50 protein-coding genes, 1 tRNA gene and 1 pseudogene (1 of these 52 cut by a window edge) are annotated in these 56,832 nt (G+C 70.4%); 33 read left to right on the forward strand and 19 right to left on the reverse strand.

Annotated features, from left to right (window positions below; translation table 11 throughout):
• Positions 1-195: 195 nt before the first annotated feature.
• From ABXJ52_RS20110 to ABXJ52_RS20140, 7 genes are all read left to right on the forward strand, one after another.
• Complete coding sequence (locus tag ABXJ52_RS20110) at positions 196-1,401, forward strand: DNA polymerase III subunit delta' (protein WP_367043989.1); 1,206 nt, start codon at positions 196-198, stop codon at positions 1,399-1,401.
• A gap of 117 nt (positions 1,402-1,518) precedes the next feature.
• Entirely contained in the window at positions 1,519-3,066 is a 1,548-nt protein-coding gene (locus ABXJ52_RS20115; RefSeq protein WP_367043990.1) for an alpha/beta hydrolase, read from the forward strand.
• Positions 3,067-3,167: 101 nt separating this feature from the next.
• Positions 3,168-3,241, forward strand: a tRNA-Thr gene (locus tag ABXJ52_RS20120).
• Positions 3,242-3,441: 200 nt separating this feature from the next.
• Positions 3,442-4,035 carry a TetR/AcrR family transcriptional regulator gene (locus ABXJ52_RS20125; RefSeq protein WP_367043991.1) on the forward strand — a complete coding sequence of 198 codons (594 nt, stop codon included), beginning with the start codon at positions 3,442-3,444 and terminating at the stop codon, positions 4,033-4,035.
• Between the two features lie 176 nt (positions 4,036-4,211).
• Positions 4,212-4,994: a response regulator transcription factor gene (locus ABXJ52_RS20130; RefSeq protein ID WP_367043992.1), complete on the forward strand. Its 783-nt coding sequence runs from the start codon at positions 4,212-4,214 to the stop codon at positions 4,992-4,994.
• Positions 4,987-7,185, forward strand: a complete 2,199-nt coding sequence (locus ABXJ52_RS20135; protein WP_367043993.1) for a HAMP domain-containing sensor histidine kinase — start codon at positions 4,987-4,989, stop codon at positions 7,183-7,185. Before ABXJ52_RS20130 ends, ABXJ52_RS20135 begins: the two co-directional genes overlap by 8 nt.
• Positions 7,186-7,788: 603 nt before the next feature.
• Positions 7,789-11,256, forward strand: coding sequence for a BTAD domain-containing putative transcriptional regulator (locus ABXJ52_RS20140; protein WP_367049138.1), 3,468 nt, complete (start codon positions 7,789-7,791; stop codon positions 11,254-11,256).
• A gap of 124 nt (positions 11,257-11,380) precedes the next feature.
• On the opposite strand, the gene ABXJ52_RS20145 is transcribed toward ABXJ52_RS20140, so the two are convergent.
• Complete coding sequence (locus tag ABXJ52_RS20145; protein ID WP_367043994.1) at positions 11,381-13,096, reverse strand: bifunctional 3'-5' exonuclease/DNA polymerase; 1,716 nt, start codon at positions 13,094-13,096, stop codon at positions 11,381-11,383.
• 141 nt (positions 13,097-13,237) lie between these two features.
• On the opposite strand from ABXJ52_RS20145, the gene ABXJ52_RS20150 reads away from it, so the two are divergent.
• A complete protein-coding gene (locus ABXJ52_RS20150) occupies positions 13,238-14,077 on the forward strand; it encodes a nitrilase-related carbon-nitrogen hydrolase (protein ID WP_367043995.1) in 840 nt (279 codons plus the stop codon).
• Between the two features lie 228 nt (positions 14,078-14,305).
• On the opposite strand, the gene ABXJ52_RS20155 is transcribed toward ABXJ52_RS20150, so the two are convergent.
• Positions 14,306-16,864: an ABC transporter permease gene (locus ABXJ52_RS20155; protein WP_367043996.1), complete on the reverse strand. Its 2,559-nt coding sequence runs from the start codon at positions 16,862-16,864 to the stop codon at positions 14,306-14,308.
• A complete protein-coding gene (locus ABXJ52_RS20160; RefSeq protein ID WP_367043998.1) occupies positions 16,861-17,697 on the reverse strand; it encodes an ABC transporter ATP-binding protein in 837 nt (278 codons plus the stop codon). Before ABXJ52_RS20160 ends, ABXJ52_RS20155 begins: the two co-directional genes overlap by 4 nt.
• Before the next feature lie 83 nt (positions 17,698-17,780).
• Here ABXJ52_RS20160 and ABXJ52_RS20165 point away from each other — a divergent pair, with 83 nt between their 5' ends.
• Both ABXJ52_RS20165 and ABXJ52_RS20170 read left to right on the forward strand, forming a co-directional pair.
• Positions 17,781-19,016: a DUF2786 domain-containing protein gene (locus ABXJ52_RS20165; RefSeq protein WP_367043999.1), complete on the forward strand. Its 1,236-nt coding sequence runs from the start codon at positions 17,781-17,783 to the stop codon at positions 19,014-19,016.
• A 338-nt stretch (positions 19,017-19,354) separates the two neighbouring features.
• Positions 19,355-21,670, forward strand: a complete 2,316-nt coding sequence (locus ABXJ52_RS20170; RefSeq protein WP_367044000.1) for an FUSC family protein — start codon at positions 19,355-19,357, stop codon at positions 21,668-21,670.
• 70 nt (positions 21,671-21,740) lie between these two features.
• Here ABXJ52_RS20170 and ABXJ52_RS20175 read toward each other — a convergent pair whose 3' ends face one another.
• From ABXJ52_RS20175 to rpmB, 3 genes are all read right to left on the reverse strand, one after another.
• A complete protein-coding gene (locus ABXJ52_RS20175) occupies positions 21,741-22,259 on the reverse strand; it encodes a hypothetical protein (protein ID WP_367044001.1) in 519 nt (172 codons plus the stop codon).
• Positions 22,260-22,330: 71 nt separating this feature from the next.
• Positions 22,331-22,636 carry a 30S ribosomal protein S14 gene (gene rpsN / locus ABXJ52_RS20180; protein WP_367044002.1) on the reverse strand — a complete coding sequence of 102 codons (306 nt, stop codon included), beginning with the start codon at positions 22,634-22,636 and terminating at the stop codon, positions 22,331-22,333.
• Positions 22,636-22,872, reverse strand: a complete 237-nt coding sequence (gene rpmB, locus ABXJ52_RS20185; protein ID WP_367044003.1) for a 50S ribosomal protein L28 — start codon at positions 22,870-22,872, stop codon at positions 22,636-22,638. Before rpmB ends, rpsN begins: the two co-directional genes overlap by 1 nt.
• Positions 22,873-22,966: 94 nt before the next feature.
• Between rpmB and rpmG the strand changes: the two genes are divergently transcribed.
• From rpmG to ABXJ52_RS20205, 4 genes are all read left to right on the forward strand, one after another.
• Positions 22,967-23,131, forward strand: a complete 165-nt coding sequence (gene rpmG / locus ABXJ52_RS20190; protein ID WP_003999141.1) for a 50S ribosomal protein L33 — start codon at positions 22,967-22,969, stop codon at positions 23,129-23,131.
• A gap of 6 nt (positions 23,132-23,137) precedes the next feature.
• On the forward strand, positions 23,138-23,383 hold the full coding sequence (locus tag ABXJ52_RS20195) for a type B 50S ribosomal protein L31 (RefSeq protein ID WP_367044004.1): 246 nt from the start codon (positions 23,138-23,140) through the stop codon (positions 23,381-23,383).
• 92 nt (positions 23,384-23,475) lie between these two features.
• Positions 23,476-24,609 (forward strand): GTP-binding protein, encoded by a 1,134-nt coding sequence (locus ABXJ52_RS20200; protein ID WP_367044005.1) that lies wholly within the window; start codon positions 23,476-23,478, stop codon positions 24,607-24,609.
• Between the two features lie 346 nt (positions 24,610-24,955).
• Positions 24,956-25,195 (forward strand): DUF397 domain-containing protein, encoded by a 240-nt coding sequence (locus ABXJ52_RS20205; protein ID WP_367044006.1) that lies wholly within the window; start codon positions 24,956-24,958, stop codon positions 25,193-25,195.
• A gap of 15 nt (positions 25,196-25,210) precedes the next feature.
• Here ABXJ52_RS20205 and ABXJ52_RS20210 read toward each other — a convergent pair whose 3' ends face one another.
• Complete coding sequence (locus ABXJ52_RS20210; protein WP_367044008.1) at positions 25,211-25,696, reverse strand: ATP-binding protein; 486 nt, start codon at positions 25,694-25,696, stop codon at positions 25,211-25,213.
• A 322-nt stretch (positions 25,697-26,018) separates the two neighbouring features.
• Here ABXJ52_RS20210 and ABXJ52_RS20215 point away from each other — a divergent pair, with 322 nt between their 5' ends.
• Positions 26,019-26,882 carry a helix-turn-helix transcriptional regulator gene (locus tag ABXJ52_RS20215; protein ID WP_367044009.1) on the forward strand — a complete coding sequence of 288 codons (864 nt, stop codon included), beginning with the start codon at positions 26,019-26,021 and terminating at the stop codon, positions 26,880-26,882.
• 75 nt (positions 26,883-26,957) lie between these two features.
• Positions 26,958-28,415, forward strand: a complete 1,458-nt coding sequence (locus tag ABXJ52_RS20220; RefSeq protein ID WP_367044010.1) for an aldehyde dehydrogenase family protein — start codon at positions 26,958-26,960, stop codon at positions 28,413-28,415.
• Positions 28,416-28,453: 38 nt separating this feature from the next.
• Here the strand turns inward: ABXJ52_RS20220 and ABXJ52_RS20225 are convergent, their stop codons facing one another.
• Entirely contained in the window at positions 28,454-29,158 is a 705-nt protein-coding gene (locus ABXJ52_RS20225) for a VOC family protein (RefSeq protein WP_367044011.1), read from the reverse strand.
• A 42-nt stretch (positions 29,159-29,200) separates the two neighbouring features.
• Here ABXJ52_RS20225 and ABXJ52_RS20230 point away from each other — a divergent pair, with 42 nt between their 5' ends.
• The 3 genes from ABXJ52_RS20230 to ABXJ52_RS20240 all read left to right on the forward strand — a co-directional run bounded on the left by ABXJ52_RS20230 (position 29,201) and on the right by ABXJ52_RS20240 (position 31,843).
• Positions 29,201-29,842: a PadR family transcriptional regulator gene (locus ABXJ52_RS20230; RefSeq protein WP_367044012.1), complete on the forward strand. Its 642-nt coding sequence runs from the start codon at positions 29,201-29,203 to the stop codon at positions 29,840-29,842.
• A gap of 142 nt (positions 29,843-29,984) precedes the next feature.
• A complete protein-coding gene (locus ABXJ52_RS20235; protein WP_367044013.1) occupies positions 29,985-31,001 on the forward strand; it encodes an ATP-binding cassette domain-containing protein in 1,017 nt (338 codons plus the stop codon).
• 8 nt (positions 31,002-31,009) lie between these two features.
• A complete protein-coding gene (locus tag ABXJ52_RS20240) occupies positions 31,010-31,843 on the forward strand; it encodes an ABC transporter permease (RefSeq protein WP_367049140.1) in 834 nt (277 codons plus the stop codon).
• Positions 31,844-31,886: 43 nt separating this feature from the next.
• Here ABXJ52_RS20240 and ABXJ52_RS20245 read toward each other — a convergent pair whose 3' ends face one another.
• Positions 31,887-33,314, reverse strand: a complete 1,428-nt coding sequence (locus ABXJ52_RS20245; protein ID WP_367044014.1) for a glutamate decarboxylase — start codon at positions 33,312-33,314, stop codon at positions 31,887-31,889.
• Between the two features lie 132 nt (positions 33,315-33,446).
• On the opposite strand from ABXJ52_RS20245, the gene ABXJ52_RS20250 reads away from it, so the two are divergent.
• Complete coding sequence (locus ABXJ52_RS20250) at positions 33,447-34,205, forward strand: MerR family transcriptional regulator (protein WP_367044015.1); 759 nt, start codon at positions 33,447-33,449, stop codon at positions 34,203-34,205.
• A 49-nt stretch (positions 34,206-34,254) separates the two neighbouring features.
• Here the strand turns inward: ABXJ52_RS20250 and ABXJ52_RS20255 are convergent, their stop codons facing one another.
• On the reverse strand, positions 34,255-34,623 hold the full coding sequence (locus ABXJ52_RS20255) for a YbjQ family protein (RefSeq protein ID WP_367044016.1): 369 nt from the start codon (positions 34,621-34,623) through the stop codon (positions 34,255-34,257).
• Between the two features lie 138 nt (positions 34,624-34,761).
• Between ABXJ52_RS20255 and ABXJ52_RS20260 the strand changes: the two are divergent.
• Positions 34,762-35,385, forward strand: a pseudogene (locus tag ABXJ52_RS20260) (VTT domain-containing protein); the annotation flags it as partial.
• Between the two features lie 92 nt (positions 35,386-35,477).
• Here the strand turns inward: ABXJ52_RS20260 and ABXJ52_RS20265 are convergent.
• Positions 35,478-37,073 carry a threonine/serine exporter family protein gene (locus ABXJ52_RS20265; protein ID WP_367044017.1) on the reverse strand — a complete coding sequence of 532 codons (1,596 nt, stop codon included), beginning with the start codon at positions 37,071-37,073 and terminating at the stop codon, positions 35,478-35,480.
• Between the two features lie 207 nt (positions 37,074-37,280).
• Positions 37,281-37,769 carry an inorganic diphosphatase gene (locus ABXJ52_RS20270; protein WP_135330561.1) on the reverse strand — a complete coding sequence of 163 codons (489 nt, stop codon included), beginning with the start codon at positions 37,767-37,769 and terminating at the stop codon, positions 37,281-37,283.
• A gap of 169 nt (positions 37,770-37,938) precedes the next feature.
• On the opposite strand from ABXJ52_RS20270, the gene dacB reads away from it, so the two are divergent.
• The 7 genes from dacB (at position 37,939) to ABXJ52_RS20305 (ending at position 46,649) form a co-directional block, all read left to right on the forward strand.
• The gene (dacB, locus tag ABXJ52_RS20275; RefSeq protein ID WP_367049142.1) at positions 37,939-39,435 is read left to right on the forward strand and encodes a D-alanyl-D-alanine carboxypeptidase/D-alanyl-D-alanine-endopeptidase; all 1,497 of its coding nucleotides are present in this window, start codon (positions 37,939-37,941) and stop codon (positions 39,433-39,435) included.
• Between the two features lie 109 nt (positions 39,436-39,544).
• Entirely contained in the window at positions 39,545-40,666 is a 1,122-nt protein-coding gene (locus tag ABXJ52_RS20280) for a zinc-dependent metalloprotease (protein ID WP_367044018.1), read from the forward strand.
• Positions 40,667-40,902: 236 nt separating this feature from the next.
• Complete coding sequence (tilS, locus tag ABXJ52_RS20285) at positions 40,903-42,015, forward strand: tRNA lysidine(34) synthetase TilS (protein ID WP_367044019.1); 1,113 nt, start codon at positions 40,903-40,905, stop codon at positions 42,013-42,015.
• 51 nt (positions 42,016-42,066) lie between these two features.
• The gene (hpt, locus tag ABXJ52_RS20290) at positions 42,067-42,627 is read left to right on the forward strand and encodes a hypoxanthine phosphoribosyltransferase (RefSeq protein WP_135330538.1); all 561 of its coding nucleotides are present in this window, start codon (positions 42,067-42,069) and stop codon (positions 42,625-42,627) included.
• Positions 42,628-42,831: 204 nt separating this feature from the next.
• Entirely contained in the window at positions 42,832-44,865 is a 2,034-nt protein-coding gene (ftsH, locus tag ABXJ52_RS20295) for an ATP-dependent zinc metalloprotease FtsH (protein WP_367044020.1), read from the forward strand.
• Positions 44,866-44,985: 120 nt separating this feature from the next.
• On the forward strand, positions 44,986-45,591 hold the full coding sequence (folE, locus tag ABXJ52_RS20300; RefSeq protein ID WP_367044021.1) for a GTP cyclohydrolase I FolE: 606 nt from the start codon (positions 44,986-44,988) through the stop codon (positions 45,589-45,591).
• A gap of 98 nt (positions 45,592-45,689) precedes the next feature.
• Entirely contained in the window at positions 45,690-46,649 is a 960-nt protein-coding gene (locus ABXJ52_RS20305; RefSeq protein ID WP_367044022.1) for a hypothetical protein, read from the forward strand.
• 8 nt (positions 46,650-46,657) lie between these two features.
• On the opposite strand, the gene ABXJ52_RS20310 is transcribed toward ABXJ52_RS20305, so the two are convergent.
• From ABXJ52_RS20310 to ABXJ52_RS20335, 6 genes are all read right to left on the reverse strand, one after another.
• On the reverse strand, positions 46,658-47,143 hold the full coding sequence (locus ABXJ52_RS20310) for a DUF3180 domain-containing protein (RefSeq protein ID WP_367044023.1): 486 nt from the start codon (positions 47,141-47,143) through the stop codon (positions 46,658-46,660).
• Between the two features lie 85 nt (positions 47,144-47,228).
• Positions 47,229-47,840, reverse strand: coding sequence for a 2-amino-4-hydroxy-6-hydroxymethyldihydropteridine diphosphokinase (gene folK / locus ABXJ52_RS20315; RefSeq protein WP_367044024.1), 612 nt, complete (start codon positions 47,838-47,840; stop codon positions 47,229-47,231).
• On the reverse strand, positions 47,837-48,196 hold the full coding sequence (folB, locus tag ABXJ52_RS20320) for a dihydroneopterin aldolase (RefSeq protein ID WP_160506392.1): 360 nt from the start codon (positions 48,194-48,196) through the stop codon (positions 47,837-47,839). Before folB ends, folK begins: the two co-directional genes overlap by 4 nt.
• A 133-nt stretch (positions 48,197-48,329) precedes the next feature.
• On the reverse strand, positions 48,330-48,860 hold the full coding sequence (locus ABXJ52_RS20325) for a nuclear transport factor 2 family protein (RefSeq protein ID WP_367044025.1): 531 nt from the start codon (positions 48,858-48,860) through the stop codon (positions 48,330-48,332).
• On the reverse strand, positions 48,857-49,729 hold the full coding sequence (folP, locus tag ABXJ52_RS20330; RefSeq protein WP_367044027.1) for a dihydropteroate synthase: 873 nt from the start codon (positions 49,727-49,729) through the stop codon (positions 48,857-48,859). The genes ABXJ52_RS20325 and folP overlap by 4 nt, the downstream gene beginning before the upstream one ends.
• A gap of 30 nt (positions 49,730-49,759) precedes the next feature.
• On the reverse strand, positions 49,760-51,643 hold the full coding sequence (locus ABXJ52_RS20335; RefSeq protein WP_367044028.1) for a phosphatidylglycerol lysyltransferase domain-containing protein: 1,884 nt from the start codon (positions 51,641-51,643) through the stop codon (positions 49,760-49,762).
• A gap of 163 nt (positions 51,644-51,806) precedes the next feature.
• Here ABXJ52_RS20335 and ABXJ52_RS20340 point away from each other — a divergent pair, with 163 nt between their 5' ends.
• Positions 51,807-52,925 carry an alpha/beta hydrolase-fold protein gene (locus ABXJ52_RS20340; protein ID WP_367044030.1) on the forward strand — a complete coding sequence of 373 codons (1,119 nt, stop codon included), beginning with the start codon at positions 51,807-51,809 and terminating at the stop codon, positions 52,923-52,925.
• 4 nt (positions 52,926-52,929) lie between these two features.
• Here ABXJ52_RS20340 and ABXJ52_RS20345 read toward each other — a convergent pair whose 3' ends face one another.
• A complete protein-coding gene (locus ABXJ52_RS20345; protein WP_367044031.1) occupies positions 52,930-54,087 on the reverse strand; it encodes a betaine/proline/choline family ABC transporter ATP-binding protein in 1,158 nt (385 codons plus the stop codon).
• Positions 54,088-54,219: 132 nt separating this feature from the next.
• Here ABXJ52_RS20345 and ABXJ52_RS20350 point away from each other — a divergent pair, with 132 nt between their 5' ends.
• The 4 genes from ABXJ52_RS20350 to ABXJ52_RS20365 all read left to right on the forward strand — a co-directional run.
• Positions 54,220-54,948: an ABC transporter permease gene (locus ABXJ52_RS20350; RefSeq protein WP_367044032.1), complete on the forward strand. Its 729-nt coding sequence runs from the start codon at positions 54,220-54,222 to the stop codon at positions 54,946-54,948.
• A complete protein-coding gene (locus ABXJ52_RS20355; RefSeq protein ID WP_367044033.1) occupies positions 54,945-55,625 on the forward strand; it encodes an ABC transporter permease in 681 nt (226 codons plus the stop codon). Before ABXJ52_RS20350 ends, ABXJ52_RS20355 begins: the two co-directional genes overlap by 4 nt.
• 71 nt (positions 55,626-55,696) lie before the next feature.
• Entirely contained in the window at positions 55,697-56,671 is a 975-nt protein-coding gene (locus ABXJ52_RS20360) for an ABC transporter substrate-binding protein (protein ID WP_367044034.1), read from the forward strand.
• A 153-nt stretch (positions 56,672-56,824) separates the two neighbouring features.
• Positions 56,825-56,832 carry the start of a hypothetical protein gene (locus ABXJ52_RS20365; protein ID WP_367044035.1) on the forward strand. It continues 991 nt past the right edge of the window, so only the first 8 of its 999 coding nucleotides appear in the window; it begins with the start codon at positions 56,825-56,827; its stop codon lies off the right edge, out of view.

Consider the following 56,832-nt stretch of genomic DNA (forward strand, 5'->3'; position numbering starts at 1 on the left):
GTGCTGAGGCGCTGAAGCGCTGAGCCTCTGCTGAGTCCGCGTTGTCAGTGGCGTGCTCCACAATGAATTCCGAAGGCGCGCGACATGCGGCGCGGAGAAGTCGCCACGTGCCGCGCGAGGAAGCCGCGACGTGCGACGCGAGGAAATCGCGACGTGCGACGTGGGAAGTACAGAGCAGGGCGGAGGCGGTGAGCGATGACCGTATGGGACGACCTGGTGGGCCAGGAGCGGGTGAGTGAGCAGCTCGGTGCCGCCGCCCGGGACGCCGACACCCTGGTCACCGCCGTGGCCGCAGGCACCCCCGTGCCCGAGGCGTCGAAGATGACGCACGCCTGGCTGTTCACCGGACCGCCCGGCTCCGGGCGGTCCACCGCCGCCCGCGCCTTCGGGGCGGCGCTCCAGTGCACCAGCCCGGACCGCGCGCTCGGGGGCGCCCCCGGCTGCGGCTTCTGCGACGGTTGCCACACGAGCCTGGTCGGCACGCACGCCGACGTCGAAGTAGTGCGTACGGACCTGCTGTCCATCGGCGTCAAGGAGACCCGTGAGCTGGTCAGGCGGGCCCAGATGTCGCCCGCCGGTGGCCGCTGGCAGGTCATCGTCCTGGAGGACGCCGACCGTCTCACCGAGGGCGCGGGCAACGTCCTCCTGAAGGCCGTGGAAGAGCCCGCCCCCCGCACCGTATGGCTGCTCTGCGCGCCCTCCCTGGAGGACGTGCTGCCCACCATCCGCTCGCGCTGCCGCCATCTGACGCTGCGTACGCCTCCGGTGGAGGCCGTGGCGGACGTGCTCATCCGGCGTGACGGCATCGAGCCCGATGTCGCCGCCGCCGCCGCGCGTGCCACCCAGGGACACATCGGCCGCGCCCGCCGGCTCGCGACCGACCCGCGGGCACGCGAGCGCCGTGCCGCCGTGCTCAAGCTGCCCCTGCGGGTGGAGGACATCGGCGGCTGCCTCAGGGCGGCGCAGGAGCTGATCGACACCGCGGGCGACGACGCGAAGCAGGTCGCCGAGGAGGTCGACGTCAAGGAGACCGACGACCTGAGGGCGGCGCTCGGCGCGGAGAAGGGCGGCCGGATGCCGCGCGGCACGGCGGGCGTCATGAAGGAACTCGAGGACCGGCAGAAGCGCCGCAAGACCCGCACCCAGCGCGACAGTCTCGACCTCGCGCTCATCGAGCTGACCGGTGTCTACCGAGACGTGCTCACCCTCCAGCTCGGCTCGCGCGTGGCGCTCGCCAACACGGAGGTGCTCGACATGTTGGAGCGCCTCGCGCGCGGCACATCGCCCGAGTCCACCCTGCGCCGCATCGAGGCGATCGGTGCCTGCCGCACGGCACTGGACCGCAATGTGGCGCCGCTGCTCGCGGTGGAGGCCATGACGGTGGCGTTGCGGGCGGGTTAGCGGGGGCCACGTCGGCGGCCGAGTGAGCCGGGTGGTTGACCGTGCCGACCGGTTGACGGTGTCACCCGTACGGGCACTTTGCGTCACCGATCCAATGCATGGCGTTACGCTCACGTGATGCGCATCAGAGGACTCCGCACCCCCGCGACCGCGTTCCTGGCCGCCGGACTGCTCATCTCCGGCTGCTCGGCCGGGAGCACGACGGCGGACGTGTCCATGGCCGCGCTGCCCCGCGCCACCCCGCAGGAGCTGTCCCCGTACTACGAGCAGAAGCTGAACTGGCGCGAGTGCGGCGTCGCCGGCTTCGAGTGCTCCACGATGCGGGCGCCGCTGGACTACGCGAAGCCGGACGGCCCGGCGATCAAGCTCGCCGTCTCCCGGAAGAAGGCCACGGGGCCCGGTAAGCGCCTCGGCTCGCTCCTGGTCAACCCGGGCGGCCCCGGCGGCTCGGCGATCGGCTACCTCCAGTCGTACGCGGCCCTCGGCTACCCCGAAGCGGTCCGCGCCCAGTACGACATGGCGGCGGTCGACCCGCGCGGCGTGGCCCGCAGCGAGCCCGTCACCTGCCTCGACGGCAAGCAGATGGACGCGTACACGCAGACGGACGTCACCCCGGACGACGAGCGCGAGGCCGGCCAACTGTCGCTCTCGTTCAGGAAGTTCGCGGCAGGCTGCGAGAAGCGGTCCGGCGAGGTGCTGCCGCATGTCTCCACGGTGGAGACGGCCCGCGACATGGACATCCTGCGCGCGGCGCTCGGCGACGAGAAGCTGAGCTACGTGGGTGCTTCGTACGGCACGTTCCTGGGTGCGACCTACGCGGGGCTCTACCCCGACCGCGTCGGGCGCCTCGTCCTGGACGGCGCGATGGACCCGTCGCTGCCGGCGCGCCGCATGAACCGTGACCAGACGGCGGGCTTCGAGACGGCGTTCCGGTCGTTCGCGAAGGACTGCGTGGGCCGGCCGGACTGCCCGCTCGGCACGGGGAGCGAGTCGGACGCGGGCAAGCGACTCAAGTCCTTCTTCGACGAACTGGACCGCGCGCCGATCCCGACCGGTGACTCCGACGGCCGCAAGCTCGGCGAGGCGCTCGCCACGACGGGCGTGATCGCCGCGATGTACGACGAAGGGGCCTGGCCCCAGCTGCGCACGGCGCTGGCCACCGCGATGAGGGACAAGGACGGCGCGGGCCTCCTCTCCCTCTCGGACAGCTACTACGAGCGTGACGGCGACGGGACGTACGCGAACCTGATGTTCGCCAACGCCGCCGTGAACTGCCTTGACCTGCCCCCCGCCTTCGACTCGGCCGCCGACGTGAGGAAATCCCTCCCGGACTTCGAGAAGGCCTCCCCGGTCTTCGGCGAGGGCCTGGCCTGGGCCTCGCTGAACTGCGCGTACTGGCCGGTGAAGGCGACGGGCGAGCCGCAGCGCATCAAGGCGGACGGCGCGGCCCCGATCGTCGTGGTCGGCACCACGCGCGACCCGGCGACCCCCTACCGCTGGGCCGAGTCCCTGGCCGACCAGCTCTCCTCCGGCAAGCTGCTCACCTACGAGGGTGACGGCCACACGGCGTACGGACGCGGCAGCAAGTGCGTGGACTCCGCGATCAACGCGTACTTGCTGAAGGGCAAGGCCCCGGACGACGGAAAGCGCTGCTCGCAGGGGTGACGCGGGCCGGGGAGTCCCGCCTGCCGGGGGTGGACGGAGCACCCCCGGAAACTGTGTAGACTTGGCGTCGCTGCTGATCGCACCATAGGTGCGGGACGCGTGCCGCCTTAGCTCAGATGGCCAGAGCAACGCACTCGTAATGCGTAGGTCTCGGGTTCGAATCCCGAAGGCGGCTCCGTAGAAGCCCCAGGACTCACTCGCCGTGACCTGGGGCTTTTGCTTTGCCTGGGGTTGTCGCGGCAGATGGGCAGTTGGGTAGTTGGCAGTGCGGCGGGTGGGTGTGCGGTGCGGTTTCCCGGGAGCTCTATTGGAAGAGTTTTCTAGAAATGAGTTTCAGGAATGAGGGCCTCCAGGTTGCTCTAGGCTGGGCGGACCATGAGCCCCAAGCAGCAGCGCGGTGAAGAGACCGCCGGTCGACTCCTGGATGCCGCGCTCCGGGTGTACGCCGAATCCGGCGAGCAGGGCGTGACCGTCGGTGCGCTCACCAAGGCGAGTGGTGTCAGTCTTGGTAGCCTCTACCACCACTTCGGCAGCGTCGACGGCCTCATGAACGCGTTGTTGCTGCGTTGGCTCGGGCGGCTCCTTGCCGAGCTCGCCGCTTCCGTGGAGCGGTCCCGTACGGCCCGTACCGGTGTCCGTTCTCTCGTGCGGGCCTACCTGGATTTCATCCAGGCGAACCCTGACGCCGCCCGCCTCTTGCACTCTTCGTACGCCGACCGGCTCGGGATGGCTCAGGCCAGGCAGCTCCGTGACGCGCAGGAGGCCAGGCTCTCTCCGTTGACCGCCTGGATGCAGCAGCACGTCGACTCGGGTGAGGTCGCTCCGCTTCCCATGCCCTTGATCGAGGGGCTGGTCCTGGGGCCTGTCGTCGCCACCGCGCGGCGTTGGTTGGCCGGTTTCGATGATGTCGATCTCGATGAGGCTGCCGGGGTGCTGCCGGAGCGGATCTTTCGGTCGATCGTGGCCTGAGGTTCGCTCGCCCGGCGCCGTTGCCTGGTTCAAGGTCACCGCCACTCATCTCATCCAGCGCGTACCCGGTTACAAGGCATACGAGGTGTAGGCAGCCTGCCGGGAGTTATGAGGATCCTGTCAGGCCGCTGTCCGTACCCGGTCAGGCCCCTACCGCCCCGCCTATGCTCGACGCCATGTGCGCTTTTGTCCTGGTCGCGGAGGATGACGAGAAACAGGCCGAGCTGGTCCGCCGCTATCTGGAGCGTGAGGGCCACACGGTCGCCGTCGTCCACGACGGGCGCGCCGCGATCGACGAGGTGCGGCGCAGGCCGCCGGATCTGCTCGTGCTCGATGTGATGATGCCGCGGGTCGACGGACTCGGCGTCACGCGCGTCCTGCGGGGCGGGAACGCTGGCGGGCCCGTTTCCGGCATTCCGATTCTGATGCTGACCGCCCGCACGACCGAGGACGATCTGCTGCTCGGGCTCGATCTCGGGGCCGACGACTATCTGACGAAGCCCTACAGCCCGCGCGAGCTGATGGCCCGCGTCCGTACGCTGCTGCGGCGCTCCCGGGGCACGCACCACCCCGTCGTCGACGGTGCCGAGGCCGTGCCGCGTGTGCTGCGGGTGGGCGGGCTCTCCGTGGACCCGGTGCGGCACGAGGTGACCGTGGACGGGCGGCTCGTCGAATGCACTCCGGGGGAGTTCGAGCTGCTCGCGGCGCTTGCGGCGGAGCCTGAGCGGGTGTTCACGCGGCCCCAGTTGCTTGATCGTATTCATGGGTCGTCCGGGTACATATCGGCGCGCACGGTCGACGTACACGTACTGAATCTGCGCAAGAAGATCGAGATCGATCCGCGCAGGCCGCGGTATCTGGTGACGGTCTTCGGCGTCGGCTACAAGCTCACGGGTGCGGGGGGCCTCGACGCTGCCCTCGACGCCGCCCTCGGGGCGGCGGCGCGACGTGGTGCGTGACATACCGTTCCGGAAGAGTCTGCTGCCCCGGCTGCTCGCCGTCTCCGTGCTCGTCTCCCTGGTCTCGATCGCGGCCACCGCCTGGCTCGCCGCGCAGACCACGTCCGGCGCGATCCGGCAGGAGCAGGGGCAGGTACTTGCCGACGACGCCCGTGTCTACGACGAGTTGCTCGGTCTCGCGGCCGGTGCGCCGGGGTGGCGGGACGCCGAGAAGTCGGTACGGGAGCTGGCCCGGAAGACCGGTCGGCGTATCGCCCTGACCACGCAAAACCGTGTGGTCATCGCCGACTCGCGGGTCGGTAGCGGCGGTAGCGGCGACAGCGGCAGCAAGGGGGCCGGGGCCGGCGAGGACGGCAAGGGGGCCGCCGGGGTCGGGTTGCCGTCCAAGGCGTCCGCCGTCGTCGATCCGCTCGCCGTCGACGGGGCGTTGACCGCCGGTGCGGGGCGTGCGGACGCGGCGGCCGGGGGCGGGGGACACGGGGGGCAGGACCGCATCGATCCGCGCGCGGTCGGGCCCTTCCGACTGCCGGAGGCGGAGCGCGAAGAGCTGGCGAAGGTGGCCGCCGGCGTCGTCGGCTGCATGCGTGACCTCGGGGTTTCCGCCCATGCCGTGCAAGGGCCGAGCGGGCGTCCACGCGTCGAGGCCCCCAACGACCCGTCCGACCTCCTCGACTCCAGTTGCCGCGATTACCGGCTCGACATGCCCACCCGTACCGAGAGCAAGGCGCTCGACCGGCTCAACGAACTCACCAACGCGTGCCTGCGGCGCGGGGACGCCCCGCCCGTCAAGGTCGGGCTCGATCTGACGTGGTGGCAGTCGGTGGGGGAGTTCGACCGGCGAACCGAGGGCTACATCTCTCCGAGCGAACCGCCTACGGATACGGGCTCGCCTACGGGAACAGTCCCGCCTGCCGACGCGAACCCGCCCACCGGCACGGACCCGCCCACCGGTACGGACCCGCCCACCGACACGGACCCGCCCGCCAAGCCGGGTGACCGGGCCGAGCAGGGTGCCTCCCCGGTGCCGAGCGCTCCGCGCGCAGGGCGGGGCACGCCCACGAGCACCCCCGCGGAATCGTCGTACCCCGTCGGGCCGTCGGGCGGTGTCAGTCGCGTCGACAGCGAGTTCGACACCAAGACCGCCGCCTGCGTCGGCAGCGCCCGGCGCGAGCAGCTCGGTCCGTATGTCTCCGCGCCCGCGCTCCTGTTCGTCACCGCCTCCGACGGTTCGCGTGCCGCGGCGGCCCGCGCGGGAGAGAACGCCGGGTTCAGTCTCTCCGGCGCCAACACCGCACGCCTCGCTGGCCTTTCGGCGGGCATCCTCGCGGTGACCGTCGCCGTCACCGCCTTCGCCGCGTCCCGGCTGACGCGCCCGCTGCGGGCGCTGACCGCCGCGACGCAGCGGATGAAGACGGGCGAGGCGGCCGAACCCGTCACGGCGCGCTCGGCGGGGTCGGCGGGCGAGATCCGCCAACTCGCCGACGCCTTCAACGACATGGCTGCTCATCGCAAGGCTCTGGAGGATCAGCGTCAGGCCATGGTGAGCGACGTCGCGCACGAGTTGCGAACGCCGCTTTCGAACATCCGTGGCTGGCTGGAGGCGGCCGAGGACGGCGTGGTCGCCACCGATCCGGAACTGGTCTCCTCGCTCCTCGAAGAGGCCGTGCTCCTCCAGCACATCGTCAACGACCTGCAGGATCTCGCCGCGGCCGACGCCGGTACGCTCCGGCTGCACCGCGAGCCCGTACACGCGTCCGACGTCGTGGACCAGGTCGCGGCGGCGCACCAGGCGGGTGCCGAAACGGCGGGTGTGCGGCTGAGCGCGACGACGCTCGGCGATCCGTGTTTCACGGCCGATCCGCTCCGGCTCCGCCAGGCCATCGGCAACCTGGTCTCCAACGCGATCCGGCACACCCCCGACGGCGGCAGCGTGACGATCAGCTGCCGGGCCACGCTCGACGAGGTGGTGGTGGAAGTCGCCGACACCGGGAGCGGTATCGACCCCGATGACCTGCCGTACGTCTTCGACCGCTTCTGGCGCGCGGACAAGTCGCGTACGCGGGCGACGGGCGGCAGCGGGCTCGGCCTCGCGATCGTCCGGCAGTTGGTGGAGGGGCACGGCGGGACGGTGACGGCACGGAGCGCGCCGGGGGAGGGGGCGGTGTTCACGGTGCGGGTGCCGGCGGAGTGATGGGTGCGGGGGTTTGCGGGAGGGGCGGGGCGGGCGAGGGGAGAGGGGTGCTGGGACGGCCGCTGTGATGGGTGATGAGACGGCCGCTGTGATGGCCGCTGCGGTGGGGGTTGAGACGGCCGCTGCGAGGGGGGGGCTGAGAATGCCACTGCGAGGGGGGGCTGAGATGGCTGACGCCGGGGGTAGGCGGGTGTTACCGGGGGATACTGTGCCGAGGGCTGGCGCGGTGGCCCGCCCACGTACGCGCGTGGTGGGCGAATGGTGGGAAATCCGTGAGCACTTGGTGCCGGAATCCGGAGGCCGCAGCGTGGGCCCGAGGTGCGTGAGGGCGGCGCTTCCGGCGTGGATACGGCGCCGCCCGCGCGGGTGAAGTTCCGGGCGCGGGACTGCTATGGCTTTGCGTGCGCCGCAACGCCCCAACCCCGCAAGGAAGTTGCGGGGGCGTCGTAGTGACTGAGCGGGCCCGGCCACAACGGTGACACTCCCCCGAGTTACGCGCTTGGCGCGAGTACCGGCGGGGCCGGGCCCGATGTTCTGATCCCATCAGGGCCTGCCAACCGATCGCTAACATGAGGCCAACGGTTGGCGGGAGATGGCGTGGACGTGCGGTGCGACGGGTTGCGGTTCGGGCTCCTGGGCGCGCCGGCCGTGTACGACGCCGAGGGCGAGCCGCAGCCCGTGCAGAGCGCCAAGGGGCGTGCGCTGCTTGGCGCCTTGCTGCTCGAACCGGACAGGGTGGTCTCCGTCGAGGCCCTCAAGGACGCACTGTGGGGCGGCGCTCCGCCCGCTTCCGCGCACGCCTCGCTGCAGAACCACGTGACGCGGCTACGCCGGCTCCTGGACGACCCGGACCGGCTGCGGGCGGTGCCTCCGGGGTACCGGTTGCGGGTGGCCGACGGCGAGTTGGACGTACGGGTCTTCGAGCAGCTGGTCGCGCAGGCCAGGGCCGCGCACGCCGGGCGTGACTGGGAGGGCTGTGTGTCGGCCGCGTCCGGCGCGCTCGCCCTGTGGCGGGGCGCCCCGCTGGACGGACTGCCCGCGGACGCGGCGGGCCACGCGCTCGTACCGCGCCTGGAGGAGGCGCGGCTCCTCGCCCTCGAACTGCGGTACGACGCTGAGATCGCGGCCGGGACCGGTGGCGGGGGCCTCGTGCCGGAGCTTGCGGAGCTGGTCGCCGAGTATCCCCTGCGGGAGGCCTTCCACCGGCAACTGATGCTGGTCCTGCACCGCACGGGCCGCCAGGCGGAAGCACTCGCGGTCCACCGGGAGCTGCGGCGCAGGCTGGTGGACGAACTGGGCGTGGAGCCGGGCGCCTCGGTACGGGAAGCGCACCGGGAGGTACTGCAGGAGCCTGCGGGCTCCTCGGCTTCCGGCGCGGTGGATCCTGGGCGTGCGTCCTGGGCTCCCGTTGACCGGCCGTTTCCGGATTTCGGGGGGTTGGCGGCCGGGGCTGCCGGAGGGCGGGCATCCGGGGGTTCCGGTGGGCGGGAGCCCGGGGCTTCCGAGGGGCGGGCATCCGTGGGTGCGGGTGGGCCAGGGGCCCGGGTTTCCGGTGGGGCGGCCTCCGGGGCTTCCGGTGGGTGGGAGGTTTCGGCTTCCGGGGGGCGGGAGGTCACGGCCTCGGATGGGCTGGCGTCTTCGGCTTCCGGGGGGCGGGAGGTCACGGCCTCCGGTGGGCCGGCGTCTTGGGCTTTCGGGGGGCGGGACACATCCACCCGCCCCGCCCAACTTCCGCCCTCGCCGCCCCACTTCACCGGGCGCGAGGACGTGGTGCGTTCCCTGGGGCGCCTTCTTGCGGGGGACGGGGGCGGTGGGCCCGGCGGGCAGGGGCCCGGCGGGCAGGGGGCCGGTGGGGGTACTTCCGCCCTTGCTGTGCTGTCCGGCATGGCAGGCGTGGGGAAGAGCGCGCTCGCTCTGCACGTCGCGCACCGGCTGCGCGAGCACTTCCCCGACGGGCAGCTCTACGTCAATCTGCGCGGCGCCACCCCCGGCATGACGCCCCTCACGCCAAGCCAAGCGCTCGCCGCCCTGCTTCGGGATCTCGGCATCGAGTCGAGTCAGAGCCCCGAACACCCGGACGCCGCAGCCGCGTTGCTCCGTTCCCTGCTCGCGCCCACCCGCACCCTGGTGGTCCTGGACGACGCGGCCACCGCCGCGCAGGTGCGGCCGCTGCTGCCCGCGGGCCCTGGCTGCGCGGTCATCGTCACCAGCCGTTCTCCGCTCACCGCACTCGACGGTGGGGGGCGCTTCCCGCTGGAGCCGCTCTCCGAGGGGGACAGCGCCGCCCTGCTGCGCGCGGTCTCCGGCCGCGTGGCGCTCGACCCGGGGCACCCCCTGGTCGAACTCGCGGGCCGGCTGCCCCTCGCCCTGCGGATCATCGCGGCCCGCCTCGCCGCCCGCCGCGCGCTCACCCCCGACGCCCTCGCCGAACTCCTCACCGTCAGCGGCGGACGCCTGCACCACCTGGAGCACGACGACCTCAGCGTCCGGCGCTCGCTGGCCGTGGCGCTGGACGCGCTGCGCACCTCGGAGCGCGAGTCCGACCGGGACGCGGCCGCCGCCCTCGCCGCGATCGGCGCGCTGGACCTCCCGGCGTACGGAGTCCCGCTCGTCGCCCGCCTGTTGGGCGTGGAGGAATGCCGTGCGGGGGCCGCACTCGACCGTCTCGTCGACGTCGCGCTCCTCGACGAGACGGCCTACGGCCGCTACGCCCCGCACGACCTCGTACGCGACTTCGCGCGCGAAGCGGCCCACCAGGACGGGGCGGGGGCGAAGGACGTCGTGGAGTCGGCGCTGCGGTGGTACGCGGAGTCCGCGCGGCAGAGCCTGCTGGCGATCATGCCGGAGGGACTCGACCGCGACGACCGTCTCGGGGACGTACCCGACCGGCTGCTGCCCCGGCACTCGCACACGCACTGCCACTCGCACACGCACGGGCACTCGCACACGCCCACGCCCGACGGCGGCGCGGAAGCCGACGACACGGACGACAGGGGCGACGCCGACTGCTGTCCCGTTCCGGCCGTGCCACCGATGTCCACCGACGACGCCTTCGCCTGGGGCGACACCGAGCTCGCCAACGTCATCGCACTCGCCGACCGCCACGGCCGCGACTCCGCCCTCCTGCCCCTGCTGGTCCGCTGCTTCTTCTCGTACCTCAAGCGCCGTGGCCGCCTCGCCGAGGCGGACCTCCTCAACCGCCTCGCGGTGACCGCGGCCCGCCGCTGGAAGGACACCGCGGCCGAGGCGCAGGCCCTCACCGATCTCGCGGGCCTCAACTACGTGTCGGGCCGCAGCGGTACGGCGCTCAGCCTGATCGACGAGGCCCTCGACCTGTGGCGGAAGCTCGACCGCATGTCGTGCGTCCACCGCGGCGTCATCAACCGTGGCCTCCTCCTCGAAGCGCTCGGCCGCTACGAGGAGTCAGCCGAGGCACTGCGCCAGAGCCTGGATCTCGCCACGGCCATGGACGACCCGCTGAGCGAGGCGTTCGCCCTCAGCAGTCTCGGCAACGTCTACGAGCACACCGACGCGCGCGCCGCCATCTCCTACTACGAGCGGAGCCTGGCGATCGGCGAGACCCTCGGGCACGTCGGTCTGCGCCAGGAGATCCACTGCGACATGGGCAAGGCCTACCTCGTCCTCGGCGAACCGGACGTGGCGCTCCGGCACTTCGAGGAGAGCCTGCGCATTCACGGCGAGGCCGAGGACTGGCACAACGAGTCCAAGGTGCGCCTCGGCATGGTCCGCGCCCTGCGCGAGACGTCCCGCACGCAGGACGCGGGGCGCGAGTGCGCCGACCTCCTGGAGCGCGCGGAGCAGCGGGCCGACGCCCACATGGCGGGTCTTGCCCGCCATCAGCGAGGGCTTCTGCTGTACGGCGAGGGGCGCGCCGAAGAGGCATACGCGCAATGGAAGTCGGCGCTCGAATCGCTGGACGGCACGGACAGCAGCGAGGTGGCGGGTGAGCTGAAGAGGCTGCTCGCGGGTGCGGGTGCGGGTGCGGGTGCGGGCGCCGGTGCGGGTGCCGGTACGGGCGCGGGCGCAACGGCGGGCTCACCCACGGGCTAAACGGCGGGCTCAACCACGGTCTCGCCGACAGGCTGAAGATCCCCCGGACCCCCGGCCCCCGGCTGCTCGGCACCCCGGGCCCCCAGCTGCCCCGTCGCGGCGCGCAGCCCCCCCTCTCCGACGCCTACTTCGCTTCCGCGTAGCACTCCACCACTGCCACGGTGAACGGGAAACGTACCGGCGTCTCGCCGAACGCGATGCGTCCCGCCAGGTCCCCGGCCGCGCGGATCGCCGCCGTGACCGTTTCGGCCTCCTCCTGCGGGCAGTGCACGATGACCTCGTCGTGCTGGAAGAAGACCAGCTCGGCGCGGAGGCCGGCCGCGGCGATGGACTGGCGCAGCGCGGCCAGCATCAGCAGGGCCCAGTCGGCCGCGCTGCCCTGGACGACGAAGTTGCGGGTGAAGCGGCCACGGGCGCGGGTGTTGCTGGAGGCGTAGCCAGGAGTGAACTCGCCTTCCTGGGAAGGTGGTTCAGCGGGGTCCTCCTGCGGGATGCCCGCCTCGTCGAAGTCCCCCGCACCGGCCGCCGGCGGGCTCGTACGACCCAGCCAGGTCCGTACGAGTCTGCCCTCCTCGCCTGCCTTCGCCGCGTCGTCCACGTAGGCGACCGCGGCGGGAAATCTGCGGCGCAGTGCCGCCAGGTTCTTCAGGCCGTCGCCCGACGTCTGCCCGTACACCGCGCCGAGGAGCGCGATCTTGGCGTGGTCGCGGTCGCCGGAGAACGCGCGGTCCGAGAGGCGCGTGTACAGATCCTCGTGGCTCCCGGCCACTTCCATCAGGCCCCGGTCGCGGGAGATCGCGGCGAGGACCCGCGGCTCCATCTGGTCGGCGTCGGCGACGACGAGCCGCCAGCCGGGGTCGGCGACGACCGCCCGCCGGATGATCTTGGGGATCTGCAGCGCGCCGCCACCGTTCGTGGTCCAGCGGCCGCTGACGGTGCCGCCCGGGGTGTACTCGGGCCGGAAGCGGCCGTCGCGCACCCAGTCCTGCAGCCAGCTCCAGCCGTGCGCCGTCCAGATCCGATACAGCTTCTTGTACTCGACGAGGGGCCGCACGGCCGGGTGGTCGAGTTCCTCGAGCTCCCAGCGGCGGGTGGACTTGATCCGGATGCCGGCCTGGGCGAAGGCCTTGATGACGTCGTTCGGCAGGTCGGGGCGGACGCGGCGGCCGAAGGCGGCGGAGATCTCGTCGGCGAGTTCGGCGAGGCGGCGCGGTTCGGCCGCGCCCGCGTTCCTCCCGCCGCCCGGATACCGCTCGCCGAGGAGTTCGGTGAGCAGGGCGTGGTGGACGTCGGCGCGCCAGGGCAGGCCCGACACGTTCATCTCGGCGGCCACCAGCATGCCCGCCGACTCGGCCGCCGTGAGCAGCCGCATCCTGCCGGGATGCTCGGCGGCCTCGTGTCTTCGCTGCTGCGCGGCGTAGACCTCCAGGAGGGCGTCGAAGGGGAGGGAGGTCACGGGGGACGGCTCGAAGAGGGAGTCCTGGGCGCCGGGGGAGGCAGCTCTGGGGGGAGGGTCGTTCGGCACCGGGGCGTTGTGCAGGCGCGCCCAGGCGGCAGCCGCGGAGCGGGGCTCGCCGAGGCGGCCCTCGTGACCGAGCAGGAGCAGCTCGGCGTCCTCGACGTCGTAACACCGCTCTACGCGGACGCCCGCCGCGAGCAGCGCCGGATAGATCGCGGCGGTGGAGCGCCAGACCCAGCGGCTGACGTCGGGCCTGGCCCGGACGGCCGAGGCGAGGTCCCGCTCGTGCCGCACCGGCCCTGCGGGCAGGCCGTCTTCCCCGAGGGGGGCGAGGGTGGCGCCTCCGGCCTCGGTGGCGGCGAGGGCCCACCTTTCGGTCATGCGGTCGAGTGTGTCAGCAGGCACTGACAACGGGGCGGACGGCTTTTGCCTCCGGGGCGGTCCTTGCTCGTTCTTCGGCGTGAGTGCTCGTCCGGGTGTCCCGACATGCGGGGCGCGGCGGGCGCTGCGAGGCTCGGAGCCATGAGAGTGGCCCTTGCGCAGACCGACTGTGTCCTCGGAGAGGTGGAAGAGAACCTGGCGGAGGCTCGGGACCAGATCGGTCAGGCGGCGGCGCAGGGCGCGGACCTCGTCGTCTTTCCCGAGCTGAGCCTGCACGGGTACCACCTGGGCGGCCTGGAACGCGACACGTCGCTGGAGGCGATGGACCACCGCCTCCGGGAGCTTTCCACCGCGGGGCCCGACGTCATCGTCGGCCTGCACGAGCACACGAGTTTGCGCGCGTACAACACGGCCGCGTACTACACGGACGGTCAACTCCTCCATGCGCACCGCAAGTTGTACCTGCCGAACTATCTGGCCTGGGAGGAGCGCAAGCACGTCAGTCCCGGCCAGCACCTGCGCGCGTACGACCTGCCGGGCGGGCGGGGCCGTGCCGCGACCCTCGTCTGCAACGACGCGTGGCAGCCGGTGCTGCCGTGGCTGGCCGTGCAGGACGGTGCCGAGGTCATCATCGTCCCCACGAACAGCGCGGCGAGCCTGGATCCCGAGGCGATGGACACGGGTCTGTACTGGGAGACCCTGCTGTCCTATACGGCGCGCATGCTGCAGTGCTGGGTGGTGTTCGTGAACCGGGTGGGCAACGAGAACGGGGCGTCGTTCTGGGGCGGTTCGAGGGTGGTGGACCCGCGGGGGGCGGTTGTGGCGCAGGCGCCGAAGTGGGAGCCGGGGCTGGTGACGGTGGACATCGACGTCCATGAGGCGCGGCGGCATCGGCGGGCGGTGCCGCTGGTCGCTGAGGCGCGGCTGGGCCTGGTCGACCGGGAGGTACGGCGGCTTATCGATGAGGGCGGTGACAGCTAGGGCCTGCGCCTTGCGGCGGGCCGGGCGGTGTCTTGTGCCGCCGCTGGGCGCGGCGGCGGGGCCTCTCCGTTACCCGGGCCCGGTAGCCGCCGGGGCGGTAGCGGGCCCCTCTCGGCGGCCTGCTTCACCCCGCAGCGCTTCCTGACCGAACGGGCCTCTCCCACCCACCCGCCCGATCACCCCGCAGCGCTTCCTGAGCGAACGGGCCTCTCCCACCCACCCGCCCGATCACCCCGCAGCGCTTCCTGAGCGAACAAGCCCTTCCCACCCACCCGCCCGATTGCCCCGCATCCACCAGTTCCCGAACAGGCCCCGCGGTGCCAGCGGGCGGGGCGTGGCACGGCACTGCGGCGGAGAGTCGCGGCGGGCCTCAGTCACGGGCGTCCCAGCCCCCGCGCGCCCGCAGTCGGCTGCGAGACGCGAGGGGACGTGCCGGTATGTCTGCCCGGAGCACGGTTCGCGGCGCTCCGGAGTCGAAGTAGCCCAGGGGCCACCGGACGATAGCGAGGACGGACATACCGGCGCGGCCCCGCACCCACCCACGGACCAACCCCGCAGAACCCACGAACCCGCAGCCCGCAGCGAGACGTAAGAGCAACGTTCCCGCACCGCCCCGGCCCCACCCCACACCCCACCCCCCCCCCCCCCCCCCACCCCCACCCACCCCCAGACCCCCGCAGCCACCCCCACCATCTCCCAAGGCACAGCCACCCCCGCCGGCGCCGACAGGCGGGTCAGGCCCGCGCTCAGTGTGCCCAGGTTCAGTGCGGTCACCGTCAGGCCCAGTACCGCGCCGACCCCCACCGCCAGCAGCGCCTCCCCGGCCACCACCAGCCGGACCTGGCCCCCCGTAGCCCCGGCCATCCGCAGCGAGCGCAGCTCAGGGCCCCGTACTGAAGTCGCCATCAGCAGCGTTCCCGCGAGGGAGATCGTCGTGTAGATCAACGCGATACCCAGCAGCATCAACAGCCCCAGCCGCGTCTGCGGCTTCGTCGCCGGATGCGTGTCCGCGAGCCACTCCTCCGCCGACCTCACCCGCAAGCCTCCGTCACCGCTCCGGCTGCCCCCCTCCCCGCCAGCAGCCGCCCGCAGCGCCTCCGCCACCTCACCCCGGTCCGCCCCGTCCCGCAGCCCCACGTCAACGCGGTCCACCGCGGCGGCGCTCCCGGCGGTCGCGGACGTGACGTACGCCCCGGCATCCCCTGTCCCCCGCGCGAGCACCGCGACGATCCGCAGCCGCGCGGGCCTGCCGTCCCCGAGCCAGACATCCACCCGCTCGCCGACCCGCCGCCGCTCCCACTCCTCGTTGACGACGATCGACCCGTCGTCGAGATCGCGTACGTCCCCCGCCACCACCGGAAGCCGTGTCACCGTGGCGAACGCCGCCGGATCGCTCACCGCCCGCGCCTCCGAGCGGACCAGCGCCGTACCTTCCTCCCGTACGAACACGGCCGTGGCCGCCGACGCCGCCGCCACCTTCACCCCGTCCACCTTCGCTGTCTCAAACGAAAGCGAGCCCAACTCCCGCCCGGTCAGCACCAGTTCGGCACCCGTACGCTCCCGCGCCTCCGCGGCCCTCGCCTCGCCCGTCGTCTCCGCAGAGCCCAGCAGCGATCCCGCGAGAGCCACCGTCACCAGAACCGGCGCGGCCACGGCCGCGGTGCGCCGCACGGACGCGGTGGAGTTCTCGCGGACCAGGAGCCCGATCGCGCCGGGAAGCCGGACGGCGCGCAGGACGGGACGTACGAGAAGGGGAGTCAGCGCGGCGAACGCGGTGATCAGGATCATCGGCTGGGTCGTGTACGTCTTCCGCTTCATCAGCGCCGACGGATCGCTCCACAGCGTCCACGCCAGCAGCCCGACCCCCGCCGCAAGCAGGGCACCTCCGACGATCCGGCGGCTCCACGGCATGACGCCCGTATCGACGGACGCGTCCCGCAGCGCCTCGACGGGACCCACGCGCCCCGCCCGCCGCGAGGCGATCCACGCCCCCGAGAAGGCCACCGACACCCCGACCCAGAACGCGAGATGGTACGGCCAGACCGCCCCGCCGATCCCGAACCACTCGGGAGCGATCCCGGCCTCCACCAAGGCATCGGCAAGCACCGGCGCGCCCCGGGCGCCCAGCGCGCACCCCACCCCGGAGGCCGCGACACCCACCGCGAGCGCCTCCGCGAGCAGCATCCTGCGCACCTGCCCCGGCGTCGCTCCGGCCATCCTCAGCAGCCCGAACTCCCGCCGCCTTAGCGCCACGATGAAGGCGAAGGTGGACGCGGTGACGAAAACGGACACGAACGCGGACACCCCGCCCGCCGTCCCCAGGAACGAGTTCACCGCCACGAGCGCTTCCGCGTCCCGCGCCGGCGGCTCCGGATCGGCGAGCCGCCGATCGCCTCCGGTCAGGACACGCGCCCGGGACCCGACGACTTCCCGCACCTCCCCAACCGGGGCATTCACCCCCACCGCGTCCCTCTTCGCCCCGTCCACCCGGACGGGACCGAGGCGTCGAAGCTCGCGCAGAAGTTCGATATCCACAGGGTGTGGATGAGCGAGCGGCTTCGATACGTGGGCGGTGTCCGGGCCGCGCTTCACCGGGACCGTCAGGGTGTTCTGCCCCATGACGACCACGGGAGACCCGGCGAACCGCACGGGCTCCCGTTCCGGCGCACTGAACGTCGAGGCGAGCCCGAGCCCCATCGCGGCGGTGAGCGCAACGCCGAGCGCGACGGCGACGAACGCGCCGATAAGCCCGGCCCAACGGGTACGAAGGGAAGCAAGAAACATCATCGCCCGGCCACCTCTCCACAAGCGGAGGTCAACGCTCCGGAGGCCGGCGCACCCGGAGCCGGCCCACCCGGAACCGGCCCACCCGGAACCAGCTCACCCGGCCCCGCCCCCCGGCGTCCCGCCTCAAGCCCCGCCATCCGGCGTGCCACCTCACCCGCGTCCGGCGCGAGCACCTCATCCGTCACCCGGCCGTCCACCAGGAACACCACCCGGTCCGCGTACGACGCCGCCACGGGATCGTGCGTGACCATCACCGTCGTCTGGCCTTCCCCGTCCACCAACTCCCGCAGGAGCGACAGCACTTCACGGCTGGTCGTGGTGTCCAGGGCGCCGGTCGGCTCGTCGCCGAACAGCACCGCGGGGCGCGTGACAAGTGCCCGTGCCAACGCCACCCGCTGCTGCTGACCGCCCGAGAGTTCTCCCGGCCGGTGCCGGGCGCGGTCGGCGAGGCCTACGCGGCCCAGGGCGTCCCCCACCTCCGTACGCGAGGGTCTGCGGCCCGCGAGGCGCAGCGGCAGGGCGACGTTCTGGGCGGCGGTCAGGGACGGAAGGAGGTTGAAGGACTGGAAGACGAAGCCGATGCGGTCCCTCCGCAGCAGGGTCAGCCGCCGCTCGCTCAGCCCCGTCAGCTCCGTGCCGCCCACCTCGACCGTGCCGGACGTCGGCCGGTCGAGCCCCGCGGCGCACTGCAGCAGTGTCGACTTGCCGGAGCCGGAGGGCCCCATGATCGCGGTGAAGGTGCCGGCACGTATCGCGAGGTCGACGCCGTCGAGGGCGGTCACGTCACGGTGGAGACGGCGGACGGCGGTGAGCCGTACGGCAGTTGAGGTCATGCCCCAACCCAACCGTCCGCGCCCTCGCCGGGCACGACCACTGGGGGGCGTACTGGGGGTATGGCCAGCCATACCCTTGACGTATGGATGATCCGGCGACCGAGGCGACAGCGGCGACAACGGCGAGAGAGGTTGTCGACAAGGCGTTCGCGGCAGCGCTCTACGTGGACGGCGACGAGGGCCTCGACACCGGCGCGTCCCTCCTCGCGGCGACCCCCGACGCCGACGCGGAGCTGTGGCGCAGGGGCGAGGAGCTGGTGCGCAGGGCGTGGGAGCGGGGGTGGCAGCCGGCGGACGTCATTCGCATGGTCGGGCGCGCGCAGGGTGAAGGCGCCCTCGCGCAAGGCGCCGGTGCCGGTGCCGGTGCCGGTGCCGGTGCCGCCGACCGTACCCACCTGACGCGGCTGGCCGCCGAGCTGATCACCGCGGAGACCAGGCGGTACGGCGACACGCTCCCGCCCCGCTGGAACGCGCAGCTGGCCGAACTCGCCCTCCAGGACGCCCCGAGGCTCGACCGTTTCTCCCGGGCGACCATCATCCTCGGCCTCTACCGACTTCTCCTGCGGCTTCCCGCGATCGAGCCCGTCGGCCCGGCCCCCGGCTCTCCGCTGCACGCGGCGCCGCCTCCCGGGCATGAGGAGCCCCGCATCCTCACCCGTATCCGCGCCCTGCTCGCGAAGGCCGAGGCCACCGGGTTCCCCGAGGAGGCCGAGGCGCTCACCGCCAAGGCGCAGGAGCTGATGGCCAGGCACACCATCGACGAGGCCCTGCTCGCGTCCCGCACCCACGCCAAGGACACTCCCGGTGCCTGCCGTATCGGCGTGGACGCCCCGTACGAGACGGCGAAGGCGATCCTGCTTGACGCGGTGGCCACCGCCAATCATTGCCGGGCGGTGTGGAACGAGGCCTACGGCTTCTCGACCGTCGTCGGCTTCGAGTCCGACCTGGAAGTGGTCGAACTCCTCCACACCTCCCTCCTCGTGCAGGGGACGGCGGCGATGACGAAGGCGGAGGCGGGGCAGCGGGCGGGCGGCCGGAAGCGTACGAAGACGTTCCGTCAGGCTTTTCTGCTGGCGTACGCGAATCGGCTCGGGGGGCGGCTGGCCGCGGCGGCGGAGAGTGTGGCGATCGAGTCCCCGGATGCGGGGGAGTTGCTGCCCGTTCTTGCCGCCCGGGATGTGGCCGTCACGTCCCGTGCCGAGCGGATGTTTCCTGCGACGACTACCACCAGGGTGCGGGGTGTGGTGGATGCGGAGGGGTGGACGGAGGGTGTGGCGGCGGCGGACAGGGCAAGGATGACGCCTCCGGGGGCGTCCTGACTCCCTCCCGGGGCGGGAGCTGTGCCTTTCCTCTCATGGCCCCCCCCGCGGTGTCTCCTCCCCGAGCGGGCCTCCCCACCCACCCGCCCGATGCCCCGCAGCCTCCCCTGACCGAACAGGCCTCTCCCACCCACCCGCCCGATCACCCCGCAGCCTCCCCTGAGCGAACAAGCCTCTCCCACCCGCCCGATTGCCCCGCAGCCACCGGTGCCCGAACAAGCCTTTCCCGCCCACCCACCCGATCACCCCGCAGCGTCAGGGGGTGGGGAAGAAGCGCGCGGGCCCCCCGCCCCCGCGCCCCTCGCAACCTCGCCCCATATGCCCCGTATCATCACAGAGTGACCTGGCTTCGAGCGCTGAAAGCGACCGCTCGCTCGGGGCTGACCGTCGAGCGGAAGCGGCTCGAGCCGCTCATCGCGTTGCGCGGCGCAGCCGGCCTCGCCCTCGTCATCGGCGTGAGCCTCACCCTCTTCGGGCCGGCCGTAGCCGCCAGCTCGGCCTTCGGCGCCTACCAGGCCGCCATCGCCACGTTCCAACGCAGCTGGCGCCCCCGCCCGGAACTCGCCCTGGCCTCCGGCACGAGCCTCGCCATCTCCACCTTCCTCGGCTACCTCACCGGCTCCCACACCCTCCTCTTCCTCGCCCTCCTCGCCCTCTGGACCTTCCTCTCGGGCCTCAGCTGGGCCGCGGGCCCGACCATCGGCATCATCGCCTCATCCAACGTCGCGATCATGCTGGTCACGGTCACCCTGCCCGGCTCCCTGGCCGCCGCCGCGGGCCACGCCGCGATGATGGTGGTGGGCGGCGCCGTCCAGGCCGCCCTCGTGGTCCTGTTCCCCGTACGCAGATGGGGTGCCCACCGAGACGCCCTCGCCGACGCCCTCGCCGCCGAGGCCGACTACGCCCGCCGCCTGCGCCACGACCCCCACGCCGACTTCGACCCGGAACCCCTGATGGCCGCCCGCGACGCGGCGACCATCACCCCGCGCCAGGCCCGCACCCGCCCCGCCGAACTCCACGGCGCCCGCGGCGTGGCGGAACGTATCCGTCCGGTACTCGCCTCCCTGGCCGACCCCGCGGTGGGCGCACCGGAAGAGGGTCCCGAACGCGACCGCGTACGCGAGATCCTGGCCGCGGCGGCCGCGATCCTGGACGCGGCGGCCAGAGCCATCCGGCACGGCGAACCGGTGAAGATCCCGCCCGCGGGCGTGGCCACACTCCGGAGCCCGGACACCGGCGCGATCCTCACGGGCCCGGCACAGAGAGCGGCGAAACGCCTGGCGGCGCTCCTGCGCGACGTAATCGAAACGGCAGGCAGGCCCCCCGCAAAATACGCCACTTTCACCACGACAGAACCCAAAAAAGAGACCCCGGAGACCCCAAAGAGCCCAAAGGCACCAAAGACCCTGGAGGCCCCAAAGATCCCGGAGGCCCCAGAGCCCCCCACTCCCCTCCTCCGCCCCACCCTCCCCGCCCTCCTCCCCGCCGCCCTCCGCGCCATAAGAGGCGAGCTCCGCCGCCGCCATGAATCCCCCGTCACCCGCCACGCGATCCGCGTCACCGCCGTGGCCGCCGCCGGTTACCTCCTGGGCACCTGGCTCCCCCTCGGTCACGGCTACTGGGCCCCCATGGCCTCCGTGATGGTGATGCGCCCGGACTTCTCGCAGACGTACTCCCGCGCGGTGGCCCGCTTCGGCGGCACGCTCGTGGGCGTCGCCCTGGCCACGGGCCTGGTGCAACTCGCCGACCCCGACACCGAGCTCTCCGCCGCACTCGCCGTGCTCTGCGCCGGGATGATGTACCTGCTGATGCGCACGGGCCAGGTCGCCGCCCAGGCCTGCGTCGCCGCGTATGTCGTGTTCCTGCTCGGCATGGGCGGTGAGCAGTGGACGCAGACGGTGCCGGAACGCGTCGTCCTCACCCTCCTCGGCGGCGTCCTCGCGATGATCGCGTACGCCGTGTACCCGGCCTGGGAGACCCCGCGCCTGCGCAACCGCCTCGCCGACTGGCTGATCGCGGACGGCCGCTACGCCGCTGCCGTCGTCAGCCGCTACGCCGACCCCCAGGGCAGCTCCTGCCCGAACGTCCGCGAGGCGCTGCTCGCCGCCCGTGACGCCCGCATCGCGTGGCAGGAAGCCGCCGCCCGCGCCAAGAACGAACCGGTACGCCACCGTGGCCTCTCCCGAGCCGCAGCCGCCGACGCCGAGGACACCCTCGCCCAACTCGGCCGCGTGGCCATGCTGATGGAGGCTCACCTACCGGACCGCGACGCCACCCCCGTCCCCGCGGCCGACCGCCTCGCCAAGGCCTTGCGCAAATCGACCGAGGACGGCGCGAAGGCCGTACGCGAGCGCCGGGTCCCGAAGTGGGAAGCCGTGCGCAAGGCTCTCGACGAGTGGGACGGCGAGGGCGTCCCCGACCGGGTCGTACGCAGAGGAGCGGGCCTCCTCCTCACGACCCTCGAGGAACTGTCGGACGCCCTGGACACAGCACCGCCACCCATGCTGGTGGACGGCTCAGAAACAACCACGCAGACCGCGCAAACGACACAGACGACACAGACGACCCAGACGACACAGACGACACAGAAAACACGAACGACGCGAACGGAAAACGGGCCGCAGGACCCCGATCAAGGTCCCACGGCCCGCTGACCGCGTCACGCGTCACACGTCAAGCACGTCAAGCACGTCAAGCACATCACGCACACCACGCAACGGAGCCTCAGGAAGAAGACTCCGGAAGCCCCGCCGTAGGCAGCCCCTCCGGCAGCTTTCCGCCCTTGGTCCGGGTGAACTGGTCCTTGCCCGCGCCCTGCCAAGCGACCGTCATCGACGTACCGTTGACCGACTCGACCGTGCCCTTGGTGCGGTCGGAGTCGCCCTTGACGCACTTGAGACTGATCGTCTCGCCGCCGGCGGACCCACTGCACAGGACCTTCTCACCGAGCAGCGTCGCCTCCTTCCCGGCGATGAACAGCGCGAGCGGATTCCCGTCGGCGGTGGTGACCCAGCTGCCCTCGAAGCTGCCGTCCTTGCCACCGGAATCCGCACCGGAACCCGCCCCGGAATCCGCACCCTCGTCCGGCGTACCGGCCCCAGCGGACGATCCCGCCGAGCCCTTGCCCTTGTCCTTGCCCTCATCCCCGTCGCCGCCGTCACTGCTGCAACCGGTCAGGACAAGAGCGGCGACAAGACCCGCCGCCGCGGCACCGATACGTACGTTCCGGACCTGCGTGCGCACTGAAGTCCCCCTAGTCACTACCCAGTCGATCTGCTCAATCGACCAGCCCGGCCGATGAATCGCGCGCCAAGCTACCAGGACGACTTGCGCACCCCGGGCAGGAATCCGGCGTGCGCTTGGTCACGCAGCTTGACCCGGGAGAGGCCGAACTTCCCCACGTAACCGCGTGGGCGCCCGTCGACGCTGTCCCTGTTGCGTACGCGCGTCGCACTCGCGTCCCGCGGCTGACGCGCCAACTCCGCCTGCGCGGAGCGGCGTTCGGCCTCGCCCGTCCCGGGGCGGCGGAGGATCTCCTTCAACTCGGCCCGCCGCACGGCGTACCGCGCGACGATCTCGCGCCGCTTCTCGTTCTTCGCGATCTTGCTCTTCTTGGCCATCAGACCATCACCCCACGCGCACGGATCCTGGCGACGGCGGCTTCGACGCCGATGGCGTCGACGGTCTTGATGCCCTTGGCGCTGAGCCGCAGCCGCACATGGCGGCCCTCGCTGGGCAGCCAGTACCGCTTGCGCTGGACGTTGACGTCGAACCGGCGTGACGTACGCCGGTGCGAATGCGAGATCTGGTTGCCGAAGCCCGGCTCGGCGCCGGTCAGCTGGCAGTGGGCGGACATGGTGACGCACCTCTCGGTCGTGGGGAGAAGGGGATCCCGTGGAATCCCCGTGGTCCCGTTTTGAAAACGGGATTCATTTTCATACACTACCGGCATGGCTCGCAACGAACTCCGTCCCGTCATCAAGCTCCGGTCAACAGCCGGCACCGGCTACACGTACGTGACCCGCAAGAACCGCCGTAACGACCCCGACCGCATGACGCTGCGCAAGTACGACCCGGTCGTCGGGCGGCACGTCGATTTCCGAGAGGAGCGCTGACCCGTCATGCGCAAGGACATCCACCCGCCGTACGGCCCTGTCGTCTTCCGTGACAAGTCCGCCGGCTACGCCTTCCTCACCCGGTCCACGGCGACCAGCGACAAGACCGTCGAGTGGGAGGACGGACGCACCTATCCCGTCGTCGACGTCGAGGTCTCCTCCGCGAGTCACCCCTTCTACACAGGCACGGCCAAGGTCCTGGACACCGCGGGCCGCGTGGACCGCTTCGAACGCCGTTACGGCACCCGGTGAACCCGGTGAACTCGAACCCAACGGATCCAACGGACCCAACGGACCCAACGGACCCAACAAACCCAACGGACCGAACGAATCGAACGAACCCCATGGACATCGCCATCGTCGGCGGGCTCCACTCCGACGCCCGCAAGGAAGCCGTCGAGCGGCTCCTCGCCACCGTCCCCGGAAGCGTGGCGCTCCACCACGACCTCGCGACCGCCGCACACGGCACCGTTGTGCGTACGGTGCGCGACGCCACCGGAGTGCTCTCCACGGGCGAGGCACCGCTGGTCAACGACTGTGCGTGCTGCGCCCTGCGCGAGGATCTGGTGCCCGAACTCGAACGGCTCGCGGACTCCGGTCTCACGCGGCTCGCGGTCGTCGAGCTGTGGGACTCCGTGGAGCCCAAGGCCATGGCGGGGGTCATCACGGCGCAGGGGCACGAGGGGCTGCGGCTGAGCGGGGTGATCACGGCCGTCGACCCCGCGCTCCTGTTGCCCTACCTCGGGAACGGCGACGACCTCATGGAGGCCGGGCTCGCCGCGGCCGCCACGGATCAGCGCACGGTCGCCGACACCTTGGCCCGCCAGCTCGAGTACGCCCCCGTCCTGGCCGTCGCGGACTCGCCCGACGCCGACGACGAGGACCGCGCGCTCCTCGCCCAGCTCCACCCGACCGCCCGGCAGGTCCCGATCAGCGGTCATGGGGGCCTGGCGGGCGCCGCGCTCGCCGGATTCGACGTCGAGGCTGCCGCCGCGGCCCAGCATCCGTCCTGCGCGCTGCTGCCGACCGACGCCGACGAGGCGGGGGTCGCCACCCTCGTATGGCACCGGGACCGGCCCTTCCACCCGGAGCGGCTCTATCAGGCCCTTGAGGACCTGACCTGCGCGGCGGCCCGCAGCCGGGGGCGGTTCTGGCTCGCCGACCATCCGGACACGCTGCTCGGCTGGGACGCGGCGGGCGGCGCGCTGTGCGTGGAGAGCGCGGGGCCCTGGCTCGCGTCGCTGCCGGATGCCGCGTGGGAGATGGTGCCGCCGGTGCGGCGGGCCGCTGCCGCGCTCGACTGGCATCCCGAGCACGGTGACTGCTGCCAGCACCTGGTCTTCGTCTCGCCCGGCCTGGACCGCGAGGCACTGGAACAGGTCCTGGAGTCCTGCCTGTTGACGGACGAGGAGTACGCCGCCGGGCGCGAGGCCTGGAAACACCTGCCCCCCGCCTTCGACACCCTCCTGGAGGCCTGACTGCCCCCAGCCGCGAACCCCGCGGACTGGACCAGTACGTGAACGTTGGAACAGGAAGGGCGCGATACGCGTCTCTCCCTAGTGCATGGAGGCTTCGACCCGGACGGTCCGGCACAGATGACGGCAAGAAAGATCATGGGCGGGGGGCGGCGTTCGTATGTCATGCGGGGGCTGGGGCAGGTGCTGACAGAGCTGTAACCAAGGGAACACCGCGCGTGCACGTGCATCTGCCCATGCATCGGCATGTGAACACAGCTATGATCCGGGACAGTTGACTACTGCATCTAGAACGTTCCACAGCGTTCTGGAGCCACATCAGGCACTGCACCACCACCGGGGAGCGACTGTGCATCACGTGTTCAACGGCATGGCTGCCAAGGAGCTGCACGGGGTGGTCTGGCAGAAGAGCAGGCACAGCAACTCGCAGGGAGCCTGCGTGGAGTTCGCGAAACTGCCGGGCGGCGACGTCGCGGTACGGAACTCGCGGTTCCCCGACGGGCCGGCGCTCGTCTACACGCGCGCCGAGATAGAGGCCATGCTGCTCGGCATGAAGGACGGGGAGTTCGACCACCTCATAGGTGGCTGACCTACAACCCGCCACCTACGCCAGCTGGAACAGCGCCCACACGACCTTGCCCCGCAGTGCGCCCGCGAGAGGGTGCCAGCCCCAGCTGTCGCTGAACGAGTCCACCAGGAAAAGGCCGCGGCCCGATTCGGCCGAAAAGTCGTCGTCGGTCTCGCGCGTGACCGGACTGTCGTCGCTGGGGTCGCGCACCGCGCACACCAGACGTGAGGTCCAGCGCATCAAGTGCAGCCGCACCGGCGGGCCGTGGTCGCGCGGGGTGTCGGACGGCAGGGCGTGTCTGAGGGCGTTGGTGACGAGTTCGGAGACGACGAGGGCGATGTCGTCGAAGCGCTCTTCCAGTTCCCACTGACCAAGCGTCTTACGGGTGAACTGCCGTGCGCTGCCCACCGCTTCGTAGCGGGCGGGCAGGGAGCAGGACGCGGCGCTGGAGACGGCCGAGGGGTCGAGTGGGGGAAGCCCCTGCCGTAACGGCTCGAGCATGGTCGATCCATTCGTCCCCATGCGAGGCACTCCCCGGTTTCGCGGTACATAGCGATGGAGCGGTGGTGCGGTCGGTACAGCGGCGCTGCGGCGCTGCGGCGCCGCGGCGGTGACACAGCGGTGGCGCGCGGACCATGGTTCCGAATGCGTACAGCAGATGCAAGGGCAGATGCACGTGCACGCGCCGGAGTTGAGCGTTCCCGTGCTGTTTCTTGCCCATTTCTTCCTACGACTTCTTGTGGAGGAGTTCCGAAGGCTTTCCGTTTCTGTAACCGAACGAGTACCGCCTGAAGCGTTTAATGGCAGACTGCTGGCTTCCAAGTGATGGGGAGGATTGAGCGAAGTGACCGCAGGGGAGTCGAGCGGCTCGGTCGTACGGCGCATGCTCCTTGGCTCGCAACTCAGGCGCCTGAGGGAATCGCGCGGCATCACCCGTGAAGCGGCCGGCTACTCGATCCGAGCCTCCGAATCGAAGATCAGCCGCATGGAGTTGGGACGGGTGAGCTTCAAGTCCAGGGACGTCGAGGACCTGTTGACGCTGTACGGCGTCTCCGACGATGGCGAACGGGTCGCGCTGCTCTCCCTCGCCAAGGAGGCCAACCTCGCGGGCTGGTGGCACAGTTACTCCGACATCCTGCCGGGCTGGTTCCAGACCTACGTCGGACTCGAAGGCGCCGCATCGCTCATCCGCGTCTACGAAGTCCAGTTCGTCAACGGCCTGTTGCAGACGGAGGCATACGCCCACGCGGTCGTCGCGCGCGGCATGAAGGGCGCGAGCAAGGCGGACATCGAGCGCCGCGTCGCCCTGCGTCTCGAACGCCAGAAGCTGCTCATTTCCGAGCGCGCCCCGAGCTTCCACTGCGTACTCGACGAGGCGGCGCTCCGACGCCCGTACGGAGACCGGGAAGTGATGAGGGGTCAGCTTCAGCATCTGATCGAGATCTCAGAACGGCCGAATGTCACTCTTCAGGTCATGCCGTTCGGTTTCGGAGGGCACTCGGGCGAGAGCGGAGCGTTCACCATGCTGCGCTTCCCGGAATCGGACCTGTCGGACGTCGTGTACGTGGAACAGCTGACCGGAGCCCTGTACCTCGACAAGCCGGAAGAAGTCGGCCAGTACGAGCGGGTGGTGAGCGAGCTGCGACGCGACAGCCCGAATCCGGCCGATAGTCGCGACCTTCTGCGAGGTCTGCTCCAACTGACGTGACTGGTCAGTAGGATGACGTCAAATCAGATGTCCGCGTCACATCAGATGTCTGCACAGTCTGCGGCAAGGGGTCTCATGTCCTTCTTCACTGACCTGGCTCACCAATACATAGACGGTGAGTGGAAGGCCGGTTCCGGCTCCTGGGACATCATCGACTTCAATCCGTACGACGGTGAGAAGCTGGCGTCGATCACGGTGGCGACGGCCGACGAGGTGGACCAGGCCTACCGAGCGGCCGAGCGTGCGCAGCGGGACTGGGGCACGACCAGCCCCTACGTCAGGCGCGCGGTGTTCGAGCGGGCCCTGCGCATAGTCGAGGAGCGCGAGGAAGAGATATCCGAGGCGATCGTCGCCGAGCTGGGCGGCACCCGGCTCAAGGCCGCCTTCGAGATCCACCTCACCAAGGAGTTCCTGCGCGAGGCCGTCCATGTCGCGCTGCAGCCGGAGGGCCGCATCCTGCCGTCGCCCGTCGACGGCAAGGAGAACCGCGTCTACCGCGAGCCGGTGGGCGTGGTCGGGGTCATCAGCCCCTTCAACTTCCCGCTCCTGCTCTCCCTGAAGACGGTCGCCCCGGCGCTCGCGCTCGGCAACGCGGTCGTGCTCAAGCCGCATCAGAACACGCCGGTGATGGGCGGCAGCTTCCTCGCGAAGCTCTTCGAGGACGCGGGTCTCCCGGCCGGCGTCCTGAACGTGGTCATCACCGACATAGCCGAGATCGGTGACGCGTTCATCGAGCACCCGGTGCCGAGCGTCATCTCCTTCACCGGCTCGGATCGCGTGGGCCGCCACGTCGGCACGGTCTGCGCCGCCAACTTCAAGCGGTCGATCCTGGAGCTCGGCGGCAACAGCGCCCTGGTCGTCCTGGACGACGCGGACGTCGACTACGCCGTGGACGCGGCGGTCTTCAGCCGCTTCGTGCACCAGGGGCAGGTCTGCATGGCCGCCAACCGCATCCTCGTGGACCGGTCGCTGCAGACGGAGTTCACCGACAAGTTCGTCGCCAAGGTCGCGTCCCTGAACGTCGGCGACCCGGCGGACCCGGCGACCCACATCGGCCCGCTGATCAACTCCTCGCAGGCGGACGCGGTGGCGAAGACCGTCGACCAGACGGTGGCCGCGGGCGCGAAGGTCCTCCTGCACGGCCGCACCGACGGCAATCTGGTGGCCCCCTCCGTCCTGACGGACCTGCCCGCCGACTCGCCGGCCCTCCAGCAGGAGATCTTCGGCCCGGTGGCGCTGCTCGTCCCCTTCGACGGCGAGGAAGAAGCCGTACGCATCGCCAACGACACCCCGTACGGGCTCAGCGGTGCCGTCCACACGGCCGACGTCGAGCGCGGCGTGCGGTTCGCGCGGCGGATCAGCAGCGGCATGTTCCACGTGAACGACGGCACCGTGCACGACGAGCCGATCGTGCCGTTCGGCGGCGAGAAGAGCTCGGGCGTCGGGCGTCTCAACGGCGAGTCGACGGTGGACGCGTTCACCACCCAGAAGTGGATCTCGGTGCAGCACGGCCGCTCCCGTTTCCCCTTCTGAGGGTTTCCCCTTACTCCCGTTACTCCCGTGGCCGAGGGCTAGAGGGACGCGTGCAGATCCTCGGCCCGCAACAGCTCGTCGGCCGCAGCCTGCCGCTCCTCCTCGGTCAGCCGGACCGCCGCGGCCCGGTCGAGCCACTCGGCGGGACGCTCCGGCTCGCCGAGCTGCTCGGCCATCTCGGCCCGCACGACGTACAGCTTCACGAGCTGTACGGGGGTGGGGGTGCCGTCCGCCGCGAGCGCGTGGTCGATGATGCGGGCCGCGGCCGAGGGGTCCTCCTTGGACTCGCCGAGGAGTACGGCCTGGTGCAGGGCGCGCGCGTACCTCTCCTTCGGTACCGCCGAGTGTGCGAAGGAGTCGGCGATGGGCTGCCCGACGCGGATGTTGTTGCCCGCGGGGTCCGTCATCAGGAACTGCCGCACCCCGTAGCTCATGTCCTTCAGGGCGCCGATGCGGGGCAGGCCGCGGGTCGGTATCCGGCCGAGGGTCTGCTTGAGGCCGGCGCGGAAGGAGGCGTGGAGGGCGTCCACGTCGTCGGTGAGGACGTAGCAGGCGCTGATGGACGCCTTCGGGTCGTAGCCCTTCATACGGAAGAACTGGAACTGCATGTCGCCGCGCTCCACGACGCCGTACTGATAGGGGCTCTTCTGGTGGAAGGTCACCTCGAAGCCGATGGCTTGGTAGAAGTCGAGGGTCTCGTCGAGCTCGTGGCAGGGGAACAAGGGGATCATTGTCTCGGCCATTCCGCTAGTCTAATCAAAATTGATTAGAAGGAGGTGGCTTTGATGTCGGCGATCCGACTCCTTGTCCTCGGCGCCGTCCGTCAGCACGGGCGGGCCCACGGCTACCAGGTCCGCAACGACCTGGAGTACTGGGGCGCCCATGAGTGGTCCAACGCCAAGCCCGGCTCGATCTACCACGCGCTGAAGCAGATGGCCAAGCAAGGCCTGCTGCTCGCCCACGAGATCGCCCCGTCGACCGCGGGCGGCCCGCCGCGCACGGAGTACGAGATGACGGAGGCGGGCACCGAGGAGTACCTGAACCTGCTCCGGTCCAACCTGGTCTCGTACGACCAGCGGCCCGACATGCTCTCGGCGGCTCTCGGCTTCATCGTCGACCTGCCCCGTGATGAGGCGGTGGAGCTCCTGAAGCAGCGGGTGCGGGGCATCGAGGAGTGGCGCAGGTCCGTCACCGAGTACTACACCCCCGAGGAAGGGCCTGAGCAGCTCGGGCACATCGGCGAGATCATGAACCTCTGGGTGCACACGGCCGACGGGGGTGTGGAGTGGACCCGCGGCCTGATCGCGCGGATCGAGGGCGGCGCGTACACGTTCGCGGGGGAGGGTGAGCCGTTCGTCGGCGTCCTAGCCGAGGGCGAGGAGAACCCGTTCGGGGCCGGGGAGCCGCATGCGGGGGACGAGCACTGACCGGCGGCGGGGTGCCGCTGCCGGGCGCCGAAGAAATACCTCTGATCAAGTTTGACTAATCCGGGGTTCGGGGATACCTTCCTTCGCGTTGGGTTCGTAGTCAAGTTTGACTACGGCTGGGCAGGGGCTTGAAGGGAGACGGATGACGGACGCGATCGTCGTCGAGGGCGCGCGGCAGCGGTACGGGGACAAGTGGGCGCTCGACGGCCTTGACCTGAGGGTCGGGCGGGGCACGGTGCACGGCGTGCTCGGCCCGAACGGCGCCGGCAAGACCACCGCGGTGCGGGTGCTCGCCACGCTGCTGCGGGCGGACGAGGGCCGGGTGGAGGTCGCCGGGTACGACGTGCGGCGGCAGCCGGACGAGGTGCGCAGGCGCATCGGGCTGCTCGGTCAGCACGCCGCGCTGGACGAGGAGTTGAGCGGCCGGCAGAACCTGGACATGTTCGGGCGGCTCCACCACCTGGGCGCCCGCCACGCGCGCGTGCGGGCCGACGAGCTCCTGGAGCGGTTCGGGCTCGGCGACACGGGACGCAAGGCGGTCAAGCAGTACAGCGGCGGCATGCGGCGCCGCCTGGACCTCGCGGCCTCGCTCATCACGGAGCCGGACGTGCTGTTCCTTGACGAGCCGACGACGGGGCTCGACCCCCGGGGCCGCACGGAGGTCTGGGAGGCGGTGCGCTCCCTGGTCGACGGCGGGACGACGGTGCTGCTCACCACGCAGTACCTCGAAGAGGCGGACCAGCTCGCCCACCGCATCTCGGTGATCGACCGGGGCCGGGTCATCGCGGACGGCACGGCGGACGAGCTGAAGTCGAGGACGGGCGGTGACCGGATCGACGTGGTGGTGCGGGATGCTGCCCAACTGGACCTGGCCGCAAGCCTCTTGCCGGGTGATGCCACCGTGGACGCGGACCGCCGGCTAGCGAGCGCGCCGGTGGTCGACCGCATGGAGGCGCTCACCGGGGTCGTGCAGGCCCTGCGGGAGGCCGGGGTCGAGGCGGAGGACATCGCGGTGCGCAGGCCGACCCTGGACGAGGTGTTCCTGCGCCTGACGGGCCGCGCGGATGACCAGGAACGTACGGCGGATCGCCAGGAACGTACGGCGGATCACCAGGGACGTACGGCGGATCACCAGGGACGTACGAAGGAGGCCGTGTGAGTACGACGATGGCGAGCGGCACACCGACGCGGAGCCCGGTCCCGGTGGCGAGCGGCACGCCCGCGTGGTGGGCCGTGATCGACTCCTGGACCATGACCCGGCGCGAACTCGCGCACTGGGCACGCCAGCCCGTGCAGGTCCTGGTCGGCCTGGTCTTCCCGGTGATGCTGCTGCTGATGTTCAACTACCTGATCGGCGGCGGAAAGGGCATCGCGGGCGACTACGCCGAGTTCCTGGTGCCCGGCATGTTCGCACTGACCATGGCCTTCGGCCTGGACGCGACGATGGTCGCCGTCACCCAGGACCTCAACAAGGGTGTGATCGACCGCTTCCGGTCCATGCCGATGACCAACGGCGCGGTCCTGGTGGGCCGTTCGGCCGCCGACATGCTCCAGTCGCTCGCCTCGCTGCTCGTCATGATCGGCGTCGGGCTCGCGATCGGCTGGCGCTGGCACGGCTCCTTCGGAGCTGCGCTCGGCGCGGTCGGGCTGCTGCTCCTGCTGCGGTTCGCGATGCTGTGGATCGGCATCCACCTGGCGATGGTCGCGGGTAAACCGGAGCTGGTCGTGGCCGTGCAGATCCTGGTCTGGCCGGTGGGGTTCCTCTCCAACGCCTTCACGGTCCCGCAGAACATGCCGGGCTGGCTCGGCGCGACGGTCGAGTGGAACCCGATGTCGGCGACGGCCACGGCCGTGCGTGATCTGTTCGGCAACGACCCCGGAGTGGTGGGCACTTCATGGGCCGCCGAGCACGCGGGGCTGCTCGCCGTGGTGTGGCCCGTGGTACTCGTGGGGGTGTTCATGCCCCTGGCGGTACGGAGGTTCGGCGGGCTCAGCAAGTAACGGCGGGCTCAGCAAGTAACCCCTCCGGGGCGCGGTGCGCCGTCTAGTGGTGGAAGCTCGTCGCCGCGTCCCGGTCCTTGGTGAACGGGCGCGGCTGCTCACGGAGTTCGGGCACCAGGCTGCTCAGATCCGCCATGAAGAGCTCCGCGAGGTCGGCCGTGAAGCCGTTGCGGCAGACCACGCGGAGGACCGCCAGATCCTCGCGGTTGGCGGGGAAGGTGTACGCGGGGACCAGCCAGCCGCGCTCGCGAAGCCGCCGGGACACGTCGAAGACGTCGTACGCCGTCACGTCGTCCCGTGTCGTGAAGGCGAAGACCGGCAGCTGGTCCCCGCGGGTGATCAGCCTGAAGTCGCCGAGCGCCTCGACGCGGTCCGCGAGGCCACGGGCGACGTCCCTGGCCGTCTGCTGGACGGCGCGGTAACCCTCGCGGCCCAGGCGCAGGAACGTGTAGTACTGCGCGGCGACCTGCGCGCCCGGCCGGGAGAAGTTCAGCGCGAACGTCGGCATGTCACCGCCGAGGTAGTTCACCCGGAAGACCAGCTCCTCCGGCAGCGCGTCCGCGTCCCGCCACAGCGCCCAGCCGACGCCCGGGTAGACGAGGCCGTACTTGTGGCCCGAGGTGTTGATCGAGGCGACTCTCGGCAGCCGGAAGTCCCACTCCAGGTCCTCGTCGAGGAAGGGCGCCACCATCGCGCCGGACGCGCCGTCGACGTGCACGGGGATGTCGAGCCCCGTGCGCTCCTGGAGGGCGTCCAGGGCCGTGCAGAGCTCGGCCACGGGCTCGTACGACCCGTCGAAGGTGGAGCCGAGCACGGCCACGACGCCGATCGTGTTCTCGTCGCAGAGCTCGGCGGCGGCCGCCGGGTCGAGGTGGAACCGGTCGCCCTCCATGGGCACCAGGCGCGGTTCGACCTCCCAGAAGTTGCAGAACTTGTCCCAGCAGACCTGGACGTTGACGCCCATGACGAGGTTCGGGCGGGCGGTGGGTGACGGATAGCGGTCGCGGTTGCGTTCGTCGTTGGCCCAGCGGCGCTTGAGCGCCATCCCGGCGAGCATGCACGCCTCGCTCGACCCGGTCGTCGAGCAGCCGACGGCGGCCCCCGGGTCCGGCGCGTGCCACAGATCGGCGAGCATGGCCACGCAGCGCCGCTCCAGCTCGGCGGTGTGCGGGTACTCGTCCTTGTCGATCATGTTCTTGTCCCGGCACTCCGCCATGAGGACGCCGGCCTGCGGTTCCATCCAGGTGGTGACGAAGGTGGCGAGGTTGAGCCGTGAGTTGCCGTCAAGCATCAGCTCGTCGTGCACCAGCTGGTACGCCGTCGTGGGCGGCAGCGGCCCGTCGGGCAGGCGGTGCTTGGGCGGGGCCTCGGTCATGCCGCTGACCGGGTCGGCCGCTCCGTAGAAGGGGTTCACCGCGAGGCTGCGCCCCTTGGAGTCGGCTTCCGGGTCCTCGCTGCGGTGGAGCGGCACGGTCGGTCTCCTTCATACGAGGATTTCATGCCCCCGTTGGCGAGGATATGGGCGGCTGCCGGGGTCCGCACTTGCACCTCACGCGACGTGAGGACCCAGGCTGAGGTGCGTACCGAGAGAGAGGCGGAAGCCATGAGCTACTCCGTGGGGCGGGTCGCCGGTTTCGCCGGGGTGACGGTGCGCACGCTGCACCACTACGACGAGATCGGCCTGTTCGTGCCCAGCGAGCGCAGCCACACGGGCCACCGGCGCTACAGCGACGGTGACCTGGACCGGCTGCAGCAGATCCTGTTCTACCGGGAGCTCGGCTTCCCCCTCGACGAGGTGGCGGCCCTCCTGGACGACCCGGAGACGGACCTACGGGTGCACCTGCGCCGTCAGCACGAACTGCTGACCGCGAGGATCACCAGGCTCCAGGAGATGGCCGCCGCCGTCGAGACCGCCATGGAGGCGAAGAAGATGGGCATCAACCTCACGCCCGAGGAGAAGTTCGAGGTCTTCGGGGACCACGACCCCGAGCAGTACGCGGACGAGGTCGAACGCCGCTGGGGCCACACCGAGGCCTACAAGGAGTCGCAGCGCAAGGCCGCCTCGTACACCAAGGAGGACTGGCAGCGGATCAACGACGAGTTCTCCGCGGTGCACGCGCGCATGGCGGACCTGCTCACCCAGGGTCTGCCGGCGGACTCGGTGGAGGCGATGGACGTGGCGGAGGAACACCGCTGCTTCATCACGCGCTTCCACTACACCTGCCCGCACGAGCTGCACACCTGCCTCGGCGAGATGTACGTGGCCGACGAGCGGTTCACGGCCGTCTACGAGGAGATCCGGCCGGGGCTCGCGGTCTACATGCGGGACGCGATCGTGGCGAACGCGGCGCGGAACGGCTGAGCAGGGGGATCAGTAAGGGGCACCCGCCATGGGCGGGTGCCCCTTACTGTCATGACTCCTGGACGATCACGGCCGCCGTGCCGTAGGCGCACACCTCAGTGCCGACGTCCGCGGCCTCGGCGACGTCGAAGCGCATCATCAGGACCGCGTTGGCACCCCGCGCGCGTGCCTGCTCGATGAGCCGCTCCATCGCTTGGTTCCGGGTCTCCACCAGCGTTTTCGTCAGACCCTTCAGCTCGCCACCGATCATGGACTTGAGGCCGGCGCCGATCTGGCTGCCCAAGTGCCGGGAGCGCACGGTGAGGCCGAAGACCTCACCGATAACCTGTTGTACGCGGTAGCCCGGTACGTCGTTCGTCGTCACGACCAGTACGTCGGAGTGCGGATCGATGCCGCCGCCGAAATCTTCGATACCCATGGCACACAGCTTTGTCCCGGATCACGCACAGTGCACTCTGGGAGAAGCGGTGGAACCTGGGCCCGTCACCTCGCGTTGATAGCGTTGGGCGGCCATCCCCCCGCCGCATCGCCCTCTCACCCACAGGAGCCCCGAACCGTGACGACGCTTGCGCTCGGACCAAGCTGGCTGGATCCGGATTACCTCCTGAACACGTTCGGGGTATGGGGTCTGCTCGTGATCGTCTTCGCCGAGTCGGGGCTGCTCATCGGCTTCTTCCTGCCGGGTGACTCGCTGCTGTTCACGACGGGCCTGCTGATCACGACGAAGCAGCTCGACTTCCCGCTCTGGCTCTGCATCGTCCTGATCTGCATCGCCGCGATCCTCGGTGACCAGGCGGGCTATCTCTTCGGCAAGAAGGTCGGCCCCGCGCTCTTCAACCGCCCGGACTCCAAGCTGTTCAAGCAGGAGAACGTGGTCAAGGCGCACGAGTTCTTCGAGAAGTACGGCCCGAAGTCCCTGGTCCTGGCCCGCTTCGTGCCCATCGTGCGGACGTTCACGCCGATCATCGCCGGCGTCAGCGGCATGCGGTACCGCTCGTTCATCACGTTCAACATCATCGGCGGCATCCTGTGGGGCGCCGGCGTCACGATGCTCGGCGCCTGGCTCGGCAACATCGACTTCGTGCACAAGAACATCGAGGCGATCCTCATCCTGATCGTCCTGATGTCGGTGGTGCCGATCGCGATCGAGTTCCTGCGGGCGCGCGGCAAGTCCAAGAAGGCGGCGGCGGCCGAGGGCGATGCCCCCGGCGCGGCCCCGGCACCCCGCGGCCGGCACGCGAAGCGCTAGAAGGCCGCCGGCGGGACCCGGGGTCAGAAGCCTCGGGTCCGCTTGGCCGCCCGGCGGTTCGCCGCCGTGGTGGCGCCCGGGATCTTGAGGATCATCCGCGAGACCTCGCTTCCGAGGTTCACGCCGATCGCGATGGCGAGCGCCGTCGCCGCCGCCTTGGTGAGCGAGTTGATGCCCGTGTTCATGTCGTTCTGGGCCAGGGCGAGCAGGCCGAAGTACGTCGCGCTGCCGGGCAGCAGCGGGCCGATCGCCGCGGTGACGTACGGCAGTGAAGAGGCGAAGCGGTAGCGCGAGAAGAGCTGGCCGAACAGACCCACGAGCCCGGCCGCGACGGCCGTCGCGGCGACCGGCGACAGCTCGAGCGACGTCTGCGCCAGGGCGCCGAACATGACCCAGGCGATACCGCCGTTCAGGGTCACGATGAGCACGGTGTGACGTTCCTGCTGGAGCAGTATCGCGAAGGCGAGACTCAGCGCCATCGACGCCAGGATCTGGATCACCGGGCGCGAGTCGGTCGCCACGAACGCCGTCTCCGCCTTCAGGCTCGTCGCGTCCAGCATCACGCCGAGCGACAGCACCAGCAGCACGCCGCAGACGATGCCCACGACGAGATAGCAGACCTCGAGCAGGCGCGCGGCCGCCGTGATGTAGTAGCCGGTCAGGCCGTCCTGCACGCCTGCCACCAGGGCCCTTCCCGGGATCAGCGCGAAGAGGCCACCGGTGATGACCGCGGACGCGTTGACCTCCTGGGAGTGCAGGACGCTGAGCGTGACGCCCATCGCGGCGGGCGGCATCGCGGCCCCCACGAACTGGTAGAACTCCGGAAGCCCGCGGCCCGCGCAGAGCCAGGCCAGACGGTCGCCGAGCATCGCGCCGACCGCCGCGATCAGGAAGACCAGGGCGCCACCGCCGACGAGCACGGACGCCGAGCCCGCGAGCAGCCCGCTGGCCGCGGTGAGCGCCCAGCCGGGGTAGGGGTGGCGGTTACGGCGTATCGCCGCGAGGCGGCGGTAGGCCTCCTCCAGGGTGATCTCGATGTCCGTGTCGCTGATGTCGTCCACCAGCTGGAAGACGGCCGCGAGACGGGTGTAGTCGGTGCCCCTTCGGCGCACCGTCCTGGAGGCCGTGATCGGGTCGTCGACCAGGGACGGCTGGTGCGAGATCGAGAGCAGCGTGAACGTGACGGTCGGCTCGCAGCGGTCGAGGCCGTAACTGCGGCAGACGGCGAACATCGCCGCCTCCACGTCCTCGGCGCCCTCACCGCCCGCGAGGAGCAGCTCGCCGATACGCAGCGTCAGGTCGAGCACGCGCGGCACCGCGGGCCCGGTCTCGTCCTCGTGCTTCTGCGTGGCCTCCGGAGTGGGCCGCTCGGCGACCGGCATGCGCAGCATCGTGCGCATCTGGTCCTGCCAGGGCGTCTCCTTGGTGAGCTTCACCAGGGGGATGCCGTGCGGAGGCGTGAACGCGGGTGGCGCGTTGCGGGAGCTGTAGGTGTTCGGCGTGGTGAACGCCGACTTCTCGGTCTCCTGCGTGGTCGACGAGGGATTGGCCAGACCGTTCGGGAGCGCGAACTCGGAGGTCGTCTGCGACTCGTCCTCGGGTGCCGGTGGCTGCGGCATCACACCGGTGGGCTGAGTGAACGCACTCCGGGCCTCATCCGACTGTGGCTTACGGTCTTCGGCCTCCTGATCAGCCACTTTCACTGCCTCGCTCCCACATACGAACCTTGCGCACCTCCAGTACGAACAGTATGCGCACAGATACGCGAACGGGCCGCGTGGTCTTCGTGAAGATCACGCGGCCCGTCAGGGGCTTCAGAGGGGCACTCAGTGACCCTGGGCCTCCGCACGCTTGTACGACTTCTCGATCTCGGCCTCGGCGTCCGCGCGGCCGACCCAGTCGGCGCCCTCGACGGACTTGCCGGGCTCCAGGTCCTTGTAGACCTCGAAGAAGTGCTGGATCTCCAGGCGGTCGAACTCGGAGACGTGGTGGATGTCGCGCAGGTGCTCCACACGGGGGTCCGACGCCGGGACGCAGAGCAGCTTGTCGTCGCCGCCCGCCTCGTCGGTCATCCGGAACATGCCGATCGCGCGGCACTTGATGAGGCAGCCCGGGAAGGTCGGCTCGTCCAGGATGACGAGGGCGTCCAGCGGGTCACCGTCCTCGCCGAGGGTGTTCTCGACGAATCCGTAGTCCGCGGGGTAGCTGGTCGACGTGAAGAGGCGACGGTCCAAGCGGATCCGGCCGGTCTCGTGGTCCACCTCGTACTTGTTCCGCGAACCCTTCGGAATCTCGATGGTGACGTCGAACTCCACGGGTGGCTCCTCCATGATCAGCACATACTTCGGGTGGTTAAGTGTCCCTCACGCAGATGTGTGATCGCGAAAGGGGCTGGTCGTCGTGCCCGAGCTCAAGCCTTGGCAGCAGACCCGGCAGCAGGTCGGCAAGCTCCTGAGGCAGCTTCCCAAGCCGTCGGCTCCCAAGATCTCCGCCGCTCTCAGGATTCCTGCGAAGCGCAAGACCTTGCAGCTCACGGCGGGTGCGGCAACCGTCGGACTCGCGATCGCGGCCGGTGCCGTGGCCGCGGCAGGACCCTGGGACTCCTCCGGTCAGCGTACGGCCGAGCGGGACTGGGCGGCCTCCCAGGAGGCCGGGGGTGGCACAGATCACGGCGGTCGTACGTCCGGACGGGCGCCCGCGGCGCCTCCGAACGCCCCTTCCGTGCTCAAGGGGCTCGGGGTGCGCGCGGGCTCCGCCCAGGGCGGCTCCGCGCCCGCTCCGGACGGCAAGGCGCTCGCGGGCGTCCTCGATCCCCTCCTGAAGGCCAAGGCGCTCGGCCCCGAGCGCTCGGCGGTCGTCATCGACGCCGGCTCCGGGCGGCGGGTCTACGGCAAGGGCGGCGGTGAAGCCCTCACGCCGGCGTCCACCACCAAGATCGCGACGGCGGTCGCGGCGCTGACCGCGGCGGGGGCGGACCACCGCATCACCACGAAGACGGTCATCGAGCCGGACTCCAAGGAGGTCATCCTCGTCGGAGGCGGCGACCCGACGCTCACGGCCCGCAAGGACGGCCCGTACGCGAAGAGCGCCGCGAGCCTGCGGAAACTGGCGAAGGACACCGCGCGCGCCCTGAAGGACCGCGGCGTCGACAAGGTGACCCTGACGTACGACACCTCGCTCTACTCGGGGGAGCAGCAGCACCCCATCGGCCCGAACGAGAACCTCACGCTGGTCAGCGCCCTGATGGCCGACGAGGGCCGCCTCGACGACTCGTCCAGCGGACCCGCCCCGCGCTCGGGCGACCCGGCGGGGGACGCCGCGAAGAAGTTCGCGGGCCTCCTGGAGAAGGAGGGCATCCAGACGGGTGCGGGCGCCAAGGAGAAGAAGGACCCGGGCCCCTCCAAGGCCTCGCAGCGCGCCGAGTCCCTCGCCAAGGTCGACTCCCCGCCGCTCTCGGCGCTCGTGGAGCGGATGCTGACGCACAGCGACAACGACATCGCCGAGGCGCTGGCCCGCCAGACGGCGCTCGCCGCCAAGGAGCCGGCGAGCTTCGACGGCGCGGGCAGGGCGATCGCAACCCAGCTGAAGAAGTCGCGACTCCCGCTGTCCGGAACGAAGTTCGCCGACGGCAGCGGCCTGGACCGCGCGGACCGCAGCTCGGCGGAGCTCCTCGCCGCGCTCCTGGCCCGCGCCGCCGACCCCGCCCACCCGGAACTGCGCTCGGTGGTGACGGGCCTGCCCGTGGCGGGCTTCACGGGCACCCTGGTCGACCGCTACCCCAAGGACTCCCCGGGCACCGGCGTCGTCCGCGCCAAGACCGGCACCCTGACGGGCGTGAACACCTTGGCGGGCACGGTCGTGGACACGGAAGGCCGCCTCCTGGTCTTCGCTTTCATGACGACAGGCACGAGCGACCCCAAGGCGGCCCAGGCGGCGCTGGACGAGATGGCGTCGGCGGTGGCGAAGTGCGGTTGCCGGTAGCGGGCCCGTGGGCGTCGGATGGTGGGCGTTGACCCCTACGGGCCCTGGGTAGGGCAATCTCGGGGGTCAACCCCCTCCGCAGGAGGGGCCGAGCACGTACCGTTGACGCATGACGAGCATCGGTGGTGCGGAGATGGTCGACTGGAATCTCGCGGTGGCGACCGCGACCCGGCTCGTGCGGCCGGGTCCAGAAGTGAGCCGGGACGAGGCGCGTGCCATCGTCGCCGAGCTCCGGAAACATGCGAAGTCCTCGGAGGAGCACGTCCGTTCCTTCACCCGGATGGGCACGGAGGACATTCACGACACCCCGGTGCTCGTCGTCGACCGCGCCGGGTGGATCCGGGCGAACGTCGCCGGGTTCCGGGAGATCCTCAAGCCCCTCCTGGACAAGATGCAGGACCGCCGCTCCGGCGGCCCCGGCGGTGCCGTGCTCGGCGCGGTCGGCGGCAAGGTCACCGGCGTGGAGCTGGGGATGCTGCTCTCCTTCCTCGCCTCACGCGTCCTCGGGCAGTACGAGACCTTCGCCCCGGCCACCCGCGACCTCCCCGCGGGCCAGCACGGCGGCGGCAGGCTCCTCCTGGTGGCTCCGAACATCGTGCACGTCGAGCGCGAACTCGACGTGGACCCCCATGACTTCAGGCTCTGGGTGTGCCTGCACGAGGAGACGCACCGCACCCAGTTCTCCGCCGTGCCCTGGCTGCGGGACCACCTGGAGGGGGAGATCCAGTCATTCCTCTCCGAGACCGAAGTCGACCCGATGACGGTCCTCGAGCGCATCAGGGAAGCCGCCCAGTCCCTCGCCGGCGGCCGTCCCGAGGGCGAGGAGGACGACGGGGGCCGCTCCATCGTGGAGCTGGTCCAGACCCCCGCCCAGCGCGAGATCCTCGCCCGCCTCACGGCCGTCATGTCACTCCTCGAGGGGCACGCCGACTTCGTGATGGACGGCGTCGGCCCGGACGTGGTGCCCTCCGTCGGCGAGATCCGGGAGAAGTTCCAGCAGCGCAGGGCCCGCGGGGCGAGCCGCCTCGACCAGGCGCTGCGCAAGCTGCTCGGCCTCGACGCGAAATTGCGCCAATACCGCGACGGTGAGCGTTTCGTGCGCGCGGTCGTGGACGAGGTCGGAATGGACGGCTTCAACCGGGTGTGGACTTCGCCGAACACGCTGCCCACCAAGTCGGAGATCGCCAAACCGGCGGACTGGGTCGCGCGGGTGCACCGTAAGGGAGAGTGAGGCCGACAGGGGAGCGAGTTGCGGCCGATGGCAGGCGTACGCCCCCGCAATCACCCGTCCGAGGGACCGTGAGCCATGGGTAGGCGTGCAATGCTCGGGGAACGGCTCGGCTCTGTCACCATCGACACACTCTGAGTGACTAACCTCGTGGGATCTGTCTGAGGCCCGATCCCCCGAGAGCGGTCCTGAGTGACAGATCCGAGGCTCACCCCCGAACTTCATGAAGGGAACCGGACATGGGTCCCCATCCTGCGGTCGCGGCGATACGCCTGGCGGTCCGCCGCGTACTCCACGACGTACTGACCGACGTACAGCGCACCGACGACGCCCACCGCGCCGCTCCACAGCGCCCCGACGCACAGCGCAGCCCCGAGCACGTCCCCCCAGGTTCCGCTCACGCCCAGCCTCCACGCGAGCTGGCCACGCCGCCACTCGTGCTGGTCGCCTGCTCCGGCGGCGCCGACTCCATGGCGCTCGCCTCCGCGCTCGCCTTCGAGGCCCCCAAGCTCGGCATCCGCGCCGGCGGCGTCACCGTCGACCACGGACTGCAGGACGGGTCCGACCTGCGCGCCGCCGAAGTCGTCTCGCGGCTCACCGCACTCGGCCTGGACCCGATCGAGTCCGTCGCCGTCGACGTCGGCAGGGACGGCGGCCCCGAGGCCGCTGCCCGCGACGCGAGGTACGGCGCGCTCGACGCCGTGGCGGAGCGCCACGGCGCCGCCGCGATCCTGCTCGGCCACACCCGCGACGACCAGGCGGAGACCGTCCTGCTGGGGCTCGCCCGCGGCTCCGGCATCCGCTCCCTGTCCGGGATGGCGGCCGTCTCCGGCGGCCCGGGCGCCGACCGGCGCTACCGCCGCCCCTTCCTGCACATCGACCGGCAGACGGCCCGCAAGGCCTGCATGGTCCAGTCGCTCCCCGTCTGGGACGACCCGCACAACACCGACCCCGCCTACACCCGCTCGCGGCTGCGGCACGAAGGCCTGCCCGCCCTGGAGAAGGCGCTCGGCAAAGGCGTCGTGGAAGCACTCGCCCGTACGGCCCAGTTGTCCCGGGATGACGCCGACGCCCTGGACCACTGGGCCGCGCAGGCGGAAGCCTCCGTGCGCGACGCCGCAGGCCTCCTGGAGTGCGCCAAGCTCTACGCCCTGCCGCCCGCCGTGCGCCGCCGCATCGTGCGCCGCGCCGCCATCGAGGCGGGCGCCCCAGCAGGTGCGCTGTTCGCCCGGCATCTCGAAGAAGTCGACCGGCTGATCACGGGCTGGCGCGGCCAGGGAGCCATCAATCTCCCGGGCAAAGTCGTCGCCCAGCGCCAGGGTGGCAGACTGGTGATCCGGCAAGGCTGTTGACCGAGAGGCCCCCGGGCCTCACGCAGCCGGTGTGACGGACGACCGAAAGTGATGCGGGTGGACGCGAAAGACATGGGCACCGACCTTCAGTCGGTGCTCATCACCAAGGAAGAGATCGACGCGAAGCTGGCCGAGCTGGCCGCGAAGATCGACGCGGAGTACGCGGGCAAGGACCTGCTGATCGTCGGTGTGCTCAAGGGCGCGGTGATGGTCATGGCGGACCTGGCGCGTGCGCTGTCCACCCCGCTCACCATGGACTGGATGGCCGTGTCGTCGTACGGCGCGGGCACCCAGTCCTCCGGTGTCGTGCGGATCCTCAAGGACCTGGACACCGACATCAAGGGCAAGCACGTCCTGATCGTCGAAGACATCATCGACTCCGGTCTGACGCTGTCCTGGCTGCTCTCCAACCTCGGCTCGCGCGAGCCCGCGTCGCTGAAGGTGTGCACGCTGCTGCGCAAGCCCGAGGCCGCCAAGGTCGCGATCGACGTGGAGTGGGTCGGCTTCGACATCCCGAACGAGTTCGTCATCGGGTACGGCCTGGACTACGCGGAGAAGTACCGCAACCTGCCGTTCGTCGGCACCCTCGCACCGCACGTCTACGGCGGCTGAGCACTCGCTCTCCCGGCCCCCTCACGGCCAACTCGGCGGGGGCGGCCGGGAACCCTCACCCGTTTCCCGGCGTTGAAGCATGCGAAGACGGGTTTGTCAGCCGTCCCGTGCGGCTTCGGGTGACAATGCTGGGGTACCGTCCGAAGAACAGTCTTTATCAAACTCACTATGGCAGGAGGGACGGGGCGTCATCGCTCCGTATGGATGGACGTGAAGCGATACTTCCGTGGGCCAGTCATGTGGATCGTGCTGGCCGTCCTTGCCGTGGTCGTGTTGATGCAGGTCGTCGGTTCGTCCGGCGGCTACAAGACGGTGGACACCGGCCAGGTAGTGCAGGCGATCAACGACGACAAGGTCGAATCCGCCAAGCTCACCACCGGTGACGAGTCGACCATCAAGGTCGAGCTCAAGGACGGCCAGAAGGTCAAGGACAGCAGCAAGATCCAGGCGAGCTACATCGGCAACCAAGGTGTCGACATCGCCAAGACCTTGCAGGACAAGTACCAGGACAAGAAGATCCCGGACGGTTACACCGTCTCGCCGTCGAAGCAGAACCCGTTCGTCGGCATCCTTCTTTCCCTGCTCCCCTTCGTACTCATCGTCGTTGTCTTCCTGTTCCTGATGAATCAGATGCAGGGCGGCGGCTCCCGGGTCATGCAGTTCGGGAAGTCCAAGGCCAAGCTGATCACCAAGGACACACCGAAGACGACGTTCTCCGATGTGGCCGGATCGGACGAGGCAGTCGAGGAACTCCACGAGATCAAGGAGTTCCTCCAGGAGCCCGCCAAGTTCCAGGCCGTCGGGGCCAAGATCCCCAAGGGTGTGCTCCTGTACGGGCCGCCCGGTACGGGTAAGACGCTCCTCGCGCGCGCTGTCGCGGGTGAGGCCGGCGTCCCCTTCTACTCGATCTCCGGTTCCGACTTCGTCGAGATGTTCGTCGGTGTCGGTGCCTCGCGAGTGCGTGACCTCTTCGAGCAGGCCAAGGCGAACGCCCCGGCGATCGTCTTCGTCGACGAGATCGACGCCGTCGGCCGGCACCGCGGTGCCGGTATGGGCGGCGGTCACGACGAGCGCGAGCAGACGCTGAACCAGCTCCTCGTCGAGATGGACGGCTTCGACGTGAAGGGCGGCGTCATCCTGATCGCCGCCACGAACCGCCCCGACATCCTCGACCCGGCGCTGCTTCGCCCCGGCCGTTTCGACCGTCAGATCGCGGTCGACCGCCCGGACATGCAGGGCCGTCTGGAGATCCTCAAGGTTCACCAGAAGGGCAAGCCGGTCGCCCCGGACGTCGACCTGGGCGCGGTCTCGCGGCGTACGCCCGGGTTCACGGGCGCCGACCTGTCGAACGTGCTGAACGAAGCGGCGCTCCTCACGGCGCGCGGCGACAAGAAGCTGATCGACAACCACGCACTGGACGAGGCGATCGACCGCGTCGTGGCGGGTCCGCAGAAGCGGACGCGGATCATGTCCGACAAGGAGAAGAAGATCACCGCGTACCACGAGGGCGGACACGCCCTGGTCGCGGCGGCGTCTCCGAACTCGGACCCGGTCCACAAGATCACGATCCTGTCGCGCGGCCGGGCCCTGGGTTACACCATGGTCCTGCCCGAAGAGGACAAGTACTCGACCACGCGCAACGAAATGCTCGACCAGCTCGCGTACATGCTGGGCGGGCGCGCGGCCGAGGAGCTCGTCTTCCACGACCCGACGACGGGCGCGGCGAACGACATCGAGAAGGCCACCGCGACCGCACGGGCCATGGTCACGCAGTACGGCATGACCGAGCGGCTCGGCGCGATCAAGTTCGGCGGTGACAACACCGAGCCGTTCCTCGGCCGCGAGATGGGTCACCCGCGCGACTACTCGGAAGAGGTCGCGGCGCTGGTCGACGAAGAGGTCAAGAAGCTCATCGAGACCGCGCACAACGAAGCGTGGGAGATCCTCGTCGAGAACCGCGACGTTCTCGACAACCTCGTTCTGCAGCTCCTCGAGAAGGAGACGCTCAACAAGGAACAGATCGCCGAGGTCTTCGCAGGCATCGTGAAGCGTCCGGCCCGCCCGGCGTGGACCGGTTCCTCGCGGCGCACGCCCTCGACCCGTCCGCCGGTGCTCTCCCCCCGGGAGCTGTCACTGACGAACGGTGCGAACGGCACCACGCCCGCGGTGACCGCGGGCACGGAGGCCCCGCCCGCGACCGGCATCGAGGTGGCCCCGGAGGACCGCCCCGAGAGCTGACCCCGAGCGCCTCAGCAGGCCCGGAATGGATGCTGCGCCCCCCTGGTTCTAGCCTGGGGGGCGCAGTTTTTCGTACGCACTGACGCAACTGGTGCGTGGAACGCTAGGAACGAGGAACACATGACCGACCCCGTGACGCTGGACGGCGAGGGCACGATCGGCGAGTTCGACGAGAAGCGAGCCGAGAACGCCGTGCGCGAGCTGCTGATCGCGGTCGGGGAGGACCCGGACCGTGAGGGCCTGCGGGAGACTCCGGGCCGCGTGGCACGCGCGTACAAGGAGATATTCGCCGGTCTGTGGCTCAAGCCCGAGGACGTTCTGACGACGACGTTCGACCTCGGCCACGACGAGATGGTCCTGGTGAAGGACATCGAGGTGACCTCGTGCTGTGAACATCATCTGGTCCCGTTCAGGGGCGTCGCACATGTCGGATACATTCCGGCGGTCAGTGGCAAGATCACCGGTTTGTCCAAGCTGGCCCGCCTGGTGGACGTGTACGCCCGCCGTCCCCAGGTGCAGGAACGGATGACCACCCAGATCGCCGACTCTCTGATGGAGATCTTGGAGCCCCGTGGAGTGATTGTCGTCGTCGAATGCGAGCACATGTGCATGTCGATGCGCGGCATCCGCAAGCCGGGCGCCAAGACGATCACCTCCGCGGTACGCGGCCAGCTCCGTGACCCCGCGACGCGCAACGAGGCGATGAGCCTCATCATGGCGCGCTAGACCATTTGTCAGTGGTGCCCGATACCGTCCCGGATCAGCGCAGTTGACCGCTGATCAAGGGGTTCATCGTGGGGTACGGGCTTCCAAGCAGGCAGACCGTGAATGTGGTCGGCGGCCGGGAACGGGCGCGTGATGTGCGCGTGGGCTGCAGGCTGTGGACGTTGCAGGGTGAGCAATCAGCTCAGACGACCGTCACCGAGGTGTCGGTCGTCAAGGCTCGCGAGGTCGTAGACGTGGTGACCGATCACCTGACGGTCACTGTCGCGCCGGACCAGATGCTGGGCACACCTGATGGCTGGGTGCACGCGAGGGATGCTGCAGGGACTGTGGTCGCGTGGACCCACGCGCGAAAGCTCTGTCGCGAGCGGTTGCTGATCCGGCCCGGCTACGACTTCGGTTACATGATCGGTGCCACATGTTCAGACGGCACGGTCGGCACGAACTATGTGTCGCTCGTGGTCAACGACCAGGCCTTTGCCACGCGGTATGCCAAGAGCATGGGCCGTGCCACCGGTCTGCTCGGCCGCGTTGAGCCGGTGACCCGTCCGTCCGGGTATCTGCAACGCCAGCTGCCGGGCTATCGCGTCCGTGTGGTCTCTTCGTACCTGGCGGATCTGATGAGGCAGTACGTGGGCGGAGACGCGCACCACATGCGACAGCGCTTCCCCCGCGTCGTGCTGCATGACAAAGAGACGTTCGAGGGATTTCTGGACGGCTACATGGACGGCGACGGGTACCGAAGCAAGAACTGGCCCGCGAGGCTCCTCGTCAGTGCGAACGTACCGTTTCTCGCCGAGCTCGCCGAAGTTGTCGGCGCGCGATTCACACCGCGGGCGAACGGAGCAGCTTCGCGCCTGGCCGTGGCCGATTCTTGGCCCGTACGTAAGATTTTCCGGCCTGAGCGCCACACGGTCGAGCTCAGAGAGTCTTCATGGGCCCAGGTCCACGAGGTCCGTCGGCGCACTGCCGGTGACAAGCCGTTCACGCTGTATGCCTTCCGGCTCGACCCCCACCCCAGTTTCCTGGTCAACGGGCACGTCGCCAGGCAGCCGTGGTGAAGCTGGCGTCATGCGGCCGCGGCCGTTCCGCCGTTTTCGTCGTCGTCTTCCGGGAGCCTGCAGACCCGCTCCAGGAAGAAGGCGGCCGCTATCACCGCGATGCCGGCCACCAGGGAAAGACCTGCGTAGATCGCCTGGTCGCGGCGGGCCGGGACGTCCAGGTACTCCAGGAGGAAGGCGCCCGTGCCGCCGTACATCCCGGCGACCAGGGCGGCGACCAAGGCGCTCGCCTGGCCGAAGACGACCGCGCGGGCGGCCATCATCGGCTCGACGCCCTTCGCTCCGGGGCGCCGCTCGCGCTGGGCGCGCAGCCGGGAGCGCAGGGAGAGCGCCGTGGCGAGCAGCACCGCGGCGATCACCGCGAGCACGATGGGCGCGGCCAGCGGGACCCGGGGGAGCGTGCCCACGGAGTCCCACAGCCGGGCGCCCGCCCAGGACAGCACCCCGGCCACCAGGAAGAGGCCGCCCAGTGTCCTGATGCGCAACTGCTTCACGGATGACCCTTCATCGTCGTACGGACCCGCTTCTCGTCGAGCTTCTCGTTGATCTCGATCGTGCGGGTCCGATAGACCCTAACGATTACTCGGGCAGACGGAGTTCCAGGTCGACACGGGGCGCGACGCCTTCGCGGGTGACCTTGGCGAGCAGTTCGGCGACCGCGCCGTGGCCCGCGAGCTGTGCCTCGGGCTCCACGTCGTGCCAGGGGGCGAGGACGAAGGCTCGTTCGTGCGCGCGCGGGTGGGGGAGCGTGAGGTCGGGGTCGTCCGAGACGATGTCCGCGTACGCCACGATGTCGACGTCGATCGTGCGGGCGGCCCAGCGCTCGTCCCGTACGCGGTGGAAGGCTTCCTCGATCGCCTGGGCCCGCTCCAGGAGCGAGGAGGGCGGCAGGGTCGTCTTCACCACGACCACCGCGTTGAAGTACGACGGCTGGCTGCCGGGCTCCACGCCCCAGGGCTCGGTCTCGTACACCGGGGAGACGGCCTTGACGCGCAGGCCGGGGGTGTCCTCCAGGGCGTCGACGGCGCCCTGCAGCGTCTCCAGGCGGTTGCCGAGATTGCTGCCGAGGGAGATCACGGCGCGTTTGGGGTTGGAGAGGGTGGTGTCGGCGGCGTCGACCTTCTCCACGACGGCGGTGGGCACCGGCTGGACGGTCGGGTCGCTCTGCCCTTGCGTGGAAAACGCGGTCATACTCGGCTCCGGGTGATGGTGACGGTCACGTCGTCGAAGGGGACGGTGATCGGGGCGTCCGGTTTGTGGACGCACACCTCGACCTCCAGGACTCCTTCGTGCTTCAGACACGTCTGTGCGATGCGCTCGGCGAGGGTCTCGATGAGGTCCACCGGGTCGCCTTCGACGGCGGCCACGACCTCCTCGGCCACGACGCCGTAGTGCACGGTCTTCGCCAGGTCGTCGTCGGCGGCGGCCGCACGGGTGTCCAGGCCAAGGACCAGGTCCACGATGAAGGTCTGGCCCTCTTCGCGTTCCCGCGGGAAGACACCGTGGTGCCCGCGGGCCTTGAGGCCGCGCAGCGCGACACGATCCACGCGAATCACTCCTGCAATCGTCGTTATCGGCAGGCCTGCACCGAGTGCGGTCGGCACACCAGCCTCGATCGAATCTACCTGCGCGCACTGACAGCTCTTGCCCGCGGGGGCTTCCGGAACCGCACCTACCCACTTAGGAGGGGGACTCCTCGCCCTCTTCGTCATCGGTTTCGGCCAGTACGGGAGAGGCGTGGTGCGACCAGAGCTTCCAGCCGTCGGCCGTGCGGCGGAACACATTGGTGGCGACGACGAGCTGCCCGACGAGCGGGCCGAGTTCACCGCCGCCCTCGGGGGGCGGGCCGCCGCTGAGGATGTTCTCCGTGCAGGTCACCAGGGCGGTGTCGCCGGCCACCCCGACGTGCACGTCGGTCAGGAAGAACTGGATGTACTCGGTGTTCGCCATGATCAGCGCGTACGACCTGAGGACCTCGCCGCGGCCCGTGAGGACCGGCCAGCCCGGGTGGACGCAGGAGATCTTGGCTTCGTCGCCGTCTTCCGCGGCGTCCTCGTCGTCCCGGGCGTCGGGGTCGGGTTCCGTCTCCGGGGCCGCGTCCGCGTCCAGCCAGAGGTCGGAGAGCTCGTCGAAGTCGCCCCGCTCCAGTGCTTCGTAGAAGGCCGTGTTGGCCTGCTCGACCTGTTCGACGTCGGTCCGGGCCCCGGTCACCGAGGACCGCCCGCCGCGCTGGTCACGGCGTGTGCGACGCGGACGGCGTCGGCGGTGGCCCGCACCTCGTGCACGCGGACCGCCCACGCGCCCTGGTGTGCGGCGATGGCGGAGACCGCGGCGGTGGCCGCGTCCCGCTCGCGGGCGGGCGGCGGCGCACCCTGCGGGCCGGCGAGGACGCGGCCGAGGAAGCGCTTGCGGGAGGCGGCGACCAGGATCGGGTGGCCGATCTCACGCAGGCGGTCGACGCGGGCCAGGAGCGCGAGGTCGTGCTCGGCGTCCTTGGAGAAGCCGAGACCGGGGTCGATGACGATGCGCTCGGGGGCGATGCCGCCGTCGATGGCGGCCTGCACGCGCGCGTGGAGCTCGTCGACGACTTCGGAGACCACGTCTTCGTAGACGGGCTTGGCGTGGATGTCGGTGAGGAAGCCGCGCCAGTGCATCACCACGAAGGGCGCCCCGGCGGCGGCGACCGCGGGGACCATGCGCTCGTCGGCGAGGCCGCCGCTGACGTCGTTCACCAGGACGGCGCCCGCGGAGAGCGCCTGCTCGGCGACGGTGGCGCGCATGGTGTCCACGGACACCGTCACGCCCTCGGCGGCGAGGCCCCGCACGACGGGGACCACGCGCCGCAGCTCCTCGTCCTCGTCCACGCGCGGGGCGCCGGGACGGGTCGACTCGCCGCCCACGTCGACCAGGTCGGCGCCCTGGGCGACCAGGTCGATGCCGTGCTTGACGGCGGCCGTGGTGTCGAACCAGCGGCCCCCGTCGGAGAAGGAGTCCGGGGTCACGTTCACGACCCCCATGACCGCGCAGCGGCCCCACTCCGGCAGCCCCTCGACCGATCCCCGCCCGCGCAACGTACTCATGCCTCCAGCCTAGGCCCGAGCGGGCGGGGACTACGCCGCCCGGACCTCACGCTCTGTGGTCCGGTGCGGGCAGGGACGGCGCTGAGCGCCCGCCCGGCGCAGGAAGCGGGGCATCGTGAGGGTCACGAAGCCCTCGGCCTGCATGGCGGCGAAGCCGATGCGGGGGAGGTCCTTGGAGGAGCGGTAGACGACGAAGCGGGGCTCCCAGCGGGGGCGGAACTTCGCGTTGAACTTGTACAGGGACTCGATCTGGAACCAGCGCGAGAGGAAGACGAGCAGGCCGCGCCAGGCACGGAGCACCGGCCCCGCGCCGATCTTCTCGCCACGGGCGAGGGCCGCGCGGAACATCGCGAAGTTGAGGGACACGCGCGCGATGCCGAGCTTCGGGGCCGCCTGCAGGGCGGCCACGATGAGCAGCTCGTTCATGCCGGGGTCGGCGGAGCGGTCGCGGCGCATGAGGTCCAGGGAGACGCCGTCCTTGCCCCAGGGGACGAAGTGGAGGACGGCCTTGAGGTCTCCGTAGTCGCCCGGTTCGTCGTCCGCCTTGTGGGCGGTGGCGATCAGGCAGTCGCCGTCGTCCGGGTCACCGATGCGGCCGAGCGCCATGGAGAAGCCGCGTTCGGTGTCGGTGCCGCGCCAGTCGTCGGCGGCGCGCTGTATCCGCTCCAGTTCGCGCTCCCCGAGGTCACGCACGCGCCGTACGCGGGTCTCGTAGCCATTGCGCTCGATGCGCTTGACCATCTGGCGTACGTTGCGCATCGCACGCCCGGACAGGGAGAAATCCACGACGTCCACCACCGCCTCGTCGCCCAGTTCGAGGGCGTCGAGGCCGGTCTCGCGGGTCCAGACCTCGCCGCCGGTCTCGGAGCAGCCCATGACGGCGGGCGTCCAGGAGTGGGCCTTCGCCTCGTCCATGAAGCGCTCGATGGCGCCGGGCCAGGCCTCCACGTCGCCGATCGGGTCGCCGCTGGCAAGCATCACCCCGGAGACCACGCGGTAGGTGACCGCCGCCTTGCCGCTGGGGGAGAAGACGGCGCCCTTGTCGCGGCGGAGCGCGAAGTGGCCGAGCGAGTCGCGGGCGCCGTGTTTGTCGAGCAGGGCGCGCAGCTTCGCCTCGTCGTCCTCGGTGAGGCGTGCTGCGGGGTGCTCGGGGCGAAAGGCCAGGTAGATGGTGGTGAGGGCGGTGAGCATGCCGAGCGCGCCGAGCGAGTAGCCGACCGTCCAGGACGTGGTCCCGTAGTAGTCGACCGGCCCTTCGAAGCCGAACAGGCCGTACAGGACGTGGGTGAGGCGTTCCGTGATGCTCGGGTCCCCGATGACCTTGCCCGGGTGCGCACTGACGATGACCAGGCCGAGGGCGATGGAACCGGCCCCGAGGAGCACGAAGTTGGCGAGCGCCCGCCAGCGGCTGCGCGGATCGGGCAGCGCGGCGAACTCACCCCGGTGGCGAAGCAGCAGCGCCAGGAGGGCGAGCGAGATCAGTACGCCGATGACGGAGTGCCGGTAGGTGAACTGCGCGACGGCACCGGCCGGGAGCAGTACCGCGGCGGCCCGCCAGGCCCGCCGCTTGTGGCGGCGCAGGCCGTGCGCGAGCAGCAGCAACAGGACGCCGGAGCTGAGCGCGAGGGCGGCGGCGAAGGGGCCGAGCGCGCCGGGCAGGACCTCGGCGAGCGCGTGCATCCGGCTGTGCCGGAAGCGCGGGAAGACACCGGCGGCCACGTTCAGGAGGCCGACGAGGGCGCAGGCGCGGGCGACGAGGGCCGGTACGGCTTCGGGGCGCGGCCCGCGGAGCAGCCGGCTGAATCCGCTGCGGATGCCGTCACGGGGCCCGTCGGTACGGCGCCGTCCCTGGGGGCTGCTGCCCTCACCGTCCGGAACCGCACCTGACAATTCCGCATCTATCCTGACAGACATCGCATCCCGTGGTTCTGCGAGAGAGCTTGATTCCGGCACCAAAACGGCATCCGGCGACATTGCGCCCTCTAGGACGGTCCTTCTGGGGCTCGGGTTCACTCCCGACCGGAAAACCGCTGGAAAAGAACGACGGAACAGGCAGAAAGCGCAGGCGGAACACCCCATGGGTCTGACGAGCAACAAGGTCCTCGCGTTGGCGGTGCTCCTCGCCGTCGTGCTGTTCATCGGCACGGTGTGGTTCTGGCCGCGCCTCGCCCGCCAGTCCTGGCGGGCCGTCACCGGCCGTGTCGGGCTGCTCATCGCCACTCAGTTGGCGGTCTTCTCCTCGGTCGGTCTCGCCGCCAACCAGGCGTTCGGCTTCTACGCCACCTGGGCGGACCTCTTCGGCCAGGAGACGAGCCCCGGTGTCGTCGTCGACCACGATCCCGCCACGGGCGGGACACCGGTGGACGTACGCGGCACCCGGCCGGTGAACGTGCCCGGCGGTGGCAGCCCGTCGACCGGCGGTCAGATCCAGAAGGTGGTCGTCAGCGGGAAGGAGGCGGACATAGCAAGCCCCGCCTACGTCTACCTGCCGCCCGAGTACTTCCAGCCGCGGTACAAGAAGCGCACGTTCCCCGTGTCCGTGGTGCTCACCGGCTACCCCGGCACCGCCGAGGCGCTCATCAAGGGCCTGCACTACCCGCAGACCGCCCACGGCCTCGCCAGGCGGGACAGGATGCAGCCGATGATCCTGGTCATGATGCGGCCCACCGTGGCGCCGCCGCGGGACACCGAGTGCGTGGACATCCCCGGGGGCCCGCAGGCCGAGACGTTCTTCGCCAAGGACCTGCCCGGTGCGATCTCCGAGCACTACAGGGTGGGCAGGAACGCGAGCAGTTGGGGTGTCATCGGTGACTCCACGGGTGGCTACTGCGCCCTGAAGCTCGCCATGCACCACCCCGACGTGTACGCCGCGGGGGCGGGCCTCTCCGCGTACTACAAGGCGCCCATCGACGTCACCACGGGCGATCTCTTCCACGGCGACAAGGAGTTGGAGGAGCGCGCCGACCTGATGTGGTACCTCGACCACATGCCCGCGCCCAAGACGTCCCTCCTTGTCACCACCAGCAAACAAGGAGAGGACAACTTCGCGGACACCGAGAAGTTCATCGGCAAGGTGAAGTCGCCCACCAGGGTCTCGTCGATCACCCTCGAAAGCGGCGGGCACAACTTCAACACGTGGCGCAGGGAGATCCCCGCGACGCTGGAGTGGATCAGCGGGCGTCTTGACGGGAAGTAGCGCCTCAGAGCTTGCTGATGGCCGTGACGGTCTCCAACTCGACCTCCCCGCGCGCGATGTCACGCGCGTCCGCCGCCGTCGACCTGCGCAGCGCCTCGTGCAGCCGGGCCGGGGTGAGGACGCCGAGGAAGCGGCCCTCGCTGTCCTTGTCGATGACCGCGATCCAGCCCGCGTCGTGCTGGAGCATCGTCGCGAACGCCTGCTTCAGGGTGGCGCCCACCGGGAGCCACGCCTCCATGCGGCGGGCGTGGTCGCGGACCGTTCCCTTGCCGCCGTGCGCGTGCTCGGCGGAGATCCAGCCGTGCAGGTTGTTCTCGCCGTCCAGGACCACGGCCCACTGGGCGTCGAGCCGCGCGGGCAGCGGGTCGTCCAGGTGCAGGACGGGCGGCTGCTCCAGGTCGCCCTCCTCGATGGGCGTCACGGAGAGGCGCTTGAGACCGCGGTCCGCGCCGACGAAGTCAGCCACATAACCGTTGGCAGGTGCGCCCAGGATCGTCGACGGGGTGTCGAACTGCTCGATGCGGCCCTCTCCGTAGACGGCCATCCGGTCACCGAGGCGGACCGCTTCCTCGATGTCGTGCGTGACGAAGAGGACGGTCTTGCGGACGGCCTGCTGGAGGCGGAGGAACTCGTTCTGCAGGTGCTCGCGCACCACGGGGTCGACCGCGCCGAACGGCTCGTCCATCAGGAGAACCGGCGGATCGGCCGCCAGCGCACGGGCCACGCCCACCCGCTGGCGCTGTCCCCCGGAGAGCTGCTCGGGGTAGCGGTCGCCGAAGGTGGCGGGATCGAGGCCGACCAGGTCGAGGAGTTCGGCGGCGCGCTCGCGGGCCCTGCCGCGCTTCACGCCGAGCAGGTGCGGGACGGTCGCGGTGTTCTCCAGGACCGTCTTGTGCGGGAAGAGGCCGACCTGCTGGATGACATAGCCGATACGGCGCCGGAGCTGGACCGGGTCGATGGTGGATATGTCATCACCTTCGACGTATATCCGGCCCTCGGTCGGCTCGATGAGGCGGTTCACCATCTTCATCGTCGTCGTCTTGCCGCAGCCCGACGGGCCGACGAGCGTGACCAGTTCACCCTCGGCGACCTCGAAGGACAGGTCGTCGACGGCCGTGGTGCCGTCCTCGTACCGCTTGGTGACGTGCTCGAACCGGATCATGATTCCCCATTGTTGCGGGCGTTGTGTAAAGCCCATGTTGCGCCAGTGCGACGAGTCTCGGCGATTGTCGGTGCTCCGCGTTAGGGTCGCCAGAGCGCCTCAGGAATCGGTACTCGGGGGGAGTGGGGCGGGATGAGCGAGCAGAACTGTCTGGTGACGAACGACTGGATCTGCGGGGAGTACGTCAGCTCCCGCAGCCAGGAGCTGATCGACGCCACCGTCCAGCACGTGGGCATCACCGCGGCGTCGGTCGCCATCGGCGTCGCCGTCTCGCTGCCGCTCGCGCTGCTCGCCCGGCGCTGGCGCTTCCTGGCGGGTCCCATCCTCGGCGTGACGACCGTGCTCTACACGGTGCCCTCGCTCGCGATGTTCTCGCTCCTGCTGCCGTTCTTCGGGCTCTCGGCCTCGCTGGTCGTCACGGGCCTCGTGCTGTACTCCCTGACGATCCTGGTGCGGAACATCCTGGCGGGGCTCCAGGCCGTGCCGGAGGAGGCACGTGACGCGGCGAAGGGGATGGGGTACGGACCGCTGCGGCTGCTGTGGGAGGTGGAACTGCCGCTCGCGCTGCCCGCGTTGCTGGCCGGTGTCCGCATCACCACGGTCTCGACGGTGGCCCTGACGACGGTAGGGGCGATCGTGGACTACGGAGGCCTCGGATCGCTGATCCTCGACGGCCTCGACACGACGTTCAAGGCGCAGGTGCTCACGGCCTCCGCGCTCTGTGTGGTCCTCGCCGTGGTCGCCGACCTGCTTCTCCTCGCCCTCCAGCGGTGGCTGACGCCATGGACGCGCGTGCACCGCATACGTACGAAGCGCACCGCCCCCGCGGAGCGCACGGCCAAGGTGGCTGAACCTGCATGAACGCGATAACCGGCGCGTACGACTGGCTGACCACGGGCGCCAACTGGCAGGGCGAGAAGGGGGTGTGGCACCGCCTCGCCGAGCACCTCTACTTCAGCGGTGTGTGTCTCGCCGTCGCGTGCCTGATCGCGCTGCCGATCGCCCTGTATCTCGGCCACATCGGCAAGGGCGGCGCCCTCGCGGTGAACATCTCGAACATCGGGCGTGCGGTGCCGACGCTCGCGGTGCTCGTCCTGCTCACGCTGACCCCGCTGGGCGAGCACGGTGACGTGCCGACGCTCATCGCGCTCGTCCTGTTCGCGGTGCCGCCGCTGCTGACCAACGCGTACATCGGGATGCGCGAGGTCGACCGTGCGGTGGTGGAGGCCGCCCGGGGGATGGGCATGAGCGGGCGCCAGCTGTTCGCACGGGTCGAACTGCCCCTCGCGTACCCGCTGATCATGACCGGGGTGCGTTCCGCGGGCGTGCAGGTCGTGGCGACGGCGACGCTGGCAGCGATGGCGGGCGAGGGCGGCCTCGGGCGGATCATCACCGCCGGGTTCAACCTGCAGAACACGCCTCAGGTGGTGGCGGGAGCGCTTCTCGTGGCGCTGCTCGCGCTCTGCGTGGAGTTGGTGCTCGTCGTGGTGGGGAAGGTCTTCAGCCCCATGCGGGGGCGCTCGGGGGTCGCGCAGTGACCTCCGGGCAGTAGTTTCCAGTGTTTCCAAGGGCCAGTGGTCTTAAGCAGCTTTCGAATGGTGGTTCACCGATGAACAGCACAACGCGTCGCGCGCGACGGATGGCAGGGGCGGCCGCGGCCGTCGTGGCGCTGACCGCGGGGCTCACCGCGTGCGGCGGGGACAGCCTGGAGAAGGACGGCAAGGGCGACGGGGACAAGGCGGGCGGCAAGGGCAAGATCGTCGTCGGCTCCGCCCGTTTCACCGAGCAGAAGGTGCTCGCCGAGCTCTATGCGGGTGTCCTGGAGGACGCCGGATACGACGCCGAGGTCAAGACCGTCCAGAACCGCGAGGTGTACGAGCCCGAGCTCAAGAAGGGCTCGATCGACGTCGCTCCCGAATACGCGGCGACGCTCGCGGAGTTCCTCAACCTCGGCAAGAACGGCCCGAAGGCGAAGCCGGTCGCCTCGAATGACGTGGACGACACGGTGGCCGCGCTGAAGAAGCTCGCCGAACCACGTGGCCTGAAGGTGCTTGCCGTCGGTGAGGCGGTCGACCAGAACGCGTTCGCGGTGAGCAAGGAATACGCCAAGGAGCACAAGCTCAAGACGCTTTCGGATCTCGGTAAGTCCGGCGAGAAGGTCAAGATCGCCGCGAGTGACGAATGCGAGTCGCGGCCGTTCTGCGCTCCGGGACTGAAGAAGACGTACGGCATCGATGTCGCGGGAATCGACCCCAAGGGCGTCGGCACCACGCAGTCCAAGCAGGCCGTGAAGAACGGCACGGACCAGGTGGTGCTGACCACGACCACCGACGCGACGCTCGACAGCTTCGGGCTTGTGGCCCTTGAGGACGACAAGAAGCTGCAGAACGCGGACAACATCCTTCCGGTTGTGAACGCGAAGGAAGCGGGCGGCAAGGAGATAGCCGCCGCCCTCGGGAAGCTGACCAAGGCCCTCACGACGGAGGATCTCGCGGAACTCGACCGGAAGGTCGATGTGGAGCGGCAGAAGGAAGCCGATGTCGCCAAGGAGTATCTGGAGTCGAAGGGATTGATCAAGAAGTAACGACGGCCGGAGCGGGCACACTCGAAGTCACTCGGCCGAAACTGGAGTTGAGTGACCGAAGAGGAGCGAGAAGGGTGGGGAGTCGGCACTATGGCGCTGTCATTTTGGCGGGCGGGGCACCAGAGTTCGCCTACGCGCGGTAAGTTTCTGGCCATGCCACG

The sequence above is a fragment of the Streptomyces sp. Je 1-332 genome, assembly GCF_040730185.1.
Classification (GTDB): domain Bacteria; phylum Actinomycetota; class Actinomycetes; order Streptomycetales; family Streptomycetaceae; genus Streptomyces.

Excerpts from the sequence above, each read along its gene's own strand:
- ABXJ52_RS20280 (WP_367044018.1), top strand. The coding sequence starts at position 39,545 with ATGACGAGCATCGGTGGTGCGGAGATGGTCGACTGGAATCTCGCGGTG.
- ABXJ52_RS20110 (WP_367043989.1), top strand. The coding sequence starts at position 196 with ATGACCGTATGGGACGACCTGGTGGGCCAGGAGCGGGTGAGTGAGCAG.
- rpmG (WP_003999141.1), top strand. The coding sequence starts at position 22,967 with ATGGCTCGCAACGAACTCCGTCCCGTCATCAAGCTCCGGTCAACAGCC.
- ABXJ52_RS20115 (WP_367043990.1), top strand. The coding sequence starts at position 1,519 with ATGCGCATCAGAGGACTCCGCACCCCCGCGACCGCGTTCCTGGCCGCC.
- folE (WP_367044021.1), top strand. The coding sequence starts at position 44,986 with ATGACCGACCCCGTGACGCTGGACGGCGAGGGCACGATCGGCGAGTTC.
- folP (WP_367044027.1), bottom strand. The coding sequence starts at position 49,729 with ATGAGTACGTTGCGCGGGCGGGGATCGGTCGAGGGGCTGCCGGAGTGG.
- ABXJ52_RS20220 (WP_367044010.1), top strand. The coding sequence starts at position 26,958 with ATGTCCTTCTTCACTGACCTGGCTCACCAATACATAGACGGTGAGTGG.
- hpt (WP_135330538.1), top strand. The coding sequence starts at position 42,067 with ATGCGGGTGGACGCGAAAGACATGGGCACCGACCTTCAGTCGGTGCTC.
- ABXJ52_RS20360 (WP_367044034.1), top strand. The coding sequence starts at position 55,697 with ATGAACAGCACAACGCGTCGCGCGCGACGGATGGCAGGGGCGGCCGCG.
- ABXJ52_RS20345 (WP_367044031.1), bottom strand. The coding sequence starts at position 54,087 with ATGATCCGGTTCGAGCACGTCACCAAGCGGTACGAGGACGGCACCACG.
- ABXJ52_RS20155 (WP_367043996.1), bottom strand. The coding sequence starts at position 16,864 with ATGATGTTTCTTGCTTCCCTTCGTACCCGTTGGGCCGGGCTTATCGGC.
- ABXJ52_RS20335 (WP_367044028.1), bottom strand. The coding sequence starts at position 51,643 with ATGTCTGTCAGGATAGATGCGGAATTGTCAGGTGCGGTTCCGGACGGT.
- ABXJ52_RS20125 (WP_367043991.1), top strand. The coding sequence starts at position 3,442 with ATGAGCCCCAAGCAGCAGCGCGGTGAAGAGACCGCCGGTCGACTCCTG.
- ABXJ52_RS20195 (WP_367044004.1), top strand. The coding sequence starts at position 23,138 with ATGCGCAAGGACATCCACCCGCCGTACGGCCCTGTCGTCTTCCGTGAC.
- ABXJ52_RS20250 (WP_367044015.1), top strand. The coding sequence starts at position 33,447 with ATGAGCTACTCCGTGGGGCGGGTCGCCGGTTTCGCCGGGGTGACGGTG.
- rpmB (WP_367044003.1), bottom strand. The coding sequence starts at position 22,872 with ATGTCCGCCCACTGCCAGCTGACCGGCGCCGAGCCGGGCTTCGGCAAC.
- ftsH (WP_367044020.1), top strand. The coding sequence starts at position 42,832 with ATGGACGTGAAGCGATACTTCCGTGGGCCAGTCATGTGGATCGTGCTG.
- ABXJ52_RS20265 (WP_367044017.1), bottom strand. The coding sequence starts at position 37,073 with ATGCCGCAGCCACCGGCACCCGAGGACGAGTCGCAGACGACCTCCGAG.
- ABXJ52_RS20255 (WP_367044016.1), bottom strand. The coding sequence starts at position 34,623 with ATGGGTATCGAAGATTTCGGCGGCGGCATCGATCCGCACTCCGACGTA.
- ABXJ52_RS20355 (WP_367044033.1), top strand. The coding sequence starts at position 54,945 with ATGAACGCGATAACCGGCGCGTACGACTGGCTGACCACGGGCGCCAAC.
- ABXJ52_RS20340 (WP_367044030.1), top strand. The coding sequence starts at position 51,807 with ATGGGTCTGACGAGCAACAAGGTCCTCGCGTTGGCGGTGCTCCTCGCC.
- ABXJ52_RS20145 (WP_367043994.1), bottom strand. The coding sequence starts at position 13,096 with ATGACCGAAAGGTGGGCCCTCGCCGCCACCGAGGCCGGAGGCGCCACC.
- ABXJ52_RS20350 (WP_367044032.1), top strand. The coding sequence starts at position 54,220 with ATGAGCGAGCAGAACTGTCTGGTGACGAACGACTGGATCTGCGGGGAG.
- ABXJ52_RS20165 (WP_367043999.1), top strand. The coding sequence starts at position 17,781 with ATGGATGATCCGGCGACCGAGGCGACAGCGGCGACAACGGCGAGAGAG.
- folK (WP_367044024.1), bottom strand. The coding sequence starts at position 47,840 with ATGACCGCGTTTTCCACGCAAGGGCAGAGCGACCCGACCGTCCAGCCG.
- ABXJ52_RS20210 (WP_367044008.1), bottom strand. The coding sequence starts at position 25,696 with ATGGGGACGAATGGATCGACCATGCTCGAGCCGTTACGGCAGGGGCTT.
- rpsN (WP_367044002.1), bottom strand. The coding sequence starts at position 22,636 with ATGGCCAAGAAGAGCAAGATCGCGAAGAACGAGAAGCGGCGCGAGATC.
- tilS (WP_367044019.1), top strand. The coding sequence starts at position 40,903 with ATGGGTCCCCATCCTGCGGTCGCGGCGATACGCCTGGCGGTCCGCCGC.
- ABXJ52_RS20230 (WP_367044012.1), top strand. The coding sequence starts at position 29,201 with ATGTCGGCGATCCGACTCCTTGTCCTCGGCGCCGTCCGTCAGCACGGG.
- ABXJ52_RS20130 (WP_367043992.1), top strand. The coding sequence starts at position 4,212 with ATGTGCGCTTTTGTCCTGGTCGCGGAGGATGACGAGAAACAGGCCGAG.
- ABXJ52_RS20200 (WP_367044005.1), top strand. The coding sequence starts at position 23,476 with ATGGACATCGCCATCGTCGGCGGGCTCCACTCCGACGCCCGCAAGGAA.
- ABXJ52_RS20235 (WP_367044013.1), top strand. The coding sequence starts at position 29,985 with ATGACGGACGCGATCGTCGTCGAGGGCGCGCGGCAGCGGTACGGGGAC.
- ABXJ52_RS20160 (WP_367043998.1), bottom strand. The coding sequence starts at position 17,697 with ATGACCTCAACTGCCGTACGGCTCACCGCCGTCCGCCGTCTCCACCGT.
- ABXJ52_RS20240 (WP_367049140.1), top strand. The coding sequence starts at position 31,010 with ATGGCGAGCGGCACACCGACGCGGAGCCCGGTCCCGGTGGCGAGCGGC.
- ABXJ52_RS20225 (WP_367044011.1), bottom strand. The coding sequence starts at position 29,158 with ATGGCCGAGACAATGATCCCCTTGTTCCCCTGCCACGAGCTCGACGAG.
- ABXJ52_RS20150 (WP_367043995.1), top strand. The coding sequence starts at position 13,238 with ATGAGAGTGGCCCTTGCGCAGACCGACTGTGTCCTCGGAGAGGTGGAA.